We start from the raw sequence: 56,014 nt of genomic DNA on the forward strand, positions 1-56,014 counted from the left end.
CGCGTTCTCGGGCCAGGCGTGGCTGCCGACGGCGCTGCCTGCCGGCCTCGCCGGCAACGACATCCAGTGACAGCGGGAGAGCGATCTTGAGAATTCCTCGTACATTCAAGCGCTGGCTCGGCGTGCTGGGCCTCGCGGCCGCGACGGCCGTGCTCGTGACGGCATGCGGCGGCGGCGACGGCGGCGGCGGCAACTCCGGCAACAGCGGCGGCAGCGGAAGCGGCGGCAACGGTTCGGGCGTGTCGGACGGCAATACCGCGAACACGGCCGTCATCACGGTCGGCACCGGCGTCGCGAACGTGATCAACATCCCGACCGTCAGCGTGAAGGTCTGCGCACCGGGCACGTCGAACTGCCAGGTGGTCGGCAACGTGCTCGTCGATACCGCGTCCTACGGGCTGCGGCTGGTCGGCAGCGCCGTGTCGGGCGTGCTCAACAACCTGCCGCAGGTGACGAGCGGCGGCGCGCCGGTCGCCGAGTGCGGCAAGTTCGTGTCGAGCTACACGTGGGGTTCGGTGCGCACGGTCGACCTGTCGATCGGCACCGAGCAGGCGACCTCGCTGCCCGTACAGATCATCGGCGACCTCGGCACGACGAGCGTGCCGACCTCGTGCACGAACGGCGGCGCGTCGGCCAACTCGGCGGGCGCGCTCGGCGCGAACGGGATCCTCGGCATCGGGCCGGCGCCCGTCGACTGCGGCACGACCTGCGCGACGTCGACATCGTCGTCGAGCAACAACTACTACGCGTGCCCGAACGGCAATGCGAGCTGTGCGGTCGCGCTCGTGCCGGTGGCGCAGCAGGTGGCCAACCCGGTTCATCATTTCGCCGACAGCAGCGGGGTGAGCGTGCAGATGCCGACCATCTCGGATAACGGACAGGCGAGCGCGACCGGGCTGCTGACGTTCGGTCTGCCCGATCTGAGCACGAAGACCGTGATGACCTCGACCACGACGGGCGACGTCAGCGCGTCGTTCCTCGGCAGCACGGTGACCGCCTTCTTCGATACAGGTTCGAACGCGTATTTCTTCAACGATTCGTCGCAGACGCCCTGCTCGAGGAATGCGCAGTTCTACTGCCCGGCGGCCACGAAGACCTACACGGCGACGCTGACCGGCCAGAACAGCGCGTCGGGCACCGTGTCGATGCCCGTCGCGAACGCGGATTCGTTGTTCGCGAACGCGTCGACGTTCGCGTTCAACGACATCGCGGGCCCGTTCGGCTCGGCCGGATGGCTCGACATCGGCATGCCGCACTTCTACGGCAAGACGATCTACTTCGGGATGGACAAGCGGTCGAGCGGCGGCGCGGCGCCTTTCGTCGCGTTCTGACGCGGCACGGCCGCACGCAGGAAAAAGGGGGCGAGCGATCGCCCCCTTTTTTTTATCCGAAGGCCGCGCGCGCACTACGGACCGGATCGCCGCCGCGTGCGGGCGCAGCGTCTACGATGTAAGACCCCGGCACCGGTGCCGGCACGACATCGAGGAGACAGCGCCATGAGCCCGCGCATTCAACGCATCACGCCATTCCTGTGGTTCGACCGCGACGCCGAGGCGGCCGCCGGTTTCTACGTATCGGTGTTCGACAACGCGCGCATTGTGCACGTCGCGCGCTACGGCAAGGCCGGCGCGCACGCATCCGGAAACGCGGAGGGCGCGGTGATGACCGTCGCGTTCGAGCTCGACGGGCAGGCGTTTGTCGCGCTGAACGGCGGCCCGGTGTTCCAGATCACGCCGGCCGTGTCGTTCGTCGTCAACTGCCGCGACCAGGACGAAATCGACCACTACTGGGCGCGCCTGTCCGAAGGCGGCGACGAACGCGCGCAGCAGTGCGGCTGGCTGCGCGACCGCTTCGGCGTGTCGTGGCAGGTCGTGCCCGCGCAGATGTCCGAACTGATGACGGGCGATCCGGCGCGCGCCGAGCGCGTGATGGCGCAGGTGATGACGATGAAGAAGCTCGATCTCGGCGCGCTGCAGCGGGCGGCGGCCGGCTAGGCCGGCGGCCGGTTGCCGCGCCCGGCGCCTGCGCACCGGGTGGCAGGGCCTGCGTGCCCGCGCAGCCGGCGGGCCAGCACGCAGGCGAGCGACAGCAACGGAACGAGCGGATGGCGGAACACGGCGCGATTCGCTCGGGATCGGGAATGGCGAAGGGCCACGCGACTTGCGCGCTTGCGTATTGCCGGCCGGCCGGTTAATCGAATGCCGCGTATTCGCGCCGATTATCGATCGTGCCCGGTTTCATTCGGTTGTAATCAAATGCTGGATTATCGGAGGCTGTAGTTTCTGTCAGGTCTTCAAGATTATTAAAATGACGCGACATGCAAGCCTGCGGCACCGCATTGCGCTATGGCAGCCGTTCCCGCGCCGGTGCGACGGGGCGCACGCCCGGCCGGCATGCGAAAAGAGATGGAGCCTGTCGAAATTCAAACCTATAATGCCGGCGTTGTTTCCGGGGTCGTCGATATAAAACAGGAGGGTAATAAGATGAATTTTTCCGAGGCAGTTCGTTCCGTACTCAATCAATACGCGAAATTCGAAGGCCGTGCGCGCCGTGCTGAATACTGGTATTTCGCGCTGCTGAGCGGCATCCTTTCGGTCGTCGGCCAGGTGATCGGCGCGATGGGCCGCGACGCGGGCGTGATCACGCTGTTGCTGCTGGGCGTGATCTTCCTGATTTCGCTGGCGCTGATCATTCCCGGCATCGCGGTCAGCGTCCGCCGCCTGCACGATACGGGCCGCTCGGGCTGGTTCCTGCTGATCGGGCTCATTCCGATCGTCGGCGGCATCCTGCTGCTCGTGTGGATGTGCTCGCGAGGCACCGAAGGCCCGAACCGCTTCGGCACGGATCCGGTCCCGGCGGTCTGACCGACGCCTGCCCCGACGCGCGACACCGGCGCGCCGGGGCCTGATTTTCCCGCTGTTCCCGCCTTCCCGTTTCACCCCGTTCCCCCGTTTCACGCCATTACCGTCCCGCCCGGGACCGACGCTTCGCCATTCCGCTGACCGGCACGTTTTTCCGCCGCGTCGCGCGCCGTTCCGCCCCCGATCCAGCCCCGTTCGCGCAGGCTCGCCCGATTCCCCGAAATACCCCCCTTTCCCGGCTTTGCTCGACCGATCGGCGTTTGACGCGTCCATGAATAATCGGTGTCACTGGAAAGCGGCATTCCGCCGTACCCGACTGGAGGCCCCGTGGCAGACGAGAGCGATCTCGACAAGACCGAAGCCGCCACTCCGAGACGCCGCGAGAAGGCGCGCGAGGAGGGGCAGGTCGCGCGTTCGCGCGAACTGGCTTCGTTCGCGCTGCTCGCGGCCGGGTTCTACGGCGCATGGCTGCTCACGGGCCCGTCGGGCGCGCATCTGGAGGCGATGCTGCGCGGTGCGTTCACGTTCGATCGCGCGACGGCGTTCGACACGAACCGGATGCTGTCGGCGGCCGGCAGCGCGAGCCTCGAAGGCTTCGCCGCGCTGCTGCCGATCCTCGTGCTCACCGGCCTCGCCGCGCTGCTCGCGCCGATGGCGCTTGGCGGCTGGCTGATCTCGCAGAAGACCTTCGAACTGAAGTTCGACCGCCTGAACCCGATCTCGGGCCTCGGCCGGATCTTCTCGATCCAGGGGCCGATCCAGCTCGGGATGTCGCTCGCGAAGACGCTGGTCGTCGGCGGGATCGGCGGGATTGCGATCTGGCGCAGCAAGGACGAACTGCTCGGCCTCGCGACGCAGCCGCTTGGCGCGGCGCTTCCCGATGCGCTGCATCTGGTCGCCGTGTGTTGCGGCACGACGGTAGCCGGGATGCTGGTGGTCGCCGCGCTCGATGTGCCTTATCAAATCTGGCAGTACAACAAGAAGTTGCGCATGACGAAGGAAGAAGTGAAGCGCGAGCATCGCGAGAACGAAGGCGATCCGCACGTGAAGGGGCGGATCCGCCAGCAGCAGCGCGCGATCGCGCGCCGCCGGATGATGGCGGCCGTGCCGAAGGCCGACGTGGTCGTCACGAACCCGACGCACTTCGCCGTCGCGCTGCAATACACGGACGGCGAGATGCGTGCGCCGAAGGTCGTCGCGAAGGGCGTGAACCTCGTCGCCGCGCGCATCCGCGAACTCGCGGCCGAACACAACGTGCCGCTGCTCGAAGCGCCGCCGCTCGCGCGTGCGCTGTATCACAACGTCGAACTCGAGCGCGAGATTCCCGGCTCGCTGTACTCGGCCGTCGCCGAAGTGCTCGCGTGGGTCTACCAGTTGAAGCGCTTCCGTTCGGAAGGCGGCGCGTTCCCCGCGGTGCCGGTCGATCTCGACGTGCCGGCCGATCTCGACAAGGGCACGTCGGTGGCCGGCGAAGACGCGCGTGAGGAAGCCGAAGACGTGCTCGGCGCGCACGCCAGGGGAGGTGCAGCATGAGCACCCCGACCGGCCTGTTCGCGAAGCGCCCGAACCCGTTCGCGGGCACCAACCTGCGCGCGCTCGCGGGCCCCGTCCTCATCTGCATGATCCTGGGGATGATGATCCTGCCGCTGCCGCCGCTGCTGCTGGATCTGCTGTTCACGTTCAACATCGCGCTGTCGGTGATGGTGCTGCTCGTCAGCATGTACACGATGAAGCCGCTCGACTTCGCGGCGTTCCCGAGCGTGCTGCTGTTCTCGACGCTGCTGCGCCTGTCGCTGAACGTCGCGTCGACGCGCGTCGTGCTGCTCGAAGGCCACACGGGCCCGGACGCGGCCGGCCAGGTGATCGAGGCGTTCGGCCACTTCCTGGTCGGCGGCAACTTCGCGGTCGGCATCGTCGTGTTCGTGATCCTGATGATCATCAACTTCATGGTGATCACGAAGGGCGCGGGGCGGATCGCCGAAGTGTCCGCGCGCTTCACGCTCGACGCGATGCCCGGCAAGCAGATGGCGATCGACGCCGACCTGAACGCGGGCCTCGTCAACGAGGAACAGGCGAGAAAGCGCCGCCTGGCCGTGTCGCAGGAAGCCGAGTTCTACGGCTCGATGGACGGCGCGTCGAAGTTCGTGCGCGGCGACGCGATCGCCGGCCTGATCATCATGGCGATCAACGTGATCGGCGGGCTGATCGTCGGGATGGTCCAGCACGACATGAGCTTCGCGGCGGCCGGCACGAACTACACGCTGCTGACGATCGGCGACGGCCTCGTCGCGCAGATCCCGTCGCTCGTGATCTCGACCGCGGCCGGCGTGATCGTGTCGCGCGTCGCGACCGACGAGGACATCGGCACGCAGATCACCGGCCAGCTGTTCGCGAATCCGCGCGTGCTGACGATCACCGGCGCGATCATCGTGCTGATGGGGCTGATCCCCGGGATGCCGCACTTCGCGTTCCTCGCGCTCGGCAGCGGCCTGATCTGGCTGGCCCGTACGCAGACGAAGCGCGCGGCGGCCCGCAAGGCGGCCGGCGACGTGACCGACATCGCGCCGCCCGCCGTGCTGCCGTCCGACAGCCACGAGGCGACCTGGGACGATGTGCAGCTGATCGACCCGCTCGGCCTCGAGGTCGGCTACCGGCTGATCCCGCTCGTCGACAAGAACAGCGACGGCGAGCTGCTCAAGCGCATCAAGAGCATCCGCAAGAAATTCGCGCAGGAAATCGGCTTCCTGCCGCCGGTAATCCATATCCGCGACAACCTCGAACTGCGGCCGAACGCGTACCGGATCGCGCTGAAGGGCGTCGAGATCGGCGTCGGCGAAGTGTTCCCGGGCCAGTGGCTCGCGATCAACCCCGGCCAGGTCACGGCCGCGCTGCCGGGCGCCGTCACGCAGGATCCCGCGTTCGGGCTGCCGGCCGTGTGGATCGACGTCGCGATGCGCGAACAGGCGCAGGTGTACGGCTACACGGTGGTCGACGCAAGCACGGTCGTCGCGACGCACCTGAACCATCTCGTCGTCCAGCACGCGGCCGAGCTGCTCGGCCGCCAGGAAGTGCAGGCGCTCGTCGAGCGCACCGGCAAGGACGCGCCGTCGCTCGTCGAGGACCTCGTGCCGAAGACGATCTCGCTGACGACGCTGCAGAAGGTGCTGCAGAACCTGCTCGAGGAAGGCGTGCCGATCCGCGACATGCGCACGATCCTCGAGGCCGTGTCCGAACATGCGGGCCGCGGCGACGCGTTCGAGATCACGGCCGCGGTGCGGCTCTCGCTCGGCCGCGCGATCACGCAGCAGTGGTATCCGGGCGCGGGCGAGATGCAGGTGATGGGCCTCGACTCGAATCTCGAGCGCGTGCTGTCGCAGGCGCTCGCCACCGGCGCGAATCCGGGCCTCGAACCCGGCCTCGCGCACAACCTTCTGACCGGCACGCAGCAAGCGATGCTGCGTCAACAGAATCTCGGGCTGCCGCCCGTGCTGCTCGTTCAGCACGCGCTGCGCGCGATGCTCGCGCGTTTCCTGCGCCGCAGCCTGCCGCAATTGAAAGTGCTGTCGTATGCCGAAGTGCCGGACACACGCACGATCAAAGTCGTTAACGTCATCGGGGGTTCCGCTTGAACATTCGCAAATTCACCGGCGCAACGAGCCGCGACGCACTTCGTCTCGTGCGCGAGGCGCTCGGCGCCGACGCGGTCGTGCTGTCGAACCGCACGCTCGATGACGGCAGCGTCGAAATCGTCGCACTCGCCGATTCGGACCTGGCCGCGGTGACGCCGCCGGCCGCCGCGCGGCCGCGGATCGCCGCGCCGCGACTGCCGGAATCCGTGCCGGCCGCCGCGATGCCGGGCATCGTGTCGCGCCCGGGCGCCACGCTCGCGCGTCCGGTCGTCAATCCGTATGCGGCCGGTGAAGGCGGGCTGCCGGACGTGTTTTCGTCCGTGTTCGGCGCAAGCGCCGACGCGGAGGAGACGACGGCGCACCCTTCGACGATCGATGCGGATGTGCCGGCTGCAGGTTCGCCGTCGATCGCCGCGCCCGCAGCCGGTATGCCGGCCGCCGGTACGCCGGCCGGCGCATCCGAACCCGCGCCGTGGCTGGTCGAGCATGCGAAACGCCTGACGCAGCAGCGTGACGCGCTGATCGCGCGCGCGCAGGCGACGCCCGCGGCGCCGCAAGCGAGCGCGCCCGCGCCGCAGGGCGCCGCGAACGCGACGTCGCCCGACTGGGCACGCGACATCGTGCGCGACGCCGAACGCCGGATGCCGGCTGCCGCCACTCGCGCGCCGGACGCGAGCGCCGCGAATGCCGCGAAGGCGGCCGAGCGCACGCGCCTGTCCGCCGACGCGGCCGCCGCGGTGGCCGATGCGGTGAAGTCGCGCATCGAGCGGATCGTCAACGACACGGTGATGCACGAGCTCGGCGAACTGCGCGGGATGATGGAAGCGCAGTTCGACAACCTGATGTGGCACGACCGCCAGCGTCGCAGCGCCGTGCACGGCGCGCTGACGAAGCACCTGTTCGCGGCCGGCTTTTCCGCGCAGCTGGTGCGGATGCTCGTCGACAACCTGCCGTCCGGCGACGGCGCGCAGACCTTCGAACAGGCCGCCGAATGGGCGCAGTCGGTGCTCGCGGCGAACCTGCCGGTGCTCGACAGCGAGGACGCGCTGATGGAGCGCGGCGGCGTGTTCGCGCTGATGGGGCCGACGGGCGTCGGCAAGACCACCACCACCGCGAAGCTGGCCGCGCGCTGCGTGATGCGCTTCGGTGCGAGCAAGGTCGCGCTGCTGACCACCGACAGCTACCGGATCGGCGGCCACGAGCAACTGCGCATCTTCGGCAAGATCCTCGGCGTGCCGGTGCACGCGGTGAAGGATGCGGGCGATCTCGCGCTCGCGCTGTCCGAGCTGCGCAACAAGCACATCGTGCTGATCGACACGATCGGCATGAGCCAGCGCGACCGCGCGGTGTCCGACCAGATCGCGATGCTGCACGGTGCGAATACGCCGGTGCAGCGCCTGCTGCTGCTGAACGCGACGAGCCACGGCGACACGCTCAACGAAGTCGTGCAGGCGTACCGCAGCGCGGGCGAGCATCCGCACGCGGCATCCCCGGATCTGGCCGGCTGCATCCTCACGAAGCTCGACGAGGCGACCCACCTCGGCGGCGTGCTCGACACGGTAATCCGCTACAAGCTGCCGGTTCACTACGTGTCGACCGGCCAGAAGGTGCCGGAGAACCTGTATGTCGCGTCGACCAGATTCCTGCTGAAGAGCGCGTTCTGTGTGCCGCGCGATGGCTCGCCCTTCGTGCCGCAAGAAGACGACATGCCGACGCTGCTTTCCGCACTGACCGCACGTTCCACCGCCGAGCTGCACGAGGTGCGATTTGGATAAACGAATCATCGACCAGGCCGAAGGGCTGCGGCGCCTGCTGGCCGGGCGCGCGTCGCGCATCGTCGCGGTGACGGGCGGGCCGGCCGGTGTCGGCTGTACGTCCACCATCGTGAACCTGGCGGCGGCGCTCGCGTCGCTCGGCAAGGATGTGCTCGTCGTCGACGAGCGCGCCGACGTGCATTCGGCCAGCGCGACGCTCGCGGGCGCGTGGCTGCGCGACGGCGAGCGCACGCGGGTGGCGGCCGGGTTCGGCCTGTGCGCGGCCGCGCGGCTCGCGCACGCCGGCTACAGCGACGCGCAACTGAGCGACTTCATCGACGGCCCGGCCGACATTGTCCTCGTCGACGCGCAGCTCGGCGCCGACGGCTCGCTTTCGGCGCTCGCGCGCGAAGCGCACGACGTGCTGGTCGTCACGCGGGTCGCCGCGCAGGCGATCACCGAGGCATACGCGTGCATGAAGCGGCTGCATTTCGCGCACGCGTTCGCGCAGTTCCGCGTGCTGACCAATCACGTCGGCAGCCATGCGGACGCGAAGACCGCGTTCGACAACCTCGCGGGCGTCGCGAGCCGCTACCTGACCGTGTCGATCGCCGACGCGGGCTGCGTGAGCGCCGATCCGCTCGTCGAGCACGCGCGCGAACTGATGCATGCCGTGGTCGACGCGTTCCCATCGTCGGCCGCCGCGCGCGATTACCGGCAGATTGCCGCCGACCTGCTGTACTGGCCGATGCGCCCGCGTTCGGGTGCGGGCCGCGCCGTCCATGCGGGCGGCAAGCCGTCGTATGAGGCGGGCGCGGCACACGCCGCGTGAGCGCCACCGGAAGGAGAGAGCCATGATGTACAACGCTCAAGGAAAGATGTCCCAGGCCGACGTGCTCGCGCAATATGCGCCGCTTGTGCGTCGCCTCGGGCTGCAGCTCGTCGCGAAGATGCCGGCGAGCGTCGACCTCGACGACCTGATCCAGGCCGGCATGATCGGCCTGATGGACGCGGCCGGCCGCTACAAGGAAGACCAGGGCGCGCAGTTCGAGACCTACGCGACGCAGCGCATCCGCGGCGCGATGCTCGACGAGCTGCGCAGCAACGACTGGCTGCCGCGCAGCCTGCGCAAGACGTCGCGCGAGGTCGAGCACGCGGTGCACCGGGTCGAGCAGCATCTCGGCCGCTCGGCGAGCGAGACCGAGATCGCGCAGCACCTGAACATGCCGCTCGACGAATACCAGGGGATGCTGCAGGACCTGCACGGCAGCCAGCTCATCTACTACGAGGATTTCGACCGCGCGGCCGACGACGAGCCGTTCCTCGACCGCTATCGCGTCGATCACGCCGATCCGCTGTCGTCGCTGCTCGACGAGCACCTGCGCGAGGCGCTCGTCGAGGCGATCGAGCGGCTGCCGGAGCGCGAGAAGCTGCTGATGTCGCTGTACTACGAACGGGGTCTGAATCTGCGCGAGATCGGCGCGGTGCTCGAAGTGAGCGAATCGCGCGTGTGCCAGCTGCACAGCCAGGCCGTCGCGCGGCTGCGCGCGCGGTTGCGCGAACAAGCGTGGGTCGGCGCGGAAAACTGACCCGCAAACCCGACCCTTTCTCCCCGGGCCCGCGCGCCGGCGCCGCGCGGCCGCATCGCGGGCACGCATTTCCCGCGCCGATTTGCTACAATCCTTCCCGTTTTCCGAGGAGCGTTGCGACGGACCATCCTGCGTCCGCCAGGCTCGGAAGGCTTCACCAAGCGGCTGTGCGGCGAATATCCGCCGGCCCTGCTTTCTGAACGGCGCTCACGTCACCAATCTAGAACTTTTTTAGAAAGGAGGGCGTGATGAACGCCATTATCAATTCGAAAGCTTCCAACGATTACGTCGTCGCCGACATGGCGCTGGCCGGCTGGGGCCGCAAGGAACTGAACATCGCCGAGACCGAAATGCCGGGCCTCGTGCAGATTCGCGACGAATACAAGGCGCAGCAGCCGCTGAAGGGCGCGCGCATCGCCGGTTCGCTCCACATGACGATCCAGACGGGCGTGCTGATCGAGACGCTGAAGGCGCTCGGCGCGGATGTCCGCTGGGCATCGTGCAACATCTTCTCGACGCAGGACCACGCCGCCGCCGCGATCGTCGAAGCCGGCACGCCGGTGTTCGCGTTCAAGGGCGAATCGCTCGACGAATACTGGGAGTTCTCGCACCGCATCTTCGAATGGCCGAACGGCGAGTTCGCGAACATGATCCTGGACGACGGCGGCGACGCAACGCTGCTGCTGATCCTCGGTTCGAAGGCCGAGAAGGACCGTTCGGTGATCGCGAAGCCGACCAACGAGGAAGAAGTCGCGCTGTACAAGTCGATCGCGGCGCACCTCGACATCGACGCGACCTGGTACTCGACGCGCCTCGCGCACATCAAGGGCGTGACCGAAGAAACCACGACCGGCGTGCACCGCCTGTACCAGATGGAAAAGGACGGCCGCCTGCCGTTCCCGGCGTTCAACGTGAACGATTCGGTCACGAAGTCGAAGTTCGACAACCTGTACGGCTGCCGTGAATCGCTCGTCGACGGCATCAAGCGCGCGACCGACGTGATGATCGCGGGCAAGGTCGCGGTCGTCGCGGGCTACGGCGATGTGGGCAAGGGCTGCGCGCAGTCGCTGCGCGGCCTTGGAGCTACCGTGTGGGTCACCGAAATCGATCCGATCTGCGCGCTGCAGGCGGCGATGGAAGGCTACCGCGTCGTGACGATGGAATACGCGGCCGACAAGGCCGACATCTTCGTGACGGCCACCGGCAACTTCCACGTGATCGGCCACGATCACATGAAGGCGATGCGCCACAACGCGATCGTCTGCAACATCGGTCACTTCGACTCGGAAATCGACGTCGCGTCGACCCGCCAGTACGAGTGGGAAAACATCAAGCCGCAGGTCGACCACATCATCTTCCCGGACGGCAAGCGCGTGATCCTGCTGGCGGAAGGCCGCCTCGTGAACCTCGGCTGCGCGACCGGCCACCCGTCGTTCGTGATGTCGAACTCGTTCGCGAACCAGACGCTCGCGCAGATCGAGCTGTTCGTGCGCGGCAACGAGTACGAGAACAAGGTGTACGTGCTGCCGAAGCATCTCGATGAAAAGGTTGCGCGCCTGCACCTCGCGCGCATCGGCGCGAACCTGTCCGTGCTGTCGGACGAGCAGGCTTCGTACATCGGCGTGCAGAAGGACGGCCCGTTCAAGCCGAACCACTACCGCTACTGATGCGCCGCCGCCGCCCCGTGCGCACCGCGTCGCCGACGACGCGGCGCGCGCGGGGCGGCGGCCGCTGACCGTACCGAAGATCGACCACCGAACCGGAGCACCCCATGAGCCTCATCCTCACCTGGGTCATCAACGCGCTCGCGCTGCTGATCATCACGTACCTCGTGCCGTCGATCCACATCAAGAGCTTCGGCACCGCACTGATCGTCGCGGTCGTGCTCGGCCTGATCAACACGGTGATCCGCCCGGTGCTGATCCTGCTGACGCTGCCCGTCACGATCGTCACGCTCGGGGTGTTCATCCTCGTCGTGAACGCGCTGTGCTTCTGGTTCGCGTCGTCGCTGCTGAAGGGCTTCGAGGTGTCGGGGTTCTGGTCCGCGTTCTTCGGTTCGATCCTGTACAGCATCGTGTCGTGGCTGCTGTCCGCGCTGATCTTCGGCCAGCGCGACATCGGCTGAGGGCTGAACCCACCGAATCATGAAACCGATCGAACTCTCGTTTGAATTCTTCCCGCCGAAGACGGCGGAGGGCGTCGAAAAGCTGCGCGCGACCCGTGCGCAGCTGCTGCCGCTGAAGCCGAAATTCGTCTCCGTGACGTTCGGCGCAGGCGGCTCGACGCAGCAGGGCACGCTCGATACCGTGCTCGACATGCAGAAGGACGGCCTCGAGGCCGCGCCGCACCTGTCGTGCATCGGTTCGTCGCGCGACAGCCTGCGCGCGATCCTCGACCAGTACCGCTCGTACGGCATCCGTCACATCGTCGCGCTGCGCGGCGATCTGCCGTCGGGGATGGGTGCGGTCGGCGAGCTGCGCTATGCGTCCGAGCTCGTCAGCTTCATCCGCGCCGAGCATGGCGACTGGTTCCACATCGAGGTCGCCGGCTATCCGGAGTACCACCCGCAATCGCGCTCGCCGAAGGCCGATCTCGAGAATTTCGCGCGCAAGGTGAAAGCCGGCGCGAATTCCGCGATCACGCAGTACTTCTTCAATGCCGACGCGTATTTCCGCTTCGTCGACGATGCGCGCAAGCTGGGTGTGGACGTGCCGATCGTGCCGGGCATCATGCCGATCACGAACTTCTCGCAGCTGATGCGCTTCTCCGAGATGTGCGGCGCCGAAGTGCCGCGCTGGGTCGCGCGCCGGCTCGAGAGCTTCGGCGACGATCGCGACGCGATCCGCGCATTCGGCGCGGACGTCGTCACGGGGCTGTGCCAGCGCCTGATCGACGCGGGCGTGCCGGGGCTGCACTTCTATACGCTGAACACAGCGGCCGCGACGCGGACGATCTGCGAACGGCTCGCCGTGTAAGCGCCGCCACGCGATTGCATGCGCACAAGCCCCGCCGGTTTCGCCGGCGGGGCTTTTTTTCGATGGTTGCCGATGCCGATTGCGTCAGCGCTGCGCCTGCATCAGCGGCGGGCGGCGGTCGAACCACGGGCGCGCCTGTTCGAGCTGACGTGCGAGCTTCAGCAGCAACGCATCGTCGCCGTGGCGCGCGGCGAACTGCACGCCGATCGGCAGCCCGCGCGCGTTCCAGTAGAGCGGTACCGACATCGCCGGCTGGCCGGTCAGGTTGAACAGCTCGGTGCAGCCGGCCCACGCGAACGCCTTTTCCGACGCCTTCGCGAGCATTTCCTTCAGCAGCGGTTTCACCGGCAGCGTGGCTAGCAGCTTCATTTGCGCCGATTCGAACGGCGTCGGCTGCAATTCTCCGATCTTCACCGGCGGCCCCGCGAGCGACGCGCACAGGATGGCGTCGTAGCGCGACACGAGGCCGGCGACCTGCACGGTGAGCTGGCGCTGCCATTCGAGCACGTCCGGCAGGCGCGTGCGCGCGAGGCGCCGGCCGACCACGGCCATCGCCCACGTCGCGGCTTCGAATTCGCCGCGCCGCGGCGTGCGGCCGGTCAGCTCGCGCGCGCCGAGCACCATCTCCTCGGCGATCGTCGCCCACAGCGTGAGGAAGGTTTCGGCCGCGCGCGCGTAGTCGACGTGCAGCGTCGCCGGCTCGACATGGTGGCCGAGCGATTCGAGCAGCGCGGCCGCGTCGTCGAGCGCCGCGCGCGTGTCTTCCGCGAGCGCCGGCGCGAGCATCGGATCGACGACGAGGCCGATCCGCAGCGGGCCGGGCGGCGCGTCGAGCGCGCCGAGAAACGTGCCGGGCGCGCCGGGCGACAGCGTCTGGCCGGTCGTCACGTCGAGCAGCAGCGCGCTGTCGCGCACGCTGCGCGCGACCGCATGCTGGACGACCATGTCGCCGTTCGACGGCAGGTCGACGAGCATCGGATTGCGGCTCGGCTTCAGCCCGAACAGCCCGCAGCACGACGCCGGAATGCGGATCGAGCCGCCGCCGTCGGACGCATGCGCGAGCGGCACGATGCCGGCCGCGACGGCCGCCGCCGCGCCGCCGCTCGAGCCGCCCGGCGTATGGTCGAGATTCCACGGGTTGCGGCACGCGCCGAACAGCTCGGGCTCCGTGTACGGCATCTGCCCGATCTCCGACGTGTTGGTCTTGCCGAACACGTTGAGCCCCGCCGCCCGGCTTTTCGCGATCAGCGGCGAATCGTCGCCGGGCACGAAATAGCGGTAGTGCCGGCTGCCCATCGACAGCGGCAGCCCGGCGACCGCCGCGCCGAGATCCTTGACGAGATACGGAACGCCGGCGAACGGCGCGTCGGCGCCGCTATCGGGCGCGCCGGCCGCACGCTGGCGCGCGGCTTCGTAATCCTGCAGCACGATCGCGTTGATCGCGCCGTTGACTGCTTCGGCCTGTCCGATCGCGGCGTCGAGCAGTTCGCGCGGGCTCGCCTTGCGTTCGCGCACGAGCGCGGCAAGGCCGATCGCATCATGCGCGAGATAGTCCGAGTGCATCGCTGTCACCCCCGTTGTGACTCGTGGCGATGGTGGAAGAATAACGCGGGCCCGGCGCGATGGGCCCGCGGCCGGCCGTTTTTACAGGTGCTCGGCGAGGAACGTCAGCGTGCGGCCGTGCGCGAGCGCCGACGCGCGCTGGTTGTACGACGCGCGATCCGTGCAGTTGAAGCCGTGCTCGGCGCCCGGATACACGTGGAAGGACGCGTGGCCGTGGCCGGCGAACGCGGCCTTCACCTGGTCGACGGCCGCGAGCGGGATCCCGTGGTCGTTTTCCGCGTAGTGGAACAGGATCGGCTGCGTGACCTTGCCGGCGAGGTCGAGCGCGTTCTGGATGCCGCCGCCGTAATAGGCGACCGCCGCGTCGACCTTGCCGGTCGCGGCCGCGCGGTACGCGAGCTGGCCGCCGAAGCAGTAGCCGATCGCGGCGATCTTGCCGGCCACTTCGGCGCGCGCGCGCAATGCGTCGGCCGCCGCGCCGATGTCCGCGACCGCCAGACCCACGTCGGTCTTTTTCATCAGCTCGATGCCTTTGTCGCGATCCGCGCCTTCGTAGGTCAGCTCGACGCGCGGCTGCGTGCGCCAGAACACGTCCGGCGCGAGCGCGACGAAGCCGTCGGACGCGTACTGGTCGGCGACCGCGCGGATGTGCGAGTTCACGCCGAAGATCTCCTGGATGATGATGACGGCAGGGCCCTTGCCGCGCTTGGGCAGCGCGAGATAGCCACCGAAGCTGTCGTTACCGGTCGGGATATCGATCCATTGGGCAGTCACGTTTTGAACTCCTGGCGAACGGGGCGCACCGTGCGCACCCCGGGGTGAAAGAGGGCGGCCTAGTGTGCCACCAATCGGTTGGCGGTGCAGGGCACGCGCCCGCTTCTCGCGCAGCGATCGATTCGATCTCGATTATTCATTTTTCGACGGTGCGCCGCTTCGATAGAGTCGATGTGCCGGCCTTTACAAAGCGCTTTCGCGCATCGTCATCGAAGGATTCGCCATGTCTGCCCGTCTGTTTTCCACGCCCTTTTCCGAACGCTTCGGCCTGCGCCTGCCGCTCGTGCAAGCGCCGATGGTCGGCGCGACCACGGCCGCGATGGTCGCCGCCGCATCGAATGCCGGCGCGCTCGGCAGCCTCGGCGCCGGCGCGTTCGCGCCCGAGCGCCTCGCGGCCGAAGTCGAAGCCATCCGCGCGGCCACCGATCGCCCGTTCGCGGTCAACCTGTTCGTGCTGCCCGACGCCGCGCCTGACGCGGCGACCGTCGCGCGCGCACTGGCGGCAATCGACCCGCTGAACGCGGCGCTCGGGCTGCCGCCGGGCGTTGCGCCCGCGCGTTACGCGCCCGACTTCCGCGCGCAGTTCGACATGCTCGTGTCATTGCGCGTGCCGGTCGCGAGCTTCACGTTCGGCGTGCTCGACGCGGCCGACGTCGCGCGCCTGAAAGCCGCCGGCACCTACGTGATCGGCACCGCGACGCACGTGGCCGAAGGGCTCGCGTGGCAGGCGGCCGGTGCCGACGCGCTGTCCGCGCAGGGTGCCGAGGCGGGCGGCCATCGCGGCACGTTCATCGGTTCCGCCGAAGACGCGCTGATCGGCACGCTCACGCTCGTGCCGCAACTCGTCGACGCGACGGGCCTGCCCGTGCTCGCCGCGGGCGGCATCATGGACGGCCGCGGGATCGCGGCCGCGCTCGCGCTCGGTGCGCAGGGCGCCCAGCTCGGCACCGCATTCCTCACCTGTACGGAAAGCGCGATCGCGGCGGACTGGAAGGCGCGCCTCCTTGCCAGCGCCGATACGTCGACGCAGGTCACGCGCGCGATCACCGGCCGCCATGCGCGCGGGCTGCGCAACACGCTGATGGCGCGGCTCGGCGAACGCGTGGCCGACGCCGCGCCGTACCCGGTGCAGAACGCGCTGACGCAGCCGCTGCGCCAGGCCGCTGCACGCGCGAACGACGGCGACTACCTGTCGCTGTGGGCCGGGCAGGGCGCGCCGCTCGCGCGGCGGCGCGGCGATGCGCTGACGACGTCGCAGCTCGTTGCCGCGCTCGACGCCGAATGGCGCGCATCGACCGCCTGAGCCGTTCGTTTCAACGACCGCCTGAACGGCTCGTATCGGACGATGAAACGCGCGCGTTGTCACGCGCGTTTCATTCAATGATCCGGGGCACAAAATACCGAATCGAAATGACCCGGGAATGTTTTGAAACGACCTTTCGACAAGCTGCCGGAAATTAGCGGAAACCCTTATCCGGCATGGCTTGCAGCGATATTCGAGTAGTCATTCCAAAGTGTGTATATCGGTAGTGTTACCACTACCCCAAAAAAGTCCCACAAATTAATTTGATCACCTACACTTGCGCGCAAGTACGGACGGGTAGCTGCTAAAAGCGGCTGTTTTCACGTGCTTGAGGCCAAGTGCATGAACGATGCAACCGGCGAATCGTCCAGTGATTGCAAACACAGGGATGGCAGCGGGGCACCGGGCGATGGCGTTTATTGGGACCGAAACTGGAGACTCACATGAATATCAAGATGCAAAAGCTGTTGCCGATCACCGCTGCGGCGATGCTGTGCGTTGCAGCTGCAAGCAACGCGGCTGCCGATCAAGTCGTCAAGATCGGCCACGTCGCGCCCTTGACGGGCGGTATTGCACACCTGGGCAAGGACAACGAAAACGGTGCACGTCTCGCAGTCGAGGAGATCAACGCCAAGGGTCTCACGGTCGGCGGCCAGAAAATCACGCTGCAACTCGACGCGCAGGATGACGCGGCCGACCCGCGGCAGGCCACGCAGGTTGCGCAGAAGCTCGTCGACGACAAGGTCGTCGCGGTGGTCGGCCACCTGAACTCGGGCACGTCGATCCCGGCCTCGAAGATCTACAGCGATGCGGGCATCGTGCAGATCTCGCCGTCGGCGACCAACCCGGCCTATACGCAGCAGGGCTTCAAGACCACGTACCGCGTGGTGGCGACCGATGCGCAGCAGGGCCCGGCACTCGCGAACTACGCGCACTCGAAGGGCATCAAGAGCGTGGCGGTGGTCGACGATTCGACCGCATACGGCCAGGGTCTCGCGAACGAGTTCGAGAAGAAGGCGAAGGCGCTCGGCCTGAACGTGATGTCGCACGACGCGACCAACGACAAGGCGGTCGACTTCCGCGCGATTCTCACGAAGATCAAGGGCGAGAACCCGGACGCGATCATGTACGGCGGCATGGACGCCACGGGCGGCCCGTTCGCGAAGCAGGCGAAGCAGCTCGGCCTGCGCGCGAAGATCTTCGCGGGCGACGGCGTGTGCACGGAGAAGCTGGCCGACCTGGCTGGCGACGCGACCGACAACATCGTGTGCTCGGAAGCCGGTGCCTCGCTCGAGAAGATGCCGGGCGGCGGCGCGTTCAAGGCGAAGTACGAGAAGCGCTTCGGTCAGCCGATCCAGATCTACGCACCGTTCACGTATGACGCCGTGTACATCATCGTCGACGCGATGAAGCGCTCGAACTCGACGGATCCGGCGAAGATCCTCGCCGCGATGCCGGCGACGAACTACACGGGCGTGATCGGCAAGACGACCTTCGATTCGAAGGGCGACCTGCAGCACGGCGTGATTTCGCTGTACAACTACAAGGGCGGCAAGAAGTCGCTGCTCGACGAAGTGAAGATGTAACGCAAAAAGCGGTCAACAGAAGGGGCGAAAGCGCGCATGCGGCAACGCATGCGCGCTTTCTTTTTTGGCTGCGCCGTCAGATCTTCAGGTGTGCGAGCACTTTCGGCGCGATGGCCGCGACAAGCGCTGCGCACAGCGCGACGACCGACAGGCCGATCGTCAGGTTCGCGGCCTGCGCGACCGCGCCGATCACGACCGGACCGAACAGCAGTCCGAAATACGCGAGCCCCGCCACATGCGCGAGCCCTTCGGCCGCGTGGATGCCTTTCACGCGCGCGGCGGCCGCGAACAGCACGGGCATCATGTTCGCGAGGCCGAGGCCCATCAGCGTGAAGCCGGTCAGCACCGCGGCCGGATACGGCAGCAGCAGCGCGCCGATCATGCCCGCGCACGCGAGCGACGCGCTCGCGAACACGAGCTGCGGCGCGCCGAAGCGGGCGCGCACGGCGTCGCCCGCGAAGCGCGCGATGGCCATCCCGCCCGAGAACGCCGCGTACGCGGCGCTCGCGAGCGCCGGGCTCGCCGCGACGACGTCGCGCATGTAGACCGTCGCCCAGTCGTACATCGCGCCTTCGGCGATCAGCGCGACGAGCGCGATGCCGCCGAGCATCCACAACGCGGGCGAGCGCCAGCGATTGCTGCCGCCGTGCGCGTGTTCGTGGTGCGGCACATGCGGCAGCACGGCCGGGCTCGCGGCCACGAGCACCGCGGCGCTCGCCGCCGCCGCGAGCGCGAGATGCACGGCCGGCGCCATGCCAGCCGACAGCAGCGCGCCGCCGGCCGCCGCGCCCGACATCCCGCCGATGCTGAACATCCCGTGCAGCGACGACATGATCGGCTTGCCGAGCGCGATCTCGACCGCGCTGGCCTCGGCGTTCATCGCGACATCGAGCGTCGCCATCGAGAAGCCGAACAGCGCCAGCACCGCGAGCAGCATCCAGTAGTCGGGCACGACGAGGATCAGCGCCGCGCACGCGGACATCACCAGCCCGCCCGCGAGGCACGCGGTGCGCGAGCCGACGCGCGCGATCCAGCGCGCGATGGTCAGCATCGCGGCGATCGAGCCGCCGGCGACCGCGAACAGCGCGATCGACAGCATCCCGGGGCTCAGCGCGAACTTGTCGCGCACGGTCGGCACGTGCACGCCCCACGACGCGTACATCATGCCGGCGACGAAGAACAGCGCCATCGACGCCGTGCGCGCACGCTGGCGGGCCGGGAGCGACAGCACGCGATGCGCGTCGGGCGGCGCGGCGAACGGGGACGACGATTCAGCGGAGGAAGATTCGGACACGGGAAGGCTCGTCAAAAAATGCGCGGACGCACGCGGCGCCCGTCGGATTCGTCCGATTCTATCGAACCGCTTACGATCCTGCCGGGCAATGCCCGTTCGGCCGATGATCCGGCGATCGGGCCGCATCGCCGCCGCGCGACGATCGTCCGGTACCGCATCGGCCGTTCGACCGATACGCGGCGTGCGGCGCCCGCGGGTAACATCGAAGCGCACGCGGCGCGCCCGAAGCGCCGCCTTTCGACAGCAGGAGTCCTCTTGAACATCGATCCCGCCTTCGCCCTGCATCTGCTGCATCGCTGCGCGCTCGGCACGCTTGCCACCCACGCACGCGATCCGCAGGGCTTCCCGTATCCGACGGTCGTCCCGTTTGCACCCGATGCAAGCCATCGGCCCGTGATCCTCGTGAGCGGCCTCGCCGAGCACACGCGCAATCTTGCCGCCGATCCGCGCGCGGGCTTCCTCGTCGTCGACGCGCCCGACGGCGACGTGCTGAACGCCGAGCGCGCGACGCTGCTCGGCCGGTTCGTGCCGCTCGGCGACAATCCGCACGTCACCGCGCGCTACCGGCGCTACGAGCCGGACGCCGCGCGCTATCTCGCGCTTGGCGATTTCACGTTCTGGGCGCTCGATGTCGAGCGGCTGCGCTATATCGGCGGTTTCGGGCGCATGGGCTGGGTCGACGGCACGCAGCTCGATGCGCTGCCGCCGCTCGCCTTCGACGAGGAACAGGCGCTGTGGGACGCCTACGATGCCGGCGATGCGCGCCGCGACGGGCTTGAATTGCTCGGTGTCGATCGCCACGGCGCCGACTGGCGATGCGACGGCCGCCGCGTGCGCACGCCGTTCGATGCGCCGCCGGCCGATGCCGGCGCGCTGCGTGAACGGTTGATTGCGTGCGCGCGGGATGTGGCGTGACGTCGCGGGTGGCGGTTTGTCCGTTTAGCAAACCGCACCATCTGATTTTCGCAAAGCTGTCGTCCTATGAAAGCTTTGATTTTTTCGAATGCAGGGTAATTGCGTATGTTGATAGATCGAATACGAGATCGCTATTGTCCTAATCTCTGTGTAGCGGCGTAAAGATTTGAGAAAAGGCCGTGGCCGGTCAAAATGACATGCGCGAATTACAATTGGTCTCGGTATTTTCATGAATCTCGCTTCTATCAAATCTTTTCTGTGCTAATCTCTGCCTTCGAAAATCCGAGGCACAATATATTTCATGTATGGTGAGCTGGCTACAGACCGGCGCCATTAGTCAGATAGAAAGGGAAACTATGTCTTCTTACAAGGACCTGCTGGCCCAGCGGGAGAAGCTGGAGAAGCAAATCGAAGAAGCGAAGTCGCGTGAATACGCTGAAGTGCTGAATGACGTGAAGCAGAAAATTGCCGACTACGGCTTTTCGCTCGCCGAACTCGGTCTCAGCCGCGCGAAGGCAGGCAAGGTTGGCCGTCCGCGCGCAGGCGTGGCTGCGAAATACCGCGATCCGGAAACGGGCGCGACGTGGTCGGGCCGCGGCAAGCCGCCGCGCTGGATCGCCGGCAAGAACCGCGAACAGTTTGTGATTTAAACGTTTGTTTAAGTTGTCTGTTCTTCAAAAGAGCCGTGTGTCCGTTCAGGAGCGCGGCTTTTTTGTTTCCGGCGCCGGCAGGCGCATGAGAATTGTCACAAAAATGTAAGAATGCCGTGTGAATGAAAATGCGACACGTTCGCATAAGCGATTGATTTAAATAAGAAATTTGTGGGTATTGGACGGGTTCGCGGGGCGCGTTTGATAGAATTGCGTATCGCACACCGATATCTCATATTTCATGTCCACGTTTTCCGGCGACGCGCAGAGCGCAGATAAGCACGCGGTTGCGCGCAAGAGCACGCTCGTCAGTATTGTGCTGAATGTCGTGCTTGCGACTTTTCAGATCGTCGTCGGCACGATTGCGCATTCGCAGGCATTGATTGCTGACGGTGTGCATTCGATTTCCGATTTGATCTCGGATTTTGTCGTGCTGGTTGCGAATCGGCATAGCGGCGCATCGCCGGATGCCGACCACAATTACGGACACAGCCGCTATGAGACGGTTGCTTCGCTGTTTCTCGGCGCGATCCTGATTGCGGTCGGAATCGGCATGCTCTGGCGGGCCGGCGACCGGCTCGTTAATCTCGAAAACATCCCGGCCGTGCATTTTTCCGCGCTGCTCGTCGCGCTGACGGTGCTCGTGTCGAAAGAAGCGCTGTTTCGCTACATGCTGCGCGAGGCACGGCGCGTGCGCTCGGCGATGCTCGTCGCGAACGCATGGCATGCGCGGTCGGATGCCGCGTCGTCGCTCGTCGTCGCGATCGGCATCGTCGGCAGCCTGGCCGGTGTGCGGCTGCTCGACCCGATCGCGGCGGCGATCGTCGGCTTCATGGTCGCGCGCATGGGCTGGACGTTCGGCTATGACGCGCTGCAGGACCTTTCCGACCGCGCGCTCGGGACGGCCGACGCGGCCGAGATCCGCGCGCTGCTCGCGGCGACGCCCGGCGTGCGCGACGTGCACGATCTGCGCACGCGCAAGATGGGCGATGCCGCGCTCGTCGACGCGCACATCCTCGTCGATCCGAAGATCTCCGTCTCCGAAGGGCATTACATCGCCGAGACCGCGCGTGCGCGCGTGCTGTCCGACCCGCGCGTGCTCGATGCGCTGATCCATGTCGACCCGGAGAACGACGCGGCGCGCCGTCCGGCGCTCGCGCTGCCGCCGCGCGGCGAGATCGCGGCACGGCTCGAGGCCGCGCTCGCGCGGCGCGGGCTGCGCGCGGCGGAGATCAACCTGCATTACCTGAGTACGGGGCTCGAGATCGACGTGACGCTCGCCAGCGATCTGCGCGACACCGATGCGGCGCTGGCCGGCCGGCTCGATGTCGACGCGCTGAGGCACGAGTTCGGCGCGCGCCGGATCGGCTTCACGCGCGCGATGCCCGCGCAGGCGTGAGGTCCGCGCGTTACAGCGGCAGTTGCGTGTCGAACTTGATCTCGCGCAGCACGACGCTCGTGCGCACCTGCGATACGGCAGGGATCTTGAAGATGCGTTCGTGCAGGAACACGTCGTAGGCCTTGATGTCGGGCGCGACGATCTTGAGGATGTAATCGGCTTCGCCGGTCGTGCTGTAGCACTCGGTGACTTCCGGGCAGGTCGCGATCTCGCGCTCGAACTGCTCGACGCCGCCTTCGTTGTGGCGGGTCAGGTGCACGTGCGCGAGCGCGCAGACGTGCAGGCCGAGCTTCTCGCGATCGAGCAGCGCCGTGTAGCGCTGGATCACGCCCGACTGTTCCATGTCCTTGATGCGGCGCCAGCACGGCGTGCTCGACAGGCCGACCTGGTCGGAGATTTCCTGCACGGAACGGCGCGCGTCGAGCTGCAACAGGCGAAGGATTTTTTGCGAAAAGGAATCGAGCGTCACCTGCGCCTCCATGCGGCAGCTACAACATGCTGAATGTTAGAGGGCCGGGAAAGGAAAGGCAATCTGGCGTGGCGCTGTTGAGCGAGATTCGCTAATTTGCCCGAGGATCCGTGGGGATTTGTCCCGCCCCCGCGTTTTCCGACCGATCGGTGTCCGACACGGCGAGGCCCGCGAGCGCGGCCTGCTGCCGGCGCAGGTCGGCGAGCATGTTGCAGAACAGCGTACCTTGCTCGATCGCGTCGTCCAGCGCGACGTGCGTGTGCGGATGATCGTCGAACCAGTGCTTCGGAAAGCGCGGCTTGATCGCCTTGCGGTACGGCAGGCCCGTCATCGCGAACGCGAGCGTCTTGATGTCGAGCGCCGACCACGAGAACGGGCAGCGTCCCGTGAAGCGCATCATGTACCAGAACATGAACGTGAAGTCGAAGCCGGCCGGCATCGCGACGAACACGGGCTTGCCGGGCAGCGCCTCGACCCAGTCGACGTACGCGACCAGCGCCGCCTCGGGCGCCTGCAGGTCGCGCCGGCATGCGGCCCATGCGTCGGGCTCGGTCTTCCACCAGGCTTCCTGCACCGGGTGCGCCTGCGCGCCGGGCAGCGTCTCGAGGTTCGCCGAGAACGTCGCGATCAGTTGCTTGTCCTCGGTATAGGCGGCCGATGCGAAGCTCAGCATCGAGTGCGGGCCGGGAATCGGGCCGTCGGCCTCGACGTCGGTGCTGACGTAGATTTCGGGGATGGCGGTCTGGTTCATCCGAATACCCTGTCGGACACGAACGGGTTCGTGCGGCGCTCGTCGCCGAACGTCGAGACGGGGCCGTGGCCCGGCACGAACGTGACGTCGTCGCCGAGCGGCCACAGCTTCTCCTTGATCGAACGGACGAGATCCTCGTGATTGCCGCGCGGGAAATCGGTACGGCCGATCGAGCCCGCGAACAGCACGTCGCCGACGATCGCGACGCGATGCGCGCGGCTGAAGAACACGACGTGGCCGGGCGTGTGGCCCGGGCAGTGGTAGACCTCGAGCGTCTCGTCGCCGAACTGCACGGTGTCGCCGTCGTTCAGCCAGTGGTCGGGTTCGAAGGTTTCGGCGGCCGGAAAGCCGAAGCGCTCGCTCTGCATCGGCAGTTTCTCGATCCAGAAGCGTTCTTCTTCCTGCGGTCCCTCGATCGGCACGCCGTAGTGCGTCGCAAGCGTCTTCGCGCCCGCGCAGTGATCGATGTGCCCGTGCGTGAGCAGCACCTTCTCGACCTGCACGTTCTGCCGCGCGACTTCCTGTTCGATCCGGTCGAGATCGCCGCCCGGATCGACGACGGCGGCGCGGCCCGTCTTCTCGCAGACGAGCAGCGAGCAGTTCTGCTGGAACGGCGTGACCGGAATGAGCGTGACTTTCATGGAGGCACCGGCGGCTAAAAGGAGCGATTGTACCGGTCGCGCGTGCTGCCTGCCGCCCGCGCGACGCACGCTGCGACGCACCGGTGCGGGCATTCCCGGAGCATGTCGATTGTTACCGCCATAGTGAGAATCAATGGTCCGGACGGGCCGCTTTTCGAGATGGCCTTCGGGTTTATGTATAATGCGCCCCATTGAGCGTGAATTTCACGCAATTCGCTGGTGTTTCGGCCCCGTTAAATGCGGCGTCGGATTCACCGTCAAGCATCAGCCGCCGGGGAGTCCGGCGGTGTATCCAGCACCGAGCATTCGGTGCTCACGTCTTGTCCGGCCGGGTGCTGCGTGCGCCCGCCTGCGGCCCTGCTGCCGCGTCGCCGGATGAGGCCTGTGCCGCCGTTCCTGTGCGTTGGTCGTATCGACGCGCGCGAACGTGAAAGCCATGTTCGATGGCGGCATGTGGGGTCTGGTCAGGCTGCCGGGGACAGGTTGCGCCAGACGTGAAAACTAATCAGGACGGTTGCGGCCTAGACGAAAGCCGCGCCCATGCTAGCCGCCTGCTCGCATCCGAGCGGGGCGTGCGCGCATTTGCCGTCCGGGCCGCGTGTTTGCGTTGCGACGCAGCGTGATGAAGAGCGGCCCGAACCAGAAGGCGACACGTCGATGAATTTACGATTTCCGAGTCGATTCGGGACTATTGCATTGTTTTTTGCGTTGACGGGCTGCGCGGTGCCACCCAGCCAGACCACCGGAAGCGCGAACCAGAAGAACGCGGTCGACAAGACGGCCGCTGCCGCGAAGGCGGACAACGACAAGCAACTCAATTTCGATTCCGCGCTGGCCTCGATGCCGGCTGCGGACAACAAGGACACGAAGAAGTCGTCGCTGGCGGACGCCGAGCCGATCGACGGCAAGGATGTGTCCGACTTCCGCCAGACGGGCCGCGCATCGTGGTACGGGAAGGATTTCCACGGCCGCCGCACCGCGAACGGCGAACGCTTCAACATGAACGCGCTCACCGCCGCGCACCGCACGCTGCCGCTGTCGTCGTACATCAAGGTGACGAACGCGTCGTCCGGCAAGTGGGTCGTCGTGAAGGTCAACGATCGCGGGCCGTTCAAGCGCGGCCGCGTGCTCGACCTGTCGTATGCGGCCGCCAAGGTGATCGGCCTCGTGCACGCCGGTACGGGTCGCGTGAAGATCGAAGGGCTGTCGCCGCAGGAAGCGCGCGAGGCGCGCGACGAAATGTTCGCGTCGAACTCGGCGAAGTAACGCGGCGGATCGTCCGCTCATGCACAAAGGGCTGCCGGAAGGCAGCCCTTTGTCGTTTCTGCGCGGCGCTGCCGCGCGTCAGCCTTCCTTCAGCGCGAGCGCACGCGCATACAGCGTGTTGCGCGACGCGCCCGTCAGCGCGGCCGCGAGCTTGGCCGCGCTCTTCACCGGTACTTCCTCCAGCAGCAGCCTGAGCAGCGCGTCGTGCGCGGTGTCGTCGGTTTCGCCGCTGTTCGCCGGCGCGCCTTCGACGACCACCACGAACTCGCCGCGCTGCCGGTTCGGATCGCCGGCGAGCCAGGTCTGTCCTTCGGCCAGGGTGCCCTGGAACAGCTGCTCGTGTAGCTTGGTGAGCTCGCGCGCGATCAGCAGCCGGCGCGCGGGGCCGAACGCTTCGGCGAGCGCGGCGACGGTTTCGGCGATCCGGTGCGGCGCTTCGTAGAACACCAGCGCATACGGGTGCGACGCCAGCGCCTGCAGCGCGGTTGCGCGCTGCCTGGCCTTCGGCGGCAGGAAGCCCGCGAACGTGAATGCGCCGGCCCAGTCGCCGGCCACGCTCAGCGCGGTCACGGCCGCACTCGCGCCCGGCAGCGGGATCACCGCGAAGCCGGCGTCGCGCACCGCGTCGACGAGCCGCGCGCCGGGGTCCGAGATGCCGGGCGTGCCGGCGTCCGATACGTAGGCCACGCGTTCGCCGCCGCGCAGCAGTTCGATCACGCGCTGCGCGGCTTCGCGTTCGTTGTGCTCGTGCACGGCGACGAGCGGCTTCGAGATCCCGTAGCGGGCGAGCAACTGGCCGGTGTTGCGGGTGTCTTCGGCCGCAATGCGGTCGACGAGGCCGAGCACGTGCAGCGCGCGCAGAGTGATGTCGGCGGTATTGCCGATCGGCGTGGCGACCACATAGAGCGCGGCGTCCGGATAGTGCTGCGTATGCGCGAGTTCGAGGAGGGCAGTCATGGCAGGCAATGCACGCAATCGCGGCGCAAGCGGAACAAGGACGGCATTGTGCCACGCGGCGCCGGCCCGGCCGGGCGGCGAGCGCGGTTTGCCGCGCGCGGGCGACAACTTTTCCGGCGCGGCGCAATCCAAACCGGTCGGTGCGGCGTTCGAGCAGCGGGCGCGACAGTTTCTCGAACGCCGCGGCCTCGTGTTCGTCGCGGCGAACGTGACGATGCGCGGCGGCGAGCTCGACCTCGTGATGCGCGAGCCCGACGGCATGCTCGTGTTCGTCGAAGTGCGCGCGCGGCGCAGTGTCCGGCATGGCGGCGCGGCAGCGAGCGTCGGCTGGCGCAAGCGGCGGCGTCTGGTCGCGGCGGCGCTCCAGTTCTGGGCGCGGCACGATGCCGGTGCCGCGTGCCGTTTCGACGTCGTCGCGTTCGAGGCCGGGCGGCTCGTGTGGCTGCGCGACGCATTTCGTACCGACGACGCGTAGCCGCGAGCTGTGACCAGATGTAAAGAGTTCTTGCCGGATCCCCGGAGAGGGGGCCGGAGTACGGTAAACTCGCCGCACCCACGATTTCGCGCGATGCGTGCCACGCGCCCAGTTCACCAGGAATCGATGTCAGTCGAACGTATTCAGCAACATTTCCGCGACAGCGCCGCGCTTCACGCCGAAGCGGCCGATGCGCTGTCACTGCCGATCGCAGCCGCGGTCGACGCGATGTTCGCCGCACTGGCGAACGGCAACAAGATCGTCGCCTGCGGTGACGGCCTGTCGGCCGCCGCCGCGCACTACCTCGCCGTGTCGCTCGTCGGCGGCTTCGAGCGCGAGCGTCCGGGCCTGCCCGCGATTGCGCTGGCCACCGATGCTTCGCAGGCCGGCCTCGCCGGCGCGGCGGCGGCCGAGCAGCTGTTCGCGCAGCAGGTCCGCGTGCTCGGCCAGACCGGCGACATCCTGCTGGTGCTCGATCCGGGCGGCGCATCGCCGCGCGTGCTGGCGGCGATCGACGAGGCGCACGAGCGCGAAATGACCGTCGTCGCGCTGACGGGCGGCAACGGCCACGCGGTCGCGGCTGCACTGTCCGACACCGATATTCCGATCTGCGTGCCCGCCGTTCGCGCGGCGCGCATCCACGAAGTCCATCTGCTGACCATCCACTGCCTGTGCGACGGCATCGACGCGATGCTGCTGGGTGAGGATTGAACGAAGGAGAGCCGTCGATGAATCAAAGCCGCGTCAAACAGACGCTCGTCAGAACCACGCTGCTTGCTGCGCTGACGGCGGGCCTCGCCGTGTCGCTGCAGGGTTGTGTGCTCGGGGTCCTGGGCGCAGCGGCCGGCGGCGGTGCGCTGATCGCGACCGATCGCCGTACGCTTGGCGCGCAGACGGAGGATCGCGAGATCCAGGTCAAGTCGCTCACGCAGATCAACAACGGGCTGCCGGACCAGTCGCACGTGAACGTGACCGTGTTCAACCGCCGCGTGCTGCTGACGGGCGAAGTGCCGAACAATGCGTCGAAGCAGCGCGCCGAGGAAATCGTGCGCGGCATCAACAACGTGAACGGCATCGTCAACGAACTGTCGGTCGAGCCGTCGTCGTCGTTGTCGTCGCGCGCGAACGACTCGTACCTTGAAGGGCGCGTGAAGTCCGAGCTGATCGCGACGAAGGGCCTGTCGGCGAACAACTACAAGATCGTCAGCGAGCGCGGCAACCTTTACCTGATGGGCCTCGTGACGGTCGACGAGGGCAACCGCGGCGCGGAAGCGGCGAGCCAGGTGCCGGGCGTCGAGAAGGTCGTGAAGGTGTTCCAGTACATCAAGCCGCAGGACGCGCAGGCGCTGCAGGCCGCGTCGCCCGAGAGCGGTGCGTCCGGCGCGCAGGCTGCCGCCGTGCCGGCGGATACCGCGACGGTTGGCGCGGTGCCGGACGCATCGGTGCAGTCCACGCCGCTGCAGCCTCCGGCGCCGATCTCGAATTCGACGAACGTGCACCCGGGCAACCCGAAGGCGCCGTCGCAATGAAGATCGCGCAGGTGAAGCGGGTGAAACCGTGGATGGCGCAGGGCGCCGCGGTCGCGGCGCTCGTGGCCGGCACGCTGGGCGCCGCGCACGCGGACGTCGGCGACGGCCTGAAGGTTGCGCGCAGCAACGCATGCATGGGCTGCCACGCGGTCGACCGCAAGCTCGTCGGCCCGTCGTTCAAGGATATTGCCGCGCGCTACAAGGCCGACCCGCAGGCGGTGCCGAAGCTGTCGAAGAAGGTGAAGGAAGGCGGCTCCGGCGTCTGGGGTGCGATTCCAATGCCTGCGCATCCGCGCATGAGCGACGCCGACGTCCGTTCGGTGGTCGAATGGGTGCTGGCCGGCGCGCCGTCGAAGTGACGCGTTCGGGGGTGACGTAACCCCTATTGCTAAGCACGGAAATGCGTGTGTATGATCATTGACTGTTGGGGCGGTAGCTCAGCTGGGAGAGCGTCGCGTTCGCAATGCGAAGGTCGGGAGTTCGATCCTCCTCCGCTCCACCAAGGAATTCCTTTAAAACCGGCCGCTTTGAGACAGGAAGGATAATTTTGCACTGGGTGCAAAGATATGCTTCTATTTACAAAGTGCAGCCTTATGCTTCGCGTACAAAGCCGGCCTCGAGTCGGCTTTGTTGTTTTTACGCGACTTGCGACGGTCTACTTGGGCCGAACATATGCTGGGTGTGGTCTAGACCCATGTCGGACGGCCACACACTCGAGGGGTCGAGAGCGGCAAGCGTTGGCGCACACGCCACTTCGCCTCCTGCATGGCTTACTGCGACTCTGGAACGTCTGATTTTTGACCAGTTCCCTTTGATCCGGCGTATTCGGACATCTTCTCCAGAAACAGCGGCAAGAGGTCGTGCCGCTCCGCGAGCGCAATGAGTTGCCCTGCGGCCACCAAACCTAGAGCACCGGCGACACCAAGAGCCGTCCTGAGATCGTGGTCTGGGTAGTTTCCTTCCACTCGGCCAGGCTTATGGCGACGGCTCACCTGCAAAAAGCCGGTATGGGTGAAATCGTTCATCTGAGTCCACGCGGATAGTTTGAACCCTGAGAGGACGCCTTCCGATGCCCCCGTGGTGTTTTCGTATTCCTTGATAAGCATGCCGAACGGCTTTTCCAAACGCCCCCTCTTGAACTTGGTTAGCTCTACGTCAGTTGCACAGGCGTGAAGCCAGAGACCTCGGATCAATGACTCCGACAGGACTCTAAGCAGCGCCATCATCGAACCGTAGAGCTCTGAGGAATGCAAAAGAGCGATAGCCGCTTGATGTTCGAGTGTGACGTCAAGGCATCCGATGGCGAGTTGTGATCGCTCATCGGCCGGAAGAGTGAGTCCGGCTGTCTGAGTGTCAATCCAGCGGACGAGATCTATTAGCGCCGCATGTTCCGAGGCAGGTTGCATAAATTCAGCCAATGGATCGTTGGGATATGTGCCGGATCCGCACGCACAGTGTTCGATGGGGAGTTAGCGCCGCCCCCTCGCAGGGACGTGGTCCGCGACCAGACTGTATACACGGTGCCCGGTTGAGCATTTTTACTGCCTCAGATTCGCATTTGACCTTGGTTCACCTTGCCAAGGGTGCTTTTGACTGTAGAATCGCGCAAGAGAGCCCATGTCATATTAGTGACAATAAATAAGTAAGTAACGAAAAGTAATAAAGGGATGGAAATGGATGCGCAAGACATCGTGAGGGCGATTCAAGGGGGGCTGCTTCAGCAAGACCGTCTGCTGAAACTCGATACCCCGCTCGGGGATAGTGTATTGCTCCCCCAACGCACTGTCGGCTGGTCCCGAATCGGCCGGCATTTCGACTTCACACTCGATGTCCTGTCAACGCGCAGCGACCTCAAGCTGAAAAAACTGATCGGGCAACCCGTTACGCTGTGGATTCAGCAGGCAGATCAATCCTATCTCCCCCGAAACGGTTACGTCTATGCCGTGCGAAGACTGGGATCGGAAGGCGGGTTGACCAGTTACCAGATCTGTTTTGCGTCATGGATGCATTTCCTGAAGTTTCGCCGTGATCAGCGCATCTGGCAGGACAAACCCGTCGATGAAATCCTCAGGGACGTGTTCAACGCGCATTCGCCCGCGAAAGGCCGATTCGATTTTGCACTCTCAAAACCGCTTCCGCCGAGATCGTACTGTACGCAGTATGAGGACGATTGGAATTTCGTCCACCGGTTGATGGAAGAAGAAGGCCTGTTCAGCATCTGGAAACAGGCCGACGACGGCAAATCCCATACCCTGACCATCACGGATCACCTGGATACGTGCGAGCCGCTCGCCGCGCGATCAGTTCAATTCTCGAGATACGGCACGAACAGCGAGGTCGATGCGTTGGTTCACTGGTCGGGCTTGCGAACCCTCCATAGCGCCATCCTGACCACGCGCACATTCGACTATAAGTATCCGTCGCCGCTCGCCAATCCGAAGGGCACCAATATTCCGACGGTGTCGCACGAGTTGCCGGAACAGTTGGAGATGTACGAGTACACCGGCCCCTATACTTATCTCGAGCAGGAACGTGGAGAGCACCTCTCCAAGGTGCGGATGGAGGAATGGGAATCACGCGCAAAGCGGTTTTATGGCGCGGGCGGGTTGCGTGGCGTCGACGCCGGGCGGTGGTTTGAGCTCACCGGGCACCCGGAACACGACCGCGAGCCTGGTGAGCGCAGCGAATTCGCCGTCATCGAAGTGGCTTGGCTGATCGAGAACAACCTGCCGGGATCGAGTCATCACGGCGATCTACCGCATAGTCTGACTGGGAGATTGGCTGAGGCGAAAGCAAACTTCGGAGGGCAGCCTGCCTCCGGCTCCACGCATTTCGATGGCTCCGAGGGCTTCTTCCTCGTCGAGATCGAAGCGCAGCGCAAATCCGTGCCCTTCCGCAGCCCGTTCGAACACCGTAAGCCCGTCATGCAGATGCAGACGGCGACCGTGGTGGGTCCGCAAGGTCGACGCATTTATACCGACGAGCTCGGCCGCGTCAAGGTGCAGTTTCACTGGGATCGGATCGGGCAACGCGATGAGCGCAGCTCCTGTTGGGTCCGCGTGAGCCATCCATGGGCGGGCGAGGGATTTGGGATGATCCATGTCCCTCGCATCGGTGACGAAGTTGTCGTGTCATTCCTGGATGGCGCGCCGGACCGCCCGATCATTACAGGGCGCGTGCCGAACGGCACCAACTTTGTGCAGTGGAAGCTCCCGGATAACCAGATGCTATCAGGTCTGCGCTCTCGTGACCTCGAGGGTACGGCGGCAAATCAGGTTGTGGCCGACGACACACCGGGGAAACTGCAGGTACAAGTTTCGAGCGACCACGAGCAGTCACGCCTTGTCGTCGGGTACAACACTCGCATTGACGGCAACGCGGGGCGGGCCGAAGCGCGCGGTACCGGCTGGGAATTGGCAACGGATTCCTGGGGGGTGTTGCGCGCCAATCGCGGCATGCTGGTGACGACCGAGACGCGCGCGGGCGCGACCGCGGCGGCGAAAGACATGAGCGAGACTGTCGATCGACTCGGGAAAGCGCAGCAACTGCATGATGCGCTGACGAAGATCGCACAGCAGAGCGAGGCACAGGATGCTGATGGCCATCAGGCCGACCTCGTCAACACCATTGCGGCACAGAACGAACAGATCCGCGGCTCAGGCGCGAGCGGCAGCAACACGTTTCCGGAGTTGTCGGAGCCGCACTTGGTGATCGACGGCAAGGCCGGCGTCGAGATCACAACGCCAGCGACCGTGCATGTGGCGTCCCAGCAGGCCGCGATCACGACGGAAGGCCATATTGGTATTGCCAGTGGCCGCAGCTTCTTCGCGACGGTGCGCGACACCCTTCGCCTGTTCGCGCAGACCGGCCCGATGCACCTGGTGTCGGCGGCAGGCGACATCGTATTGAATGCGCTGACGAAGTCCATCGTGGCGCGGGCGCAGAAGCAGATCCTGCTGGAAAGCGAGGAGATCTTGCTGCGTGCGCACAAATTCCGCGTCGAGGTCAACGGCAGTTTCTTGAACATGGACGCGAGCGGCGTGGTGAGCGGCACGACGGGCAAATTTACTGCGTTTGCGGCGACCCACGACCTGCCGGGCCCGAAGGACCAGATGGTTGATCTGTCGCCGAAGAAGATCTGTGTCGAATGCATGCTTAAGGCGGCCCGGGGCGGAGCAGCCCTGGTGCCCCGTTAAACCGTAGACCTATTCATGATGACAGACCGATTTCCCCGTTACGCGCGACGTACGATCCAGACCATCGCCCTCGTTGCCGTGTTTGGCCTCGGCGCATGCGACAAGCATTCCGGCCCCGTGGCGCAACAACTCGACTTGTCGAACCTGCCGAAGCACTACGACACGCTCGGTGCGAGTTCCTTGACGCTGAACTACACCCCTTGGTACATCCATCAGTGGGGGATCGAGGGGCCAGACGGATCAGGGGTGACTGGCGGTGGCCCTAATGTATGGCCGGCGGGATCGGACGGCAAGCCGTCCGGCGGCGGTGGTGAAACGTGTTGCAGCAACATCCCTACAGCATGGCAGCCGGATCTGAGGCTGACGGTGCGCTGGCTGGTCGACAAGAAGCAGGACGGGAAGACACCGGGGTACTGGTACAAGGCCGAGAACGTTCGGATACCGAAATATGGGCGAGTCATGGGAGGCTTGTGGGCTGTCTTCCTGCCGGGTGACCGGGTTCGCATCATGGTAGCGGACGGCCAGAAAGGGGATGCTAACGACCCTGGCATACGCCCCCCGGACAACGATCCGTACATCGCGCACGGTGTGGTGGATCAGGAATGGAACCGGTTATACCGTGACGGAGGAAACACACAATGAGCCTCAAATGGGCCGACCCGATGCCCCAGGGGGGGCGTGTGGCGGGCAGCGTCACGGCGTTGAGGAAGGGGCGCGCGCTGGTTTGCGACGCGTTGATGTCCTGCCCCCAGACGCTCCACATCACGCTCTTCTTTGACGGCACGAACAATAACGACGTGCAGACCAATCCGTTGCGGGATTCGCTCGTTCGCACGCATAGCAACGTTGCTCGACTTTACAGCGCGGCACAGGATAAGAATGAAGAAGGAATATTTCGTTTCTATATTCCAGGCGTAGGTACGCCGTTCAAGGAAATTGGCGAGTTGACGTACTCAACTGATGGTAAGTCGATGGCAAAGGGTTTCGGCAGTCGTTGCGTGTGGGGCTACACGAGAGTGCTGAATGCCATTTACAAGGCCATTGCTACGGACAAGACCCGATTTCTGATTCCGGATGACAAAGCCAACGACATTTGCGCAGCCGTAGCCGATGGCCACAAACTCCCGCTGGTCGGCTGCACCGATCGACTGGGTCTCGCCCACAAGCAGGCCGTCGATGAGGGACGATATCCGCAGACGGTCAAGCAGATCTGGATCAACGTGATCGGCTTCTCGCGGGGGGCGGCATCCGCGCGCGTGTTCGTGAACAAGCTGATGAATGAATGGGCACCGAATGGGCGGATTGGCTACCAGACTGGCAAGTATGCACTGAACTACAAGGTCAACTTCGTCGGTCTTTTCGATACGGTTGCCTCCGTCGGACCACCCGACTCGACGCGCGCAACCGTGGACTTCGGCGCGTTCGACGGGCACTTCGCATTCGCTGACGACGGCCGGCTTGATATCCCGAAGGATGTGCGATTTTGTTATCACGCGTTCTCGGTACATGAGCAACGCATGAGTTTCCCGCTTGACTCGATCCGCAACGGGGGCAGCTACGGTGGCGGCATTCGTGAAGAGGTGGCCTATCCAGGCGTCCATTCAGACGTGGGTGGCGGTTACGCCCCCAACGAACAGGGCAAAGGAGGAGCCACGTCGAAAGCGAATGACGACAGCCACAAGCTTAGTCAGATCCCGCTGCACGATATGTACCTGAAGGCGGCCTCGTATGGTGTGCCGCTGGTGGATAGTGATTCAATAAGCAAACGCGCAGATCTGGTTGCCGACTTCGCGCTTGCCCCGTCACTGATTGATGCGTTCAATGCGTGGCGCAAGACCGTCGAGAATGTCAGCAGCGTAGAAGACGCGCTGAAGGTCGGACTAGGTCAGATGTTGGCATGGCGAACGCTGCGTGCGGATATCGGCAATCCGCAGCGCTATGTCACCGGACAGCCATTCTTCAAGCGCGCCCACGAAGACCAGATGACGCCGCACAAGGTTCAGCAGGCGCTCCCGAAGGCGGCAGAGAACGATGCGACGATGAAGAAGCTGCAGTCGCAATACGATCTCCTCCGGGCAAATGCTATGACATCGTCGATCGGCGGATACGCGTCGTACATGAGCTCGACACCACAGGTGAAGGTGGTTCGCGATGCAATGGATCGGCGCAACGAACAACTGGCCGGCGCGGTGGCTCATCCCGGGGTCAATAAGCCCAAGCCTGCGCGTCCGGGGGAAGGACCGCTAGATGTTGCGACCAATGATCAGACCGACCTGCGGCAGGGCGCGGAAGAAATGCGGCTGCTTCTGGGGTACCTGTATCCGGACCAGTGCGAACGGTGGCAGGTGAAGCGCACGGAACATCGTCCGGTGGTGATCCCCGGCGGCGAAATGATCAAGGTGCCGCCAACTCTTGTTGTCGCGCACGATCAACCGGGGAGCGACTCTCCCAGCGTCACACTTGCGTATAGCGGAATATTGCTCAACTCGACCTGGTCGACGATTGTGCAACATTATCGAGCGCAGGACGACGTGATGGCTGCGCCATTGCCTGGCGTGGAATCATTCCTGCGCCAGCACACGTCGCCCGACGCCGTGAATAAGTTGCCCGCGGCCGCCATTACCCTGTTTGACGACTACGTGCACGACAGCCGCTGCTGGTTCCGGATACCGTATTTCCATGAATATGCACCTGGGGGATATGGTTTCCCGCGAGTCATTTTTGCAGGCGGGGACAATCGCAAGGCCTATCTCGGCCTCGCATCAAACGCTTCGCAACTGGACCTCGGCACTGGCCAAACCCAAGCCGGCTGGGCGTGAAGTGGGCTGGAAGCCGCTAACTTGGATCTTCGATGGAACTAAAGACTTCGTCCCCGCCAGCGCGCCTGATGGGGTTGATCGACGCGGCGGTATGTCCGCCGAAGGTCGTGCCTTTACTCGAACGCTCCGGCGTACCGTTCCGCTCCGTTTTCGCCGGGTTGCCCGAAGAAGAGCTCGGACCCGCTTCGCTGTTCTTGGTGCCGGTGAGCGACACGGATGCGGACTGGTTTGCGGAACTCGATCAACTCGACCTTCAAAGTCCATGTCTGTCGTTGATCTGGAGCCGGGTCGAAATGGATGCGCTCGTTACGCACCTGCAAGCGTTCCTGTTTGCGGACATTGGCGACAACATGACCGCTATGGTCCGGTTCTTTGACCCGCGTAACACGGGGGTGGTTTTTGACGCATGGGGTGAGCAGGTTCGCGCCATGTTCATGAGCCCGATCGAGCAGTGGATGTATCGGGGGCGCCACAAGGTGTGGCAGCGCATCCAAAACGATTCGACCTCCAGCGCGCGGATATGCCGCTCCGTCATGGTCAAGCTCGAGCAGGCTGACATTGACGTTCTCACGACACACACGGAGCCGGATGAGATTCTTGCTGCACTGATCGAGTCCGGTGATGCCAACGGCGATCGCCCCTATTTTGACCGGTTTGAGGACTTCATTCCGCGATACCACCGCGCGGTGCAGTGGGGAATCAGTGAGCCGGGGGATCGTCTAGTTTTCTGCCAGTACACCTACCTGTACGGCATGGATTTTGATCGGCATCAGTTTGTCCATGATCTGCTGACTCAGCGTCAGCAGTCGCACGAATTGTTCGGCGTCGCCATCGCCCGGGTCCCGATGAATGTCTGGGTAGAGGTTGAGAAACTGACGGCGCGCAACACGGGGCCTGCGCCGCAGTCAGTCACGCTATAAGGGGGGCAAGATGGCATTACAGATGATCGTGGTGGGTGATGAAACCTCGCACGGCGGGCAAGTGATCACCGGTTCGGAAACCCACAGCATCGACGGCAAAAAGATTGCACGCCTGCATGACCTCGTGGACTGTCCAGAAAAATATCCGGACGGTCGACCGCACGGCATCAACAAAATTATCGAGGCGCATCCGACGGTGACGATCGATGGCCAGCGCGTCGCGTTGCACGGCCATCATACCGAGTGCGGGTGCACCTTGATTGGCAGCATGACTGCCCGCGTCGGCGACTGAACCAACGACATCCGAACCGGCCTCCGCGCTGCTGACGAAGCGACCCCGATCCATCTCTCGTTCGATGGCTCGTGCCCATTTTTCTGCGTCAGCACGGGTGTGGAATGTTTTCGATTGCTGGGGTAGCCTTTCCGGCGGACCTTGGCTTGCCACTGAAGATCGCCGCGCTTGGTGATAGTCGCCATGGTCATTTTCGAGACTTGACTGTCTCAAACGTGTCCCAAAAATGCGTTTGTCGGTCAACAACCCGTTATTTTATTTGACTAGGCATTCTGATTCGCAATGCGAAGGTCGGGAGTTCGATCCTCCTCCGCCCAACGAATTTCGAAGGGCTCGATCGCAAGATCGGGCCTTTTTTGTTTTTCGGCGAGTCCGGCATTTCGTACTTATCTCGAAATACAAACGTATACATTTGCATACGCCCGCACTATGCTTTGAGTTATCGACTCGAAGGGACTGAACGTCATGCAAACCGTATCGGTACGAATTCCGGAGGACGATCTCGCGTGGCTGGTCGAATTGCAATTACCGGACGCGACGAGCCCGAGCGACAAGATTCGCACGCTGATTGTCGACGCTCGCCGGCGGGTCAAGGGGGCGCACGACTTCGTCCGATGTGCTGCGTTGTTCAGGGAGCAGGTGCGACCGGTCCTGGACACGATCGACGCCTACGAACACGCCACCCACCACCGCTCTGAAATCGTGACGCTGCTCGCGTCGCAACTCCCGGAACTCATGGCCAGCCTCGTGACGGCGGCGCCACCGGGCAAGCCGGTCGGCGAGGCCGCCGGCGAACTCGAAGCGCGCCTGACAGCGAAGAGCATGCGCCTGCTGCTCGGTCTGCTGCGCCTTGCCGTGACCGGCAATCCGCCCGCCTATGATCCCGCCGTGCTCGATTCGTATGTGCACGAGGTCAAGGAACTGGCGAACCTCATCCAGCCTGCTCAGGCAAACCGGTGAGCATCCCTTGAAACCGGCGCTTGGTGACCCGCCCGGCCCGCTTGAATCCCTGAAGGAGTGACAAGTCGTGACGACAGAACATTTCGGTATCCGAGTCAAAAGGTTGTTGACCGCGAACGTGCACGCGCTGATCGGTTCGCTGGAAAGCCGCATGCCGCAGGCCATCCTCGAGCAGTACCTGCGCGAATTCGACGACGTGATCGCGCAGGCGCGGGTAGCGCTGGGGCGGCACGAAGCCGCACGGTACCAGGCGGCCAAGGCGATCGCGCGCATCAACAACGAAATCGAGCGGCTGAACGATCTGCTCGGCACCGCGCTCGCCCGAAACGACGATGCGGCCGTCCGCGCCGGCGCGGAGCGGCAGATCGAGCTGGAGGACCAGCTGGGCGTGCTCCAGCAGTCGCTGCACGAGGCGAGCGAGCGCGCGCAGGTCGCCGAAGGCGATCTGCTGGGCCTGCGCGCGAAGCGGGCGGAGATGGAAGCAGGGCTGCGTGAACTGATCGCGGCGCGAGCGGCTGCGCCCGGAGACGGCGAGCGCCGGACGGAAGGCGCGGCGGCCGTTGACCCGAGGGCGGAGCAACTCGAACAGGGTTTCAACCGGACAATGGCCGGAGCGACCGGGGCGGCGGGATTGGGCACCAGCCCTGCGTCGGCCGATCCGTCGCTGCTGTATCGCCTCGAAACCCTGCACAAGGAGCAGCGAATCGAGGAACGCGTCGCCCGCCTGAAGTCGCAACCCGGAAAGTTGGCGGACGACATGTCCTGATCGGGCGTTCCCGAACCTGAGAGCAAAACGACAATGACTTCTTCACTGATGCTGCCCGGCAACGCGCCGTTCGTCGTCGCGATCGGGCTGATGATCGTCATCGGGGCGCTGGAATGCGTGTCGATGCTGCTGGGACTGAGCCTGACCGAGCATGCGGGCAACCTGCTCGTCCTGCATTTCGGTCTCGATCACGCCGACGGCGGCCCTGACGCCGGTGTCGTCGGCCAGTTTCTCGGCTGGCTGCATGTGGGCCGGGTTCCGCTGCTGATTCTGCTGATCCTCTTCCTGCTCGGCTTCTCGGTTGTCGGGCTCGCGTTGCAGACGTCGCTGCAGGTGGTGGCGGGCTTCATGCTACCCACCTCGCTGGCCGCGGGGCTGGCGGCGGTCGCATCGCTGCCGTTCGTGCGCCACACCGGCAAGTTCGTCGCGCGCTTTCTCCCGCAAAGCGAAACCACGGCGGTTTCCGAAGCCGATTTCATCGGCCGCACCGCGCGGATCGTCACGGGTGAAGCGTCGCCCGGCAATCCGGCCGAAGCGCGGCTCGTCGACGAGCACGGCCAGCCGCACTACGTCCGGGTGGAGCCCGACGAGGCCGGCCGGACTTTCGCGAAAGGCACGACGGTCCTGCTCGTGTCGCGCATCTCGGGTTCGCGCTATCACGCGATCGAAAATCCCCGGCCTGAATTGCTCTGAATCCCTTTTCGCCAGGCGGCCGCCGTTCCGGGTGGCGCGGGCTGGCGCATCTTGCTGTCACCATCCGTACACAGGAGTCGAACAAATATCATGATGAATGCACTCTCATTCTGGGGCGCCATTGCATTGGCAGTGGTGGTGGGTATCTGCGTGATCGGCCTGATTTTCGCGCGTCTTTATGTCCGGGCGTCCGCGGAGCGGGCCTTTGTCCGCACCGGTCTCGGCGGGCAGAAGGTGATCATGAGCGGCGGCGCGGTGGTGTTGCCGGTGTTTCACGAGGTGATCCCGATCAACATGAACACGCTGAAGCTTGAAGTGAGCCGGGCGACGCGCGACAGCCTCATCACGAAGGACCGGATGCGCGTCGACGTGGTCGTCGCGTTCTTCGTGCGGGTCGCGCCGACCGAGGAGGGCGTGTCGACCGCCGCGCAGACGCTCGGCCAGCGCACGCTTGCACCGGAAAACCTGCGCGCGCTCGTCGACGACAAGTTCGTCGATGCGCTGCGCTCGACCGCGGCGCAGATGACGATGCAGGACCTGCAGGACGCCCGCGAAAGATTCGTGCAGGGCGTGCAGAACACGGTCGCGGAAGATCTGGCGAAGAACGGGCTGGAGCTGGAAAGCGTGTCGCTGACCAATTTCAACCAGACGTCGAAGGAGTATTTCGACCCGAACAATGCGTTCGACGCCGAAGGCCTGACGAAGCTCACCCAGGAAACCGAGCGGCGCCGCAAGGAGCGCAACGAGGTCGAGCAGGATACCGAGGTGGCCGTGCGTGAAAAGAACCGCGACGCACTGTCCCGCAAGCTCGAAATCGAGCAGCAGGAATCGTTCATGAAGCTCGAGCAGGAGCAGCAGGTCAAGACGCGCACGGCCGAACAGAATTCCCGCATCGCCACGTTCGAGGCCGAGCGTCACCAGGAGGCGGAGCAGAGCCGGATCGGCGCCGAGCGGCAGATCCAGGAATCCGAGATTCAGCGCGAGCAGGCGTTGCGTACCCGCAAGGTGGAAGCGGAGCGCGAAGTGCGCGTGAAGGAGATCGAGCAGACGCGGGTCACGGAGATGGCAGCGATCGAGCAGGCGAAAGTGACCGAAATTGCGCAGCAGGAGAAGGCGATCGTGATCGCGGAGAAGTCCGAGGCACAATCGCAGGCGCAGGCTCGCGCGAATGCATCGCTCGCGGACGCGGTGCGCGCCGAGCAATTGGTCGAGACGACGCGCAAGACCGCCGAGGCGGATCGCGCGAAGCAGGTTGCGCTGATCGAGGCGTCGCAGGAGGCGGAAACGCAGGCGGTTCACATCACGACGCAGGCGCGGGCGGAGCGGGACGCGGCCCAGATGCAGGCTGCCGCGATGGTCGAGCTGGCCGAAGCGGCGCGCAAGAAGGGGCTCGCGGAGGCCGAAGCGCAGCGTGCGCTGAACGACGCGATCAACGCGCTGTCGTCGGACCAGACCAGCCTCAAGTTCAAGCTTGCGCTGCTGCAGGCCTTGCCGGGCGTGATTCAGCAGACCGTCGAACCGATGAAGGCGATCGACGGCATCAAGATCATCCAGGTCGACGGGCTCAATCGCAGCGGTGCGGCGGACGGCGGCGCGCCGGGCTCGGCAGGCGGCAATCTGGCCGAACAGGCGATGTCCGCGGCGCTATCCTATCGCGCGCATGCGCCGCTGATCGATTCGCTGCTCGGCGAGATCGGCCTGTCCGGTGGATCGCTGCAAGGATTGGTGCCGGCTGTTCGGACGGAAGCGCCGACGGCAAGCCTCGCGTCGGTGGCGAACCCCGCACCGGCGGCCGCTGGTGCGCCCGGGGGGCGCGCCGAGATCGCGTAACGCGAGATAACGACGCATTGGCTGCCGGCCGAGCCGGCGGCCAATCGGGATTTTCCCGCTCCCCGTCCCCCCGTCACCCCGTCCCCCCGTCACCCCGTCACCCCCTCCCGAAACTCGGCCGCTTCGGATCGTACGTCCACCCCGGCACGAGATAGCGCATCGCGACCGCATCGTCGCGCGCCGTGCCGCCGACCTCCTGGTACAGCGCATGCGCGGCCTCGACCTGCGCCATGTCGAGTTCGATCCCGAGCCCCGGCCGGTCCGGCACGGCCACCTGCCCGCCGACAATCCTGAGCGGCTCGCGCGTAAGCCGCGCATCGCCTTCCTGCCAGATCCAGTGCGTGTCGATCGCGGTGATCGTGCCGGGCGCGGCTGCCGCCGCATGCGTGAACATCGCGAGCGACACGTCGAAGTGGTTGTTCGAGTGCGAGCCCCACGTGAGCCCCCAGTCGCGGCACAGCTGCGCGAGCCGCACCGAGCCCTGCATCGTCCAGAAATGCGGATCGGCGAGCGGGATGTCGACTGCCTGCAGCCGCACCGCGTGATCCATCTGCCGCCAGTCGGTCGCGATCATGTTGGTCGCGGTCGGAATGCCCGTCGCGCGGCGGAATTCGGCCATCACCTCGCGGCCCGAATAGCCGCCTTCCGGCCCGCACGGATCCTCCGCGTACGCGAGCAGGTGGCCCTGGCCGCGGCACAGCGCGACGGCTTCGTCGAGCGACCATGCGCCGTTCGGGTCGAGCGTCGTGCGTGCGTCGGGAAAGCGCGCCTTGATCGCTCCGATCGCTTCCATCTCGTCGGCGCCGGCCATCACGCCGCCCTTCAGCTTGAAATCGGTGAAACCGTAGCGCTCGACTGCGGCTTCGGCCTGCCGCGCGATCGCGGCCGGCGTAAGCGCCGCTTCGTTGCGCAGCCGGAACCACGCGTCCGATGCGTGCGCCTCGTCGCGATACGGCAGATCGGTGCGGCGTCGGTCGCCAAGGTAGAACAGGTATGCGAGCATCGGCACCGCGTCGCGCTGCTGGCCTTCGCCGAGCAGTGCCGCGACCGGCACGTCGAGATGCTGGCCGAGCAGGTCGAGCAGCGCGGCCTCGATCGCAGTGATCACGTTGTCGAGCCGCAGGTTGATCTCGTGCGGCTGGCGCAGCACGGCCGCCTCGCCGGCCGACGTGACCTCGTGGCGGATCGTGCGGCCTGCGCCCGCGCCGGCGAGCGCCGCGCGCACCGCGTTGAGCGTGGCCTGGTAGCGTCCGATCGACTGGCCGACCACGCAATCCGTCATGCGCTCGAGCGCGTGGCGGATCCCTTCGCCGCCCGGCACTTCGCCGACGCCCGTGTGCCCGCTGCTGTCGTCGAGGATCACGAGGTTGCGCGTGAAGTAGGGCGCATGCGCGCCGCACAGGTTGAGCAGCATGCTGTCGCGGCCGGCGACGGGAATCACCTGCATGCGCGTGACGCGTGGGGTGCCGGCACGGCGGGATTCGGACATCGGTTCGCTCCTGGTTCCGGTAGCGCGCGGGCCGCCGGACGCGCCAGCGCGGCCCGCGCCGTTCAATGAAGCTCGACGCGACGGATCTCGCCGACGACGAACAGGTAGCAGATCACGGCGACGAGCGCGTGTGCGACGACATAGACGAGCGCGCCGTTGAACGAGCCGCTGCGGTCGACGATGTAGCCGATCGCGATCGGCGTCGTGATGCTGGAGAGGTTGCCGCAGGTGTTGAGCAGCGCGCCGCTCAGCCCCGCGATCTGGCGCGGCGCGGTGTCGGCGTTGACGGCCCAGCCGAGCGCGCCGAGCCCCTTGCCGAAGAACGACAGCGCCATGAACAGCACGACGAGCACGTGTGAATCGGTGTAGTTGCAGACGATCATCGACATCGACAGCAGCATGCCGATCACGATCGGCACCTTGCGCGCGACCGACAGCGACCGGCCCTGCTTGAGCAGCCCGTCGGACACGATGCCGCCGAGAATCCCGCCGAGGAACCCGCACACGGCCGGGATCGACGCGACGAGCCCCGCGTTGAGGATCGACATCCCGCGCGCCTGCACGAGATAGACGGGAAACCACGTGATGAAGAAATAGGTGAGCGCATTGATGCAGTACTGCGCGACGTACACGCCGACGAGCATCCGGTTCCTCAGCAGCGCCTTCACGTGATGCATCGACGGGCCGCCGTCGCGCGCGCCGGTCGCCTGGTCGATGTTGACGAGCGCACCGCCTTCGGCGAGGTAGTCGAGCTCCTCGCGATTGATGCGCGGGTGCACCTTCGGGTCGTACATCGTGCGGTTCCACACCAGCACGAACGCGAAGCCGAGCACGCCCATTACCGCGAACACCGACTGCCAGCCGAACGCGTGCACGAGCCAGCCCATCAGCGGCGCGAACACGACGGTCGCCGCGTACTGCGCCGCGTTGAAGATTGCCGACGCGGTGCCGCGCTCCGCGGCCGGGAACCAGGTGGACACGATCCGGCTGTTGGCCGGGAACGACGGCGCCTCGGCAGCGCCGACCAGGAAGCGCAGCGCGAACAGCAGCGCGAATGCGGTTGCACCGCCGATAAAGCCGATGCCGCCCTGCAGCAGCGTGAACAGCGACCAGAAGAAGATGCTGAACGCATAGACGATGCGCGACCCGAAGCGGTCGAGCAGCCAGCCGCCCGGCAGCTGCGCGACCACGTACGACCAGCCGAATGCCGAGAAGATGAAGCCCATCTGCACATGGCTCAGATGCATCGCGCGGGCAATCGCCGGGCCGGCGATCGCGATCGCCGCGCGATCCGCGTAGTTGACCGTCGTGACCGCGAACAGCACGGTCAGCACGAGCCAGCGCACGCGGGTGCGCCGGGCCGTTGCCGACGCGGACGCCGGCAATGCGTTAAGCGGATTCATGATTGTCTCCTCCGAAAGGCGGAAGGTGCCGTCGTGCGGCAGGCGCATCGGTGCGCGCGTTTTCGTATCGGGTGCCGCCGGCCGGAGGCCGGGCATCTGGACGCCGATGCAGGCTGGGCGTCCGGGCCATTCTGTCATGTCGAAATTTGCGCTTTCATGCCAATTACTGACTTGATCGATTCAGCATTTGAATCGATCGATGAATCGGACGAGATCGGTGTGGTGCGCTCGCAAATTTTTACCCGGATAATATTGACATTAAATTTATACCCGGATAAAAATAGCGCCATTCCAATGCTTCCATTCCGAGGGCGACCACGATGACCACCACGCTTCTTCCTTCCTACACGGCCTTCGACGGCCACCGGCGTGTCGCGTCGGGCGCGCTCGCGACCGTGGCGGTCGCGGTCCGGCAGGCCGCCGGCGACGCAATGCCTGGCTCGATCGTGATTTTCGACGACGCAACCGGCCGCTCGATCGACCTCGACCTGCGCGGCACGGTGGACGAAATCCGCGCGCGTTACGCGGCGGCGTCCGCCGAAGCGTCCGCGCCAGCCGGCGAGCCGGCCGGCGCGGGCGAACAGCGCGGCCGCGGCCGGCCGAAGCTCGGCGTCGTGTCGCGCGAGGTCACGCTGCTGCCGCGTCACTGGGAATGGCTCGCCGCGCAGCCGGGCGGCGCGTCCGTCGCGCTGCGCAAGCTCGTCGAGGACGCGCGGCGCACGCATGCGGCGGCCGACCGGCGCCGTGATGCGCAGGCACGCGCGTACCACTTCATGTCGGCGCTGGCGGGCGACCTGCCCGGTTTCGAGGAGGCCGCGCGGGCGCTGTATGCGAACGATCCGGCGCGGCTGGCCGAACTGATCGCCGGATGGCCGGACGACGTGCGCGACCATGCGCTCGCGCTGGCGCGCGGCGATCTGCCGCCGTCCGCCGAAGACTGCTGAAGGAGCGCCCGACGCGATGACCGTATTTGATCTGAACCGCGGCGCGATCGCGCCGGTCGCCGACGAGGTCGACCTCGTCGACCTGCGCGTGACCGGCGCCGTCCCGCGCGAACTCGACGGCACGCTGTTGCGCAACGGCCCGAATCCGCCGGGCGGCCGCTTCGAAGGGAACGACATGCTGTCGTGGTGGCCGGAAGCCGCGATGCTGCATGCGATCGCGTTCGAAGGCGGCCGCGCGGCCGGCTACCGGAACCGCTGGGCGCGCACGCGCCGCTGGGCCGCCGTGCATGCGCCCGGGCAGGCGCCGCATCTGCCCGACACCAATCCGAACGTGAACGTGCTGCAGCATGCCGGCGAATTGCTCGCGCTGGCGGAGGGCGGCGCACCGTTAGCGATCACCGCCGCGCTCGATTCGCTCGGCGTGCCGGAGCAGCGCGCGGGCTTCGGCGGCGGGATGACCGCGCATCCGAAGGTCGATCCGGCGACCGGCGAGCTGATCGCGTTTCGCGCGGACTGGAACGCGCCGTGGCTGCGCTACGGCGTCGCGGATGCGCAGGGTGTACAGCGCGTCGACGTGGCCGTCGACCTGCCCGCGCCGTCGATGATGCACGACCTCGCGATTACCGAAACCCGCAGCCTGCTGCTCGACCTGAACGTCGGCTACGACTTCTCGATGCTGAAGCAGGGCCACCGGATGCCGCTGCGCTGGCACGACGACCTGCCCGCGCGCATCGGCGTGATCGCGCGCCACGGCGGCGACGTGCGCTGGTTCGACGTCGAGCCGTGTTTCATCCAGCACGTCGTGAACGCGTACGATTGCGACGCCTCGTGCATCGTGCTCGATGCGGTGCGCTATCCGTGGTTCCTGCGGCTCGACGCGCGCACGGGCCGCTTCGCCGACAACCCGGTCGGCGAGCTGTGGCGCTACGTGATCGACACGGCGAACGGGCTGATCGACGAAGGGCCGCTGGCCGACGGCGGCATCGAGCTGCCGCGCATCAACGAAAGCCGAACGGGGCGCGGCTACCGCTACCTGTATGCGGCCGAGCAGCCGAACCACGCGGAAATGCGCGGCGTGATGCGCTTCGACCACGCGCGCGGCACGACGACGCGCTACGCGGTGCCGGCCGGCGACCAGAACGGCGAGCCGGTGTTCGTGCCGCGCCCGGGCGGCCTCGACGAGGACGACGGCTGGCTGCTGGTGATGGTCTACCGCGCGGCGACGGATACGAGCGACGTCGTGATCCTCGATGCGCGCGCGATCGACGCGGGGCCGGTCGCGACCGTGCACCTGCCGCGCCGCGTGCCGGCCGGGTTCCACGGTGCGTGGGTGCCGCGCGTGCGCTGAGCGGCCGCGCGCGTCACTGCGCGCGCAGCGCGTCGACGATCTTCAGCCGCGCGGCGCGCATCGCCGGCAGGAACCCGCCGACGAGCCCCATCACGAGCGAGAACAGCAGCGTCTTCACGACGATCGCGGGCGTCAGCACGAAACGGAACGACAGGTCCGAGAAGGTCTGGAAGTTGGTCGTCGAGAACGACGCGAACTGCATCAGCGACGCGCACGCGAGCCCCGCGACGCCGCCGACGAAGCCGAGCAGCAGCGCTTCCAGCAGGAACGCGGCGAGCACGTTCGTGCGTTTGAAGCCGAGCGCGCGCAGCGTGCCGATCTCAGCGACGCGGTTCGCGACCGACGCATACATCGTGATCATCGCGCCGATCATCGCGGCGATCGAGAAGATCGTCGACAGCGTGATGCCGAGGATGTTGATGAACGTCGACAGCGCTTTCGACTGGTCGCCGTAGAAGGTCTGTTCGCGCTTCGCCTCGTCGGTGAGGCGCGGGTCGACGTCGATGTCGGCCTTGAAGCGCGCGAAGCCGTCGGCGCTCGGGATGCGCAGCACCATCGACGAATAGCTGGTGCGCCGGAACGACTGCATCAGCTGGTCGACGTCGCCCCAGATCTCCGAATCGAAGCCGCTGCCACCGGCGTCGAAGATGCCGACGATGGTCCAGTCGCGCTGCGCGAAATGCAGGCTGTCGCCGAGCCGCGTGCCGCTGAAGCCTTTCGCGATCGCGCTGCCGACGATGATTTCCGACGAGCCGGGCACGAACATCCGGCCGTCCACCAGCTTCACGTGCGGGCGCAGCGCGAGGCCGGCCGGCGACACGCCGCGGATCACGACGTTCGACGGCTTGCCGGTCGACGTCTTCTCGAGCGAGATCAGCACGACTGCCTCCTTCGACACGAGCGGCCGGCCGTCGGGGCCGAGCGCGACGGCCGGGTGCATCTCGAGCGCGTTCGCCTGCTGGTGGTCGATCGCGCTCTGGATCTCGGTTTCGGCGCCCTTGCGGATCACCACGGCGTTGTCGGGTTCGCCGGTCGATACGAGCGTCTGCGTGAGCCCCGCGTCGAGCATCTGTACCGTCGCAAACACGAAGATCACGAGCGCCATGCCGCCCGCGGTGAGCGCGGTGGTGAGCCGCCGGGTCCACAGGTTGCGCGCGATGTAGGTGAGCGGGATCGCCATGCGCCTACCCGATCGCCCGCAGGCCTTCGACGACGCGCACGCGCGCCGCCTGCCACGCCGGCACGATCGCGGCCGCGATGCCGACCGCGATCGAGCACGCAGCCTGCAGCGCGACCGTCTCGGCCGACACCTTGAACACCGGGAAGATGCCTCCGGCCGCCTGCTTGAACAGGCTCGCGGCGGGCGGCGTCGCGAGTATCCCGAGCCCGCCGCCGGCCACCGCGATCACGACCGATTCGCCGAACACGATCAGCGCGAGGAAACCGGGGCCGAAGCCGAGCGCCTTCAGCGTCGCGTATTCGGCCGTGCGCTCGCGCGCGCTCATCGCCATCGCGTTGGCCATCACGGCCATGATGATCAGGATCACCACGTACGACACGACGCGGATCGCCGCGATGATCTGGTTCGACATCGCGACGAAGCCGAGCTGGAACGCCTGCTCGGTCTCGGTCAGCGTCTCGGCGAGCGAGTTCTTGAACACAGCGTCGACGTTGCGCGCGATCGTGGCGCCGTCGTCGGGGTTCGCGACGCCGAGCACGAATACGCCGACCTGGTCGGCCTGCTTCGGCGTGCGCTGGCGCACCGTCTCGTTCAGGTAGTCCCAGTGGAACACCATCTGGCGCGTGATCGTCGAGTCGTCGCGGCCGTCGAGGATCCCGCGCACGACGAAATCCCACGTGCCGGGATAGATCGTGCCCTTGAGCGGGATCACGTCGCCGATCTTGAAGCCGAACTGCGTCGCGAGCTGGCGTCCGACCAGGCAGCCGCGGCGGTCGCGGTCGTAGTCGGCGCGCTGCTGCGCCGGCAGGATGAATTCCGGATACAGGTCGAGATAGTTTTCCGACACCGCGAAGCTTGCGAAGAAGTTCTTCGGGTCGCGGTAGATGCCGCCGAACCAGTTCGAGCGGACCACGGCCGTCACGCCGTCGACGCCGCGAATCCGGTTCTCGTAGCTGACGGGCAGCGGAAACACCAGCGAGATCGCGTTGCGCGTGACGAGCCGCCCGCTGGACGCGGCGGCCGCGCCCGCGTACCACGCGTCGACGACGGTGTGCAGCAGCCCGAACGCGAGCACCGCGATCGTGAGCCCGAGCACGGTCAGGAGCGTGCGCAGCCGGTGCCGCAGCGCGTTGCGCGCGATCAGCTTCAGCACGTACATCGCGCGCGCTCCCGCCGCCGGTCAGCCGGCGTGCCCATCGGTCAGCTCTCCTTTTTCCAGATGCACGAGCGACCGCGCGGCGCCGGCCGCGTGCGCGTCGTGAGTCACCATGATGATCGTCTTGCCGAGCTCGGCGTTCATCCGCTGCAGCATCGCGAGCACGTCGGTGGCCGACGCGCGGTCGAGGTCGCCGGTCGGCTCGTCGGCGACGATCAGTACCGGATCGGTGATCAGCGCGCGCGCGATCGCGACGCGCTGCTGCTGGCCGCCCGACAGCTCGGACGGGTAATGGCTGGTCCGGTCGCCGAGGTTCACCATGTCGAGCACGAGCTCGACGCGCTCGCGCCGCTCGCGGCGCGACAGGTGCGTGAGCATCAGCGGCAACTCGACGTTCTCGAACGCGGTGAGCACGGGCATCAGGTTGTAGAACTGGAAGATGAAGCCGACGTTCGCCGCGCGCCATTCGGCCAGTTGCGCCTCCGCGAGCTGCGAGATGTCGAGGCCGCCCACGCGCAGCTCGCCGCTGTCGGGCCGGTCGATGCCGGCCACCAGGTTCAGCAGCGTGCTCTTCCCGGAGCCCGACGGCCCCATCAGCGCGACGAAGTCGCCTTCGCCGATATCGAGCGTGATGTCGGTCAGCACGGGCACGATCTGGTTGCCGCGCCGGTACGACTTCGCGACGTGGCTGATCTCGACGAGGGGCGGCGGCGCGTCGTTCACGCTCGCGCTACTTCTTCGCGACGGTCACTTTCGCGCCGTCCTTCAGCTTCGCGCCCGGCGCGAGCACGACCGTGTCGCCGGGCTTCACGCCGCGGATCGCGACGAGCTCGCCGATCCGCATGCCCGTCGTCACGGCCGCCGCGCGCGCGGTGTCGTCCTTCACGACGAACACGACCGGCCGGCCGTCGCGCTCGACGACCGCACTTGCCAGGACGGCCGTCACGGGTTGCCGGTCCTGCGGCGACACGGGCTTCGACAGGAACGCGATCTTCGCGCTCATGTCGGGCAGCACGCGATCGTCGCGGTCGACGAAGCGCACCTTCACGAGCACGGTGGCCTTCGAGCGGTCGACGGTCGGCACGATGCGCGACACGCGGCCCGCGAAGCGCATGTCGGGCAGCGCGTCGAGCTGGATCTCGCACGGCTGCTCGGCGCGGATCTTCGCGATGTTCGATTCGGCGACGTCGGCCTCGACCTCGAGCGTGTCCATGTCGGCGATCGTCACGACCGCGCCCTTGCTGTCCGACGCGGACGAGAACGGCGTGATGTTGTCGCCGACGTTCGCGTGCTTCGCGAGCACGATGCCGTCGAACGGTGCGCGGATCACCGTCTGGTCGACGGCGACCTGCGCGGCCTGTGCGTTGGCTTCGGCCGACGCGATCGCGGCCTCGCCGCTGCTGAGCGACGCGCGCGCCTTGTTCACGCGGGCCGTGTCGGTGTCGAGCTGCGCGGCCGGCACGGCGCCCCGCGGCGCGAGCGCGGAGGTGCGGCGCAACGCGATCCCGGCGTCCTTCAGCTCGGCCTGCTCGACGCCGAGGTTCGCGCGGGCGACCTTCACCTGCGCGAGCGCCTGCGCCAGCGACGCTTCGACGTCGCGGCTTTCGAGGCGCGCGATGATCTCGTCCTTCTTCACGCGCGTGCCTTCGAGCACGCCGAGCCATTCGACACGCCCCTGGCCCTTCGACGCGACCGCGGCCTTGCGCTGCGGCACGACGTAGCCGGTCGCATTGAGTTGCGTGTCGTTCTGATACGGGTAGGCGGACGTGACGGACGTCGTTTCGACGGTCGGCCGGCCGGTGAGCGCAAGGCCGGCGACGATCGCGACGATGACGATCGCGGCGGCGACTGCATAGCGGACCCACCGGCGCCGGCGTGGCGCCGGTGCGATCGGACGCCGGTCGATTTTCAGTTTGTCCAGATTGTGATCGGGCAATTTGAGCGCCTCGCGACGGCGGCGGTCTGGCGACCGGCCGCGATCCGGTTTCCCGGGAAAGGGACGGATGGACGCCAGTATAGCGTTGCCCCGGCGGCGCGCGAGCGGGTTTGTGGGGCCAGGGTGACGGCCGCCGGACCCGCTCGCCGGCGCGCGAAGAAGCATCCTTCCCCGGGGAAACCCGAGGGACGCAAGCAACGTGTCAACTTGCCGCGAAGGCGGTGCGTTATGGAACCAGTGCGTCAGTATTTGTCGCGGCGGAACGGCGAAAGCCGGTCTCCCGGCCTGGCGCTCCGATGCGAATGCCTCGCATCTTTACATACCGGTTCGTTTGATTTTTTCTCCGCTAAAGGAAGAACAATGAAGAAGACGCTCGCTTCGATCATGACCGCAGCATTCGCTCTCGCATCGGTTTCGGCATTCGCACAGGAGTCGGCATCGGCTCCGGCAGGCGCGATGGCACCCGCTTCCGCACCGATGAAGAAGGATCACAGCAAGCCGAAGCACGCGCTGAAGCAACACGGTTCGGCGAAGGGCAAGGCGAAGGCTGCTGCCGCATCGGCCGCCGGCACGAACGACTCGGGCGCAGCAAACTAAGCGCTTCGCCCGGGGCCGGCACGGCCGGCCGCTCGTCGCGAGACCCCGCATGTTTCGGCATGCGGGGTTTTGTTTTTTTAGGCGTCGCGTTCGCCGGGCGGCGGCGGCGTGCGCATCGCGTCGACCACCGTGCGCATGCGCCGCCAGTGCGAGCCTTCCCAGAACACGCGCCGGCACACGTCGCACGCGGCGAAGCGCCGGTGCCGCTGCCGGACGCCGGCCGGCACGCGCGGCGCGGCGGCGGCCGCGTCGAGCGGATGCAGCGGCGCATTGCAGCGCAGGCACAGCCGGAACGGCCGCATGTGCGGCGCGAGATCGAGCCGCTCGAACAGTTCGCGCAACTGGTCGGCCGGCTGCAGCGCGTGCAGGTAGCAGCCGCGCACGACTGCGCGCCGCTTGAGCAGCTCACGGTCGCGGGTCAGCACGATCCGGCCCTCGCGGCCGGCGAGCGCCGCGATCTCGTCGTCGCGGTAGTGGTTGTCGTAGCAGGTGTCGAAGCCCGCGAGGCGCAACAGTTGTGCGAGGCCGCCGAGATGCGCGTCGGCCGCGAAGCGCCATTGCGCCGGTGGTAGCGTGGTTGCGCCGTTCGCCGCCGGCTGCGCGCGTTCCGGAAAGGCTTCGACGCGGTCGCCGTCGTCGAGCGGCCGGTCGAGCACGGCCGGCGCGTCGTTGACGCGAAGCCGGCCGATTTCGGTATGCGGGACGCCGAGCGCCTCGATCGCGTGCTTCACCGTCGCATCGCGTGCGCATGCGTGCCCGAACGCGCGATCGCGTTGCGCGCGCGGGAGAAAGGCGTTCAGTTCGTCGTGGAAGCGGAAGGTTGCGGTCGACATCTGACCAGTATCGCACCGCGCGAGGCCGGCGGCGGGTGCTGCAGACGGCCGGCATCTGTGTTTAACTCGCGGCTTCACGGAGCGAAGGAGCGCGCAATGGATCTCGGGTTTATCGGGCTGGGCGAAATGGGGCAGGCGATCGCGACGAACCTGCTGAAGGCGGGGCACACGGTGCGGGTCTGGAACCGGTCGCGCGAGCGCGCCGAGCCGCTCGCGGCATTCGGCGCGCAGATCGTCGACACGCCGGCCGACGCGTTTCGCGGCGATGCCGTGTTCTCGATGCTCGGCGACGACGCGGCCGCGCGCGCCGTGTTCGACGACGCGCTGCTGGCGCAGGCGCCGCGGGGGCTGATCCACGTGAACATGGCGACGGTGTCGGTCGCGCTCGCCGAATCGCTCGCGCACGCGCACGCGTCGCGCGGCCTCGACTATGTCGCCGCGCCGGTGATGGGGCGGCCCGACGTTGCGGCCGCCGCACGCCTGACGATCATGGCGGGCGGCCCGGCCGAAGCGATCGATCGCGTGCAGCCGCTGTTCGACGCGATCGGCCAGAAGACCTGGCGGTTCGGTTCGCTGCCGCAGCACGCGAACGTCGCGAAGATCGCCGCGAACTTTACGCTCGCGTCGGCGATCGAGACGCTCGGCGAGGCGTCCGCGCTGCTGGGCGCGCACGGCGTCGCGATGCGCGACTTCCTCGACGTGATCACGAACAGCGTGTTTCCGGGGCCCGTGTACGAAGGCTACGGCGGGATGATCGCCGAGCGGCACTACGAGCCCGCGCGCTTCAAGGCGCGCCTCGGGCTGAAGGACGTCCGGCTCGCGCTGGAGGCCGGCGACGCCGCGTCGGTGCCGCTGCCGGTGGCGAGCGTCGTGCGCGACAGCTTGCTCGACGCGCTCGCGCATGGCGGCGGCGACCAGGACTTCGCGGTGCTCGGCGAAGTCGCGTTGCGCCGCGCGGGCCGCTGACGCGCGACAGAAGCGCGGCGCTCACGGCATAATCGGCAGTTGGTTTTCCCTACATTCAGGCAGAGGCAGTCATGAATTTGCATACGTGGTGGCTTTTCGTGGCGACGGTGTTCGTCGTGTCGGCGATTCCGGGCCCGAACATGCTGCTCGTGATGACGCACGGCGCGCGGCACGGGCTGCGGCGCTCGTCGTCGACGATGGCCGGCTGCCTGACCGCGCTGGTACTGATGCTGTCGGTGTCGGCGGCGGGCCTCGGCGCGGTCCTCGAGGCATGGCCGGCGATGTTCAACACGCTGCGCTTCGCGGGCGCGGCCTATCTGGTCTACCTCGGCGTGAAGGCGTGGCGCGCGCGCGTCGACGACGAACTGCCGGGCGCGGACGTCGAAACCGTCTCGCGCCAGGCTGCACCGGCGTCGCGCTGGGTGCTGTTCCGCAACGGCTTCCTGGTCGCGGGCAGCAACCCGAAGGCGATCCTGTTCGCGGCCGCGCTGCTGCCGCAGTTCATCAACGCCGCCGAGCCGACGCTGCCGCAGTTCGGCATCCTCGTCGTCACGTTCGCGGTGATCGAGGTGAGCTGGTATCTCGTCTACGCGTCGTTCGGCACGCGCATCGGCGCGACGCTGAAGAGCCAGAGCGTCGCGAAGGTGTTCAACCGGCTGACGGGCGGGCTGTTCGTCGGCTTCGGCGCGATGATGGCGCTGGTCCGTCACTGATTTCGGGTTGACGCCGGCGCGCCGAACGCCCCGCGCCTCGCAAGAGGGCGGGGCGTTCGTCTTTTCGCGTCCGCTTCACGCACGCGGGCGAGTCAACGCCGCCGCGCCGGTCCGGCGTCCGGCCGAGAGCCCGAAGACGGCAGCCGCGCCGGCGAACGCGAACCCGACGACGCACACCGCGCTCCATCCGCCCCATGCCCACGCGCTGCCCGCGAGCACCGCGCCGAGCGCGCCGCCGACGAAGAACAGCCCGACGAACAGCCCGTTCAGGCGCCCGCGCGCGGCCGGGTTCAGCAGGTTGATCGCGCGGCGGCCAATCGTCTGGTCGACGATGACACCCGCGTCGAGCAGCGCTGCGCCGCCGGCGAGCAGCGCAAGCGCGAGGCCGCGATGCGCGTGCGCGTCGAAGCCGAACCAGCCGGCGCCCGCGATCCCGAGCACGACGAGCGCCGCGAGCATCGTGCCGTGCGCGATCCGCTGCGCGGCCGGGCCGTGGCCGCGGTCGCCGGCGCGGCCGGCGAGCGGCGTGACGATCGCGCCGCTTGCACCGGCGAACGCGAACAGCGCGATCCCGTGCAGGTCGAGCCCGAACGGCGGCTGCGCGAGCCGCAGCCCGACGGCGGTCCAGAACGCGCTGAACGCGGCCATCGCGAGCGCGGCCGACAGCGCATGCCGGCGCAGCACCGGCTCGTCGGCGAGCAGGCGGCCCATCGACGCGAGCAGCGCGCGGTAGCCGGCCGTGATCGACGGCGTGCGCGACGGCAGGCGCAGCGCGAGCACGACGGCGATTGCGGCGTTCGCGAGCGCGGCCAGCGCGTAGAACGCGCGCCAGCCGGCCGAGCCCGCGATCAGGCTCGCGAGCGGCCGCGACAGCAGGATGCCGAGCATCAGCCCGCTCATCACGTTGCCGACCGCGCGGCCGCGCTGCGCGTCGGGCGCCATCGACGCGGCCATCGGCACCAGCATCTGGATCACGCTCGACGCGGCGCCGGCGGCCAGTGTCGCCAGCAGGAACACGGCGCCCGACCGCGTGAACGCGGGCAGCGCGAGCGCGGCCGTGCACGCGACGAGCGTCGCGACGATCAGGCGGCGGTTCTCGAGCAGGTCGACGAGCGGCACGAGCAGCACGAGCCCGGCCGCGTAGCCGAGCTGCGGCAGCATCGCAACGAGGCCGGCGAGGCCGGGCGGCAGATGCAGGTCGGCGCTGATCGGGCCCGTCAGCGGTTGCGCGGCGAACAGGTCCATCACGATCACGCCGACCGTCGCGGCGAAGAACAGCGTCATGCCCGCGCTCAGCGCGGGCGGCGCGCCGACGGGCGTGTGAACGGCGGCGGGGCAACGGTTGGCAGGACAGTTCATCGGAAGCCTGGAGTGGGGGTCGAAGGAACTCCCATCGTAGGCAGTCGATGTTTATGCCACAATTGAAATATGTCTAACATGATTATGCGAGATTGTTTTGAATACGCGTGATCTCCTGGCGTTCGTCGCGGTGGTCGACAGCGGGTCGATGGTCGCCGCGGCCGCGAAACTCCACCTGACGCAGCCGGGCCTGACGCGGCGCGTGCAGAACCTCGAAGCGCTGCTCGGCGTGCCGCTGCTCGAACGGCAAAGCAAGCCGCTGAAGCCGACCGCCGCCGGGCGCGACGTGTACGCGCTCGCGCGCAACGTGCTGGGCGCGGTCGACGAACTGATGGCGGCGGGCGCGCCGGACAGCGAGCCGTCGGGCGAGCTGCGCATCGGCGTCCCGCCGTTCCTGTCCGAGCTGGCGCTCGAGCGGCCGATCGACCGGCTGCGCGACGCGTTCCCGCGCCTCACGCTGCGCGTGACGGCCGGCTGGTCGCCGGCGCTGATGCAGGGCATCGAGCGCGGCACGCTCGACGTCGCCGCCGTGATGGTGCCGGCGAGCGCGGTGCTGCCCGACGCGTTTACGGCGACCCTGCTCGCCACGCAGCCGACGGTGCTCGTCGCTGCGCGCGACTTTCCGCTGCCGGACGGTCCGCTGTCGCTCGACACGCTGTCGGCTTATCCGTGGGTGCTGAGCCAGGACGGCTGCGGGATGCGTTCGGCGCTGAGCCGCGCGCTCGGCGCGGCGGGGCTGCCGTTCGACGTCGCGGTCGAGGCGTTCGGCTCGGAACTGCAACTGTCGCTCGTCGCGCGCGGCGCGGGCATCGGCATCGCGCCGCCGGACGCGCTGGCGCGCAGCGCGCATCGCGATGCGCTGAGGGTGGTGGAAACGGCGGGGCTGGAGACGCGGATCAACGTCTGGATCGTGCACGGCGCGCTGCCGGGCCGCCTGGTGCGGCCCGTCGCGCTGCTGCGCGACGCGCTGGGCGAGGTACTCGACCGGGAGAACGGGAAGGGGTCAGATGTAGTGAAGGCGATCTAGAGTGCGCATTCGAGGGAAAATCCTTATTTTCTCTACGGAAATGTTGCATTGCGGAAACCGATTCGCTATAGTTGCACCTGTCTCCTCCATGTCTCCTCTGATATGGATTCAGCCCGCCTCTTAGGCGGGCTTTTTTTTGCCTGCGATTTTGCCGCGGCTTTCCATTCGTCGTCCGTCGCCGGGGTCAGAACTTGTACGTCATCCCGA

At 66.7% G+C, this 56,014-nt stretch carries 54 protein-coding genes, 1 tRNA gene and 1 riboswitch (2 of these 56 running past the window's edge); of the genes, 38 read left to right on the plus strand and 17 right to left on the minus strand.

Annotated features, from left to right (window positions below; translation table 11 throughout):
* The 12 genes from CUJ89_RS01025 to metF form a co-directional block, all read left to right on the plus strand.
* Nucleotides 1-70, plus strand: the 3' portion of a protein-coding gene (locus tag CUJ89_RS01025; RefSeq protein WP_114175570.1) for a DUF2844 domain-containing protein. It extends 434 nt beyond the left edge of the window; only the last 70 of its 504 coding nucleotides appear in the window; the start codon falls outside the window, past its left edge; its stop codon occupies nucleotides 68-70.
* Nucleotides 71-86: 16 nt separating this feature from the next.
* Nucleotides 87-1,331, plus strand: a complete 1,245-nt coding sequence (locus CUJ89_RS01030; RefSeq protein WP_114175572.1) for a DUF3443 family protein — start codon at nucleotides 87-89, stop codon at nucleotides 1,329-1,331.
* Between the two features lie 165 nt (nucleotides 1,332-1,496).
* Nucleotides 1,497-1,994 (plus strand): VOC family protein, encoded by a 498-nt coding sequence (locus CUJ89_RS01035; protein WP_114175574.1) that lies wholly within the window; start codon nucleotides 1,497-1,499, stop codon nucleotides 1,992-1,994.
* Between the two features lie 489 nt (nucleotides 1,995-2,483).
* Nucleotides 2,484-2,864: a DUF805 domain-containing protein gene (locus tag CUJ89_RS01040; protein WP_114175576.1), complete on the plus strand. Its 381-nt coding sequence runs from the start codon at nucleotides 2,484-2,486 to the stop codon at nucleotides 2,862-2,864.
* 324 nt (nucleotides 2,865-3,188) lie between these two features.
* Entirely contained in the window at nucleotides 3,189-4,394 is a 1,206-nt protein-coding gene (gene flhB / locus CUJ89_RS01045; RefSeq protein ID WP_114175578.1) for a flagellar biosynthesis protein FlhB, read from the plus strand.
* The gene (flhA, locus tag CUJ89_RS01050) at nucleotides 4,391-6,490 is read left to right on the plus strand and encodes a flagellar biosynthesis protein FlhA (RefSeq protein WP_114175580.1); all 2,100 of its coding nucleotides are present in this window, start codon (nucleotides 4,391-4,393) and stop codon (nucleotides 6,488-6,490) included. The genes flhB and flhA overlap by 4 nt, the downstream gene beginning before the upstream one ends.
* Complete coding sequence (gene flhF / locus CUJ89_RS01055) at nucleotides 6,487-8,265, plus strand: flagellar biosynthesis protein FlhF (protein WP_114175582.1); 1,779 nt, start codon at nucleotides 6,487-6,489, stop codon at nucleotides 8,263-8,265. Before flhA ends, flhF begins: the two co-directional genes overlap by 4 nt.
* Nucleotides 8,258-9,076 (plus strand): MinD/ParA family protein, encoded by an 819-nt coding sequence (locus CUJ89_RS01060; RefSeq protein ID WP_114175584.1) that lies wholly within the window; start codon nucleotides 8,258-8,260, stop codon nucleotides 9,074-9,076. The genes flhF and CUJ89_RS01060 overlap by 8 nt, the downstream gene beginning before the upstream one ends.
* Nucleotides 9,077-9,098: 22 nt before the next feature.
* Nucleotides 9,099-9,833: an RNA polymerase sigma factor FliA gene (locus CUJ89_RS01065; protein ID WP_114175586.1), complete on the plus strand. Its 735-nt coding sequence runs from the start codon at nucleotides 9,099-9,101 to the stop codon at nucleotides 9,831-9,833.
* A 100-nt stretch (nucleotides 9,834-9,933) separates the two neighbouring features.
* A riboswitch (S-adenosyl-L-homocysteine riboswitch) is annotated at nucleotides 9,934-10,049 on the plus strand.
* Between the two features lie 32 nt (nucleotides 10,050-10,081).
* Complete coding sequence (ahcY, locus tag CUJ89_RS01070) at nucleotides 10,082-11,500, plus strand: adenosylhomocysteinase (RefSeq protein ID WP_114175588.1); 1,419 nt, start codon at nucleotides 10,082-10,084, stop codon at nucleotides 11,498-11,500.
* Nucleotides 11,501-11,604: 104 nt separating this feature from the next.
* On the plus strand, nucleotides 11,605-11,958 hold the full coding sequence (locus CUJ89_RS01075; RefSeq protein WP_114175590.1) for a phage holin family protein: 354 nt from the start codon (nucleotides 11,605-11,607) through the stop codon (nucleotides 11,956-11,958).
* Nucleotides 11,959-11,977: 19 nt separating this feature from the next.
* Nucleotides 11,978-12,808 carry a methylenetetrahydrofolate reductase [NAD(P)H] gene (gene metF / locus CUJ89_RS01080; RefSeq protein ID WP_114175592.1) on the plus strand — a complete coding sequence of 277 codons (831 nt, stop codon included), beginning with the start codon at nucleotides 11,978-11,980 and terminating at the stop codon, nucleotides 12,806-12,808.
* An 84-nt stretch (nucleotides 12,809-12,892) separates the two neighbouring features.
* Here the strand turns inward: metF and CUJ89_RS01085 are convergent, their stop codons facing one another.
* Both CUJ89_RS01085 and CUJ89_RS01090 read right to left on the minus strand, forming a co-directional pair.
* Nucleotides 12,893-14,371: an amidase gene (locus CUJ89_RS01085; RefSeq protein WP_114175594.1), complete on the minus strand. Its 1,479-nt coding sequence runs from the start codon at nucleotides 14,369-14,371 to the stop codon at nucleotides 12,893-12,895.
* A gap of 81 nt (nucleotides 14,372-14,452) precedes the next feature.
* Nucleotides 14,453-15,145 carry a dienelactone hydrolase family protein gene (locus tag CUJ89_RS01090; RefSeq protein WP_114175596.1) on the minus strand — a complete coding sequence of 231 codons (693 nt, stop codon included), beginning with the start codon at nucleotides 15,143-15,145 and terminating at the stop codon, nucleotides 14,453-14,455.
* Nucleotides 15,146-15,368: 223 nt separating this feature from the next.
* Between CUJ89_RS01090 and CUJ89_RS01095 the strand changes: the two genes are divergently transcribed.
* Together CUJ89_RS01095 and CUJ89_RS01100 are read left to right on the plus strand one after the other, a co-directional pair.
* On the plus strand, nucleotides 15,369-16,448 hold the full coding sequence (locus CUJ89_RS01095) for an NAD(P)H-dependent flavin oxidoreductase (protein WP_114175598.1): 1,080 nt from the start codon (nucleotides 15,369-15,371) through the stop codon (nucleotides 16,446-16,448).
* A 443-nt stretch (nucleotides 16,449-16,891) separates the two neighbouring features.
* Nucleotides 16,892-18,034, plus strand: a complete 1,143-nt coding sequence (locus CUJ89_RS01100; RefSeq protein WP_114175600.1) for a branched-chain amino acid ABC transporter substrate-binding protein — start codon at nucleotides 16,892-16,894, stop codon at nucleotides 18,032-18,034.
* 76 nt (nucleotides 18,035-18,110) lie between these two features.
* Here CUJ89_RS01100 and CUJ89_RS01105 read toward each other — a convergent pair whose 3' ends face one another.
* Nucleotides 18,111-19,328, minus strand: coding sequence for an MFS transporter (locus CUJ89_RS01105; RefSeq protein WP_114178446.1), 1,218 nt, complete (start codon nucleotides 19,326-19,328; stop codon nucleotides 18,111-18,113).
* 255 nt (nucleotides 19,329-19,583) lie between these two features.
* On the opposite strand from CUJ89_RS01105, the gene CUJ89_RS01110 reads away from it, so the two are divergent.
* From CUJ89_RS01110 to CUJ89_RS01120, 3 genes are all read left to right on the plus strand, one after another.
* A complete protein-coding gene (locus tag CUJ89_RS01110) occupies nucleotides 19,584-20,243 on the plus strand; it encodes a HugZ family protein (protein ID WP_114178447.1) in 660 nt (219 codons plus the stop codon).
* 356 nt (nucleotides 20,244-20,599) lie between these two features.
* The gene (locus tag CUJ89_RS01115; protein WP_114175602.1) at nucleotides 20,600-20,893 is read left to right on the plus strand and encodes an H-NS family nucleoid-associated regulatory protein; all 294 of its coding nucleotides are present in this window, start codon (nucleotides 20,600-20,602) and stop codon (nucleotides 20,891-20,893) included.
* Between the two features lie 241 nt (nucleotides 20,894-21,134).
* Nucleotides 21,135-22,292: a cation diffusion facilitator family transporter gene (locus CUJ89_RS01120; RefSeq protein ID WP_114175604.1), complete on the plus strand. Its 1,158-nt coding sequence runs from the start codon at nucleotides 21,135-21,137 to the stop codon at nucleotides 22,290-22,292.
* Between the two features lie 10 nt (nucleotides 22,293-22,302).
* Here the strand turns inward: CUJ89_RS01120 and CUJ89_RS01125 are convergent, their stop codons facing one another.
* The 3 genes from CUJ89_RS01125 to CUJ89_RS01135 form a co-directional block, all read right to left on the minus strand.
* Entirely contained in the window at nucleotides 22,303-22,773 is a 471-nt protein-coding gene (locus CUJ89_RS01125) for an Lrp/AsnC family transcriptional regulator (RefSeq protein ID WP_006477376.1), read from the minus strand.
* Nucleotides 22,774-22,852: 79 nt separating this feature from the next.
* Nucleotides 22,853-23,512 carry an exonuclease gene (locus CUJ89_RS01130; protein WP_114175606.1) on the minus strand — a complete coding sequence of 220 codons (660 nt, stop codon included), beginning with the start codon at nucleotides 23,510-23,512 and terminating at the stop codon, nucleotides 22,853-22,855.
* On the minus strand, nucleotides 23,509-24,153 hold the full coding sequence (locus CUJ89_RS01135; RefSeq protein WP_114175608.1) for an MBL fold metallo-hydrolase: 645 nt from the start codon (nucleotides 24,151-24,153) through the stop codon (nucleotides 23,509-23,511). Before CUJ89_RS01135 ends, CUJ89_RS01130 begins: the two co-directional genes overlap by 4 nt.
* Before the next feature lie 657 nt (nucleotides 24,154-24,810).
* On the opposite strand from CUJ89_RS01135, the gene CUJ89_RS01140 reads away from it, so the two are divergent.
* The gene (locus CUJ89_RS01140) at nucleotides 24,811-25,419 is read left to right on the plus strand and encodes a septal ring lytic transglycosylase RlpA family protein (protein ID WP_114175610.1); all 609 of its coding nucleotides are present in this window, start codon (nucleotides 24,811-24,813) and stop codon (nucleotides 25,417-25,419) included.
* A 78-nt stretch (nucleotides 25,420-25,497) separates the two neighbouring features.
* On the opposite strand, the gene rsmI is transcribed toward CUJ89_RS01140, so the two are convergent.
* Nucleotides 25,498-26,376: a 16S rRNA (cytidine(1402)-2'-O)-methyltransferase gene (rsmI, locus tag CUJ89_RS01145; protein ID WP_114175612.1), complete on the minus strand. Its 879-nt coding sequence runs from the start codon at nucleotides 26,374-26,376 to the stop codon at nucleotides 25,498-25,500.
* Between the two features lie 46 nt (nucleotides 26,377-26,422).
* On the opposite strand from rsmI, the gene CUJ89_RS01150 reads away from it, so the two are divergent.
* The 5 genes from CUJ89_RS01150 (at nucleotide 26,423) to CUJ89_RS01170 (ending at nucleotide 28,882) form a co-directional block, all read left to right on the plus strand.
* Nucleotides 26,423-26,851 carry a YraN family protein gene (locus tag CUJ89_RS01150; protein WP_201752292.1) on the plus strand — a complete coding sequence of 143 codons (429 nt, stop codon included), beginning with the start codon at nucleotides 26,423-26,425 and terminating at the stop codon, nucleotides 26,849-26,851.
* Between the two features lie 126 nt (nucleotides 26,852-26,977).
* Entirely contained in the window at nucleotides 26,978-27,562 is a 585-nt protein-coding gene (locus CUJ89_RS01155; RefSeq protein ID WP_114175615.1) for an SIS domain-containing protein, read from the plus strand.
* A gap of 17 nt (nucleotides 27,563-27,579) precedes the next feature.
* A complete protein-coding gene (locus CUJ89_RS01160) occupies nucleotides 27,580-28,380 on the plus strand; it encodes a BON domain-containing protein (RefSeq protein ID WP_114175616.1) in 801 nt (266 codons plus the stop codon).
* On the plus strand, nucleotides 28,377-28,739 hold the full coding sequence (locus tag CUJ89_RS01165; RefSeq protein WP_114175618.1) for a c-type cytochrome: 363 nt from the start codon (nucleotides 28,377-28,379) through the stop codon (nucleotides 28,737-28,739). Before CUJ89_RS01160 ends, CUJ89_RS01165 begins: the two co-directional genes overlap by 4 nt.
* A gap of 67 nt (nucleotides 28,740-28,806) precedes the next feature.
* Nucleotides 28,807-28,882, plus strand: a tRNA-Ala gene (locus CUJ89_RS01170).
* 268 nt (nucleotides 28,883-29,150) lie between these two features.
* Here CUJ89_RS01170 and CUJ89_RS01175 read toward each other — a convergent pair.
* Complete coding sequence (locus CUJ89_RS01175; protein WP_152036566.1) at nucleotides 29,151-29,786, minus strand: DUF6988 family protein; 636 nt, start codon at nucleotides 29,784-29,786, stop codon at nucleotides 29,151-29,153.
* 267 nt (nucleotides 29,787-30,053) lie between these two features.
* On the opposite strand from CUJ89_RS01175, the gene CUJ89_RS01180 reads away from it, so the two are divergent.
* The 9 genes from CUJ89_RS01180 (at nucleotide 30,054) to CUJ89_RS01225 (ending at nucleotide 40,856) form a co-directional block, all read left to right on the plus strand.
* Nucleotides 30,054-32,576 (plus strand): type VI secretion system Vgr family protein, encoded by a 2,523-nt coding sequence (locus tag CUJ89_RS01180; RefSeq protein ID WP_236654907.1) that lies wholly within the window; start codon nucleotides 30,054-30,056, stop codon nucleotides 32,574-32,576.
* Between the two features lie 15 nt (nucleotides 32,577-32,591).
* Nucleotides 32,592-33,218 carry a DUF3304 domain-containing protein gene (locus tag CUJ89_RS01185; protein ID WP_114175622.1) on the plus strand — a complete coding sequence of 209 codons (627 nt, stop codon included), beginning with the start codon at nucleotides 32,592-32,594 and terminating at the stop codon, nucleotides 33,216-33,218.
* Nucleotides 33,215-35,395, plus strand: coding sequence for a T6SS phospholipase effector Tle1-like catalytic domain-containing protein (locus CUJ89_RS01190; protein ID WP_114175624.1), 2,181 nt, complete (start codon nucleotides 33,215-33,217; stop codon nucleotides 35,393-35,395). Before CUJ89_RS01185 ends, CUJ89_RS01190 begins: the two co-directional genes overlap by 4 nt.
* A 32-nt stretch (nucleotides 35,396-35,427) precedes the next feature.
* Nucleotides 35,428-36,315, plus strand: coding sequence for a DUF4123 domain-containing protein (locus CUJ89_RS01195; protein WP_114175625.1), 888 nt, complete (start codon nucleotides 35,428-35,430; stop codon nucleotides 36,313-36,315).
* A gap of 10 nt (nucleotides 36,316-36,325) precedes the next feature.
* Nucleotides 36,326-36,607: a PAAR domain-containing protein gene (locus CUJ89_RS01200; protein WP_114178448.1), complete on the plus strand. Its 282-nt coding sequence runs from the start codon at nucleotides 36,326-36,328 to the stop codon at nucleotides 36,605-36,607.
* Between the two features lie 465 nt (nucleotides 36,608-37,072).
* Nucleotides 37,073-37,567 carry a hypothetical protein gene (locus tag CUJ89_RS01210; protein WP_114175626.1) on the plus strand — a complete coding sequence of 165 codons (495 nt, stop codon included), beginning with the start codon at nucleotides 37,073-37,075 and terminating at the stop codon, nucleotides 37,565-37,567.
* A 67-nt stretch (nucleotides 37,568-37,634) separates the two neighbouring features.
* The gene (locus tag CUJ89_RS01215) at nucleotides 37,635-38,333 is read left to right on the plus strand and encodes a PspA/IM30 family protein (RefSeq protein WP_114175627.1); all 699 of its coding nucleotides are present in this window, start codon (nucleotides 37,635-37,637) and stop codon (nucleotides 38,331-38,333) included.
* A 33-nt stretch (nucleotides 38,334-38,366) separates the two neighbouring features.
* A complete protein-coding gene (locus tag CUJ89_RS01220; protein WP_114175629.1) occupies nucleotides 38,367-39,026 on the plus strand; it encodes a YqiJ family protein in 660 nt (219 codons plus the stop codon).
* 90 nt (nucleotides 39,027-39,116) lie between these two features.
* Nucleotides 39,117-40,856, plus strand: coding sequence for a flotillin family protein (locus tag CUJ89_RS01225; RefSeq protein ID WP_236654908.1), 1,740 nt, complete (start codon nucleotides 39,117-39,119; stop codon nucleotides 40,854-40,856).
* 97 nt (nucleotides 40,857-40,953) lie between these two features.
* On the opposite strand, the gene CUJ89_RS01230 is transcribed toward CUJ89_RS01225, so the two are convergent.
* On the minus strand, nucleotides 40,954-42,345 hold the full coding sequence (locus CUJ89_RS01230; RefSeq protein ID WP_114178451.1) for an enolase C-terminal domain-like protein: 1,392 nt from the start codon (nucleotides 42,343-42,345) through the stop codon (nucleotides 40,954-40,956).
* A 62-nt stretch (nucleotides 42,346-42,407) separates the two neighbouring features.
* Nucleotides 42,408-43,748, minus strand: coding sequence for an MFS transporter (locus tag CUJ89_RS01235; protein ID WP_114178450.1), 1,341 nt, complete (start codon nucleotides 43,746-43,748; stop codon nucleotides 42,408-42,410).
* A gap of 320 nt (nucleotides 43,749-44,068) precedes the next feature.
* Between CUJ89_RS01235 and CUJ89_RS01240 the strand changes: the two genes are divergently transcribed.
* Together CUJ89_RS01240 and CUJ89_RS01245 are read left to right on the plus strand one after the other, a co-directional pair.
* Nucleotides 44,069-44,692 (plus strand): DUF2239 family protein, encoded by a 624-nt coding sequence (locus CUJ89_RS01240; RefSeq protein ID WP_114175630.1) that lies wholly within the window; start codon nucleotides 44,069-44,071, stop codon nucleotides 44,690-44,692.
* A gap of 16 nt (nucleotides 44,693-44,708) precedes the next feature.
* Entirely contained in the window at nucleotides 44,709-46,040 is a 1,332-nt protein-coding gene (locus CUJ89_RS01245; protein WP_114178452.1) for a carotenoid oxygenase family protein, read from the plus strand.
* Between the two features lie 13 nt (nucleotides 46,041-46,053).
* Here the strand turns inward: CUJ89_RS01245 and CUJ89_RS01250 are convergent, their stop codons facing one another.
* From CUJ89_RS01250 to CUJ89_RS01265, 4 genes are read right to left on the minus strand one after another with little or no spacing between them, the layout of a single operon-like run.
* Nucleotides 46,054-47,220 (minus strand): ABC transporter permease, encoded by a 1,167-nt coding sequence (locus CUJ89_RS01250; protein ID WP_114175631.1) that lies wholly within the window; start codon nucleotides 47,218-47,220, stop codon nucleotides 46,054-46,056.
* A gap of 4 nt (nucleotides 47,221-47,224) precedes the next feature.
* Nucleotides 47,225-48,379: an ABC transporter permease gene (locus CUJ89_RS01255; protein ID WP_114175632.1), complete on the minus strand. Its 1,155-nt coding sequence runs from the start codon at nucleotides 48,377-48,379 to the stop codon at nucleotides 47,225-47,227.
* Nucleotides 48,380-48,400: 21 nt separating this feature from the next.
* A complete protein-coding gene (locus CUJ89_RS01260) occupies nucleotides 48,401-49,099 on the minus strand; it encodes an ABC transporter ATP-binding protein (RefSeq protein WP_114175634.1) in 699 nt (232 codons plus the stop codon).
* 7 nt (nucleotides 49,100-49,106) lie between these two features.
* Nucleotides 49,107-50,312 (minus strand): efflux RND transporter periplasmic adaptor subunit, encoded by a 1,206-nt coding sequence (locus tag CUJ89_RS01265; protein WP_114175635.1) that lies wholly within the window; start codon nucleotides 50,310-50,312, stop codon nucleotides 49,107-49,109.
* Between the two features lie 360 nt (nucleotides 50,313-50,672).
* Between CUJ89_RS01265 and CUJ89_RS01270 the strand changes: the two genes are divergently transcribed.
* A complete protein-coding gene (locus CUJ89_RS01270; protein ID WP_114175636.1) occupies nucleotides 50,673-50,909 on the plus strand; it encodes a hypothetical protein in 237 nt (78 codons plus the stop codon).
* A gap of 77 nt (nucleotides 50,910-50,986) precedes the next feature.
* On the opposite strand, the gene CUJ89_RS01275 is transcribed toward CUJ89_RS01270, so the two are convergent.
* Entirely contained in the window at nucleotides 50,987-51,742 is a 756-nt protein-coding gene (locus CUJ89_RS01275) for a Mut7-C RNAse domain-containing protein (RefSeq protein WP_114175637.1), read from the minus strand.
* 96 nt (nucleotides 51,743-51,838) lie between these two features.
* Between CUJ89_RS01275 and CUJ89_RS01280 the strand changes: the two genes are divergently transcribed.
* Entirely contained in the window at nucleotides 51,839-52,708 is an 870-nt protein-coding gene (locus CUJ89_RS01280) for an NAD(P)-dependent oxidoreductase (RefSeq protein ID WP_114175639.1), read from the plus strand.
* 71 nt (nucleotides 52,709-52,779) lie between these two features.
* Nucleotides 52,780-53,421 (plus strand): LysE family translocator, encoded by a 642-nt coding sequence (locus tag CUJ89_RS01285; protein WP_114175640.1) that lies wholly within the window; start codon nucleotides 52,780-52,782, stop codon nucleotides 53,419-53,421.
* Nucleotides 53,422-53,496: 75 nt separating this feature from the next.
* Here the strand turns inward: CUJ89_RS01285 and CUJ89_RS01290 are convergent, their stop codons facing one another.
* Nucleotides 53,497-54,780, minus strand: coding sequence for an MFS transporter (locus tag CUJ89_RS01290; RefSeq protein WP_114175641.1), 1,284 nt, complete (start codon nucleotides 54,778-54,780; stop codon nucleotides 53,497-53,499).
* A gap of 97 nt (nucleotides 54,781-54,877) precedes the next feature.
* Here CUJ89_RS01290 and CUJ89_RS01295 point away from each other — a divergent pair, with 97 nt between their 5' ends.
* Entirely contained in the window at nucleotides 54,878-55,807 is a 930-nt protein-coding gene (locus tag CUJ89_RS01295) for a LysR family transcriptional regulator (RefSeq protein ID WP_114175642.1), read from the plus strand.
* Between the two features lie 184 nt (nucleotides 55,808-55,991).
* Here CUJ89_RS01295 and CUJ89_RS01300 read toward each other — a convergent pair whose 3' ends face one another.
* Nucleotides 55,992-56,014, minus strand: partial view of an OmpW/AlkL family protein gene (locus tag CUJ89_RS01300; protein WP_114175644.1) — the final stretch only. It continues 811 nt past the right edge of the window; the window shows 23 of its 834 coding nt (coding positions 812-834); the start codon falls outside the window, past its right edge — the gene reads right to left on this strand; its stop codon occupies nucleotides 55,992-55,994.

The sequence above is a fragment of the Burkholderia pyrrocinia genome (assembly GCF_003330765.1).
Classification (GTDB): Bacteria; Pseudomonadota; Gammaproteobacteria; order Burkholderiales; family Burkholderiaceae; genus Burkholderia; species Burkholderia pyrrocinia_B.

What these genes read in the sequence shown, in the direction of transcription:
- CUJ89_RS01035 (WP_114175574.1), top strand. Translation starts at nt 1,497, where the DNA reads ATGAGCCCGCGCATTCAACGCATCACGCCATTCCTGTGGTTCGACCGC.
- CUJ89_RS01040 (WP_114175576.1), top strand. Translation starts at nt 2,484, where the DNA reads ATGAATTTTTCCGAGGCAGTTCGTTCCGTACTCAATCAATACGCGAAA.
- flhA (WP_114175580.1), top strand. Translation starts at nt 4,391, where the DNA reads ATGAGCACCCCGACCGGCCTGTTCGCGAAGCGCCCGAACCCGTTCGCG.
- CUJ89_RS01065 (WP_114175586.1), top strand. Translation starts at nt 9,099, where the DNA reads ATGATGTACAACGCTCAAGGAAAGATGTCCCAGGCCGACGTGCTCGCG.
- ahcY (WP_114175588.1), top strand. Translation starts at nt 10,082, where the DNA reads ATGAACGCCATTATCAATTCGAAAGCTTCCAACGATTACGTCGTCGCC.
- CUJ89_RS01075 (WP_114175590.1), top strand. Translation starts at nt 11,605, where the DNA reads ATGAGCCTCATCCTCACCTGGGTCATCAACGCGCTCGCGCTGCTGATC.
- metF (WP_114175592.1), top strand. Translation starts at nt 11,978, where the DNA reads ATGAAACCGATCGAACTCTCGTTTGAATTCTTCCCGCCGAAGACGGCG.
- CUJ89_RS01085 (WP_114175594.1), bottom strand. Translation starts at nt 14,371, where the DNA reads ATGCACTCGGACTATCTCGCGCATGATGCGATCGGCCTTGCCGCGCTC.
- CUJ89_RS01095 (WP_114175598.1), top strand. Translation starts at nt 15,369, where the DNA reads ATGTCTGCCCGTCTGTTTTCCACGCCCTTTTCCGAACGCTTCGGCCTG.
- CUJ89_RS01100 (WP_114175600.1), top strand. Translation starts at nt 16,892, where the DNA reads ATGAATATCAAGATGCAAAAGCTGTTGCCGATCACCGCTGCGGCGATG.
- CUJ89_RS01115 (WP_114175602.1), top strand. Translation starts at nt 20,600, where the DNA reads ATGTCTTCTTACAAGGACCTGCTGGCCCAGCGGGAGAAGCTGGAGAAG.
- CUJ89_RS01120 (WP_114175604.1), top strand. Translation starts at nt 21,135, where the DNA reads ATGTCCACGTTTTCCGGCGACGCGCAGAGCGCAGATAAGCACGCGGTT.
- CUJ89_RS01125 (WP_006477376.1), bottom strand. Translation starts at nt 22,773, where the DNA reads ATGGAGGCGCAGGTGACGCTCGATTCCTTTTCGCAAAAAATCCTTCGC.
- CUJ89_RS01130 (WP_114175606.1), bottom strand. Translation starts at nt 23,512, where the DNA reads ATGAACCAGACCGCCATCCCCGAAATCTACGTCAGCACCGACGTCGAG.
- CUJ89_RS01135 (WP_114175608.1), bottom strand. Translation starts at nt 24,153, where the DNA reads ATGAAAGTCACGCTCATTCCGGTCACGCCGTTCCAGCAGAACTGCTCG.
- CUJ89_RS01140 (WP_114175610.1), top strand. Translation starts at nt 24,811, where the DNA reads ATGAATTTACGATTTCCGAGTCGATTCGGGACTATTGCATTGTTTTTT.
- rsmI (WP_114175612.1), bottom strand. Translation starts at nt 26,376, where the DNA reads ATGACTGCCCTCCTCGAACTCGCGCATACGCAGCACTATCCGGACGCC.
- CUJ89_RS01155 (WP_114175615.1), top strand. Translation starts at nt 26,978, where the DNA reads ATGTCAGTCGAACGTATTCAGCAACATTTCCGCGACAGCGCCGCGCTT.
- CUJ89_RS01160 (WP_114175616.1), top strand. Translation starts at nt 27,580, where the DNA reads ATGAATCAAAGCCGCGTCAAACAGACGCTCGTCAGAACCACGCTGCTT.
- CUJ89_RS01165 (WP_114175618.1), top strand. Translation starts at nt 28,377, where the DNA reads ATGAAGATCGCGCAGGTGAAGCGGGTGAAACCGTGGATGGCGCAGGGC.
- CUJ89_RS01175 (WP_152036566.1), bottom strand. Translation starts at nt 29,786, where the DNA reads ATGCAACCTGCCTCGGAACATGCGGCGCTAATAGATCTCGTCCGCTGG.
- CUJ89_RS01180 (WP_236654907.1), top strand. Translation starts at nt 30,054, where the DNA reads ATGGATGCGCAAGACATCGTGAGGGCGATTCAAGGGGGGCTGCTTCAG.
- CUJ89_RS01185 (WP_114175622.1), top strand. Translation starts at nt 32,592, where the DNA reads ATGATGACAGACCGATTTCCCCGTTACGCGCGACGTACGATCCAGACC.
- CUJ89_RS01190 (WP_114175624.1), top strand. Translation starts at nt 33,215, where the DNA reads ATGAGCCTCAAATGGGCCGACCCGATGCCCCAGGGGGGGCGTGTGGCG.
- CUJ89_RS01195 (WP_114175625.1), top strand. Translation starts at nt 35,428, where the DNA reads ATGGAACTAAAGACTTCGTCCCCGCCAGCGCGCCTGATGGGGTTGATC.
- CUJ89_RS01200 (WP_114178448.1), top strand. Translation starts at nt 36,326, where the DNA reads ATGGCATTACAGATGATCGTGGTGGGTGATGAAACCTCGCACGGCGGG.
- CUJ89_RS01210 (WP_114175626.1), top strand. Translation starts at nt 37,073, where the DNA reads ATGCAAACCGTATCGGTACGAATTCCGGAGGACGATCTCGCGTGGCTG.
- CUJ89_RS01220 (WP_114175629.1), top strand. Translation starts at nt 38,367, where the DNA reads ATGACTTCTTCACTGATGCTGCCCGGCAACGCGCCGTTCGTCGTCGCG.
- CUJ89_RS01225 (WP_236654908.1), top strand. Translation starts at nt 39,117, where the DNA reads ATGATGAATGCACTCTCATTCTGGGGCGCCATTGCATTGGCAGTGGTG.
- CUJ89_RS01230 (WP_114178451.1), bottom strand. Translation starts at nt 42,345, where the DNA reads ATGTCCGAATCCCGCCGTGCCGGCACCCCACGCGTCACGCGCATGCAG.
- CUJ89_RS01235 (WP_114178450.1), bottom strand. Translation starts at nt 43,748, where the DNA reads ATGAATCCGCTTAACGCATTGCCGGCGTCCGCGTCGGCAACGGCCCGG.
- CUJ89_RS01240 (WP_114175630.1), top strand. Translation starts at nt 44,069, where the DNA reads ATGACCACCACGCTTCTTCCTTCCTACACGGCCTTCGACGGCCACCGG.
- CUJ89_RS01245 (WP_114178452.1), top strand. Translation starts at nt 44,709, where the DNA reads ATGACCGTATTTGATCTGAACCGCGGCGCGATCGCGCCGGTCGCCGAC.
- CUJ89_RS01250 (WP_114175631.1), bottom strand. Translation starts at nt 47,220, where the DNA reads ATGGCGATCCCGCTCACCTACATCGCGCGCAACCTGTGGACCCGGCGG.
- CUJ89_RS01255 (WP_114175632.1), bottom strand. Translation starts at nt 48,379, where the DNA reads ATGTACGTGCTGAAGCTGATCGCGCGCAACGCGCTGCGGCACCGGCTG.
- CUJ89_RS01270 (WP_114175636.1), top strand. Translation starts at nt 50,673, where the DNA reads ATGAAGAAGACGCTCGCTTCGATCATGACCGCAGCATTCGCTCTCGCA.
- CUJ89_RS01275 (WP_114175637.1), bottom strand. Translation starts at nt 51,742, where the DNA reads ATGTCGACCGCAACCTTCCGCTTCCACGACGAACTGAACGCCTTTCTC.
- CUJ89_RS01280 (WP_114175639.1), top strand. Translation starts at nt 51,839, where the DNA reads ATGGATCTCGGGTTTATCGGGCTGGGCGAAATGGGGCAGGCGATCGCG.
- CUJ89_RS01285 (WP_114175640.1), top strand. Translation starts at nt 52,780, where the DNA reads ATGAATTTGCATACGTGGTGGCTTTTCGTGGCGACGGTGTTCGTCGTG.
- CUJ89_RS01290 (WP_114175641.1), bottom strand. Translation starts at nt 54,780, where the DNA reads ATGAACTGTCCTGCCAACCGTTGCCCCGCCGCCGTTCACACGCCCGTC.